At 62.7% G+C, this 57,671-nt stretch carries 23 protein-coding genes and 4 tRNA genes (1 of these 27 running past the window's edge); 3 read left to right on the plus strand and 24 right to left on the minus strand.

Going from position 1 to position 57,671, the window contains the following annotated elements:
• The 8 genes from ileS to FW800_RS21380 all read right to left on the minus strand — a co-directional run.
• Positions 1–308, minus strand: partial view of an isoleucine--tRNA ligase gene (gene ileS / locus FW800_RS21345; RefSeq protein ID WP_446438410.1) — the start only. It extends 2,785 nt beyond the left edge of the window; only the first 308 of its 3,093 coding nucleotides appear in the window; it begins with the start codon at positions 306–308; its stop codon lies off the left edge, out of view.
• Positions 309–390: 82 nt separating this feature from the next.
• Positions 391–1,329, minus strand: a complete 939-nt coding sequence (locus FW800_RS21350; RefSeq protein ID WP_446438411.1) for an alpha/beta fold hydrolase — start codon at positions 1,327–1,329, stop codon at positions 391–393.
• Between the two features lie 45 nt (positions 1,330–1,374).
• On the minus strand, positions 1,375–4,950 hold the full coding sequence (locus FW800_RS21355) for a beta-ketoacyl synthase N-terminal-like domain-containing protein (protein ID WP_446438412.1): 3,576 nt from the start codon (positions 4,948–4,950) through the stop codon (positions 1,375–1,377).
• Positions 4,951–4,961: 11 nt separating this feature from the next.
• A complete protein-coding gene (locus FW800_RS21360) occupies positions 4,962–5,705 on the minus strand; it encodes a polyketide synthase (protein WP_032877017.1) in 744 nt (247 codons plus the stop codon).
• A gap of 53 nt (positions 5,706–5,758) precedes the next feature.
• Positions 5,759–6,526: an enoyl-CoA hydratase/isomerase gene (locus FW800_RS21365; protein WP_032877018.1), complete on the minus strand. Its 768-nt coding sequence runs from the start codon at positions 6,524–6,526 to the stop codon at positions 5,759–5,761.
• Entirely contained in the window at positions 6,523–7,788 is a 1,266-nt protein-coding gene (locus FW800_RS21370) for a hydroxymethylglutaryl-CoA synthase family protein (protein ID WP_032877019.1), read from the minus strand. The genes FW800_RS21365 and FW800_RS21370 overlap by 4 nt, the downstream gene beginning before the upstream one ends.
• Positions 7,785–9,023, minus strand: a complete 1,239-nt coding sequence (locus FW800_RS21375; RefSeq protein WP_103735468.1) for a beta-ketoacyl synthase N-terminal-like domain-containing protein — start codon at positions 9,021–9,023, stop codon at positions 7,785–7,787. The genes FW800_RS21370 and FW800_RS21375 overlap by 4 nt, the downstream gene beginning before the upstream one ends.
• Complete coding sequence (locus tag FW800_RS21380) at positions 9,010–9,246, minus strand: acyl carrier protein (RefSeq protein ID WP_032877021.1); 237 nt, start codon at positions 9,244–9,246, stop codon at positions 9,010–9,012. Before FW800_RS21380 ends, FW800_RS21375 begins: the two co-directional genes overlap by 14 nt.
• 161 nt (positions 9,247–9,407) lie before the next feature.
• On the opposite strand from FW800_RS21380, the gene FW800_RS21385 reads away from it, so the two are divergent.
• Complete coding sequence (locus FW800_RS21385; RefSeq protein WP_078820775.1) at positions 9,408–10,418, plus strand: NAD-dependent epimerase/dehydratase family protein; 1,011 nt, start codon at positions 9,408–9,410, stop codon at positions 10,416–10,418.
• A 20-nt stretch (positions 10,419–10,438) separates the two neighbouring features.
• Here FW800_RS21385 and FW800_RS21390 read toward each other — a convergent pair whose 3' ends face one another.
• The 16 genes from FW800_RS21390 to FW800_RS21465 form a co-directional block, all read right to left on the minus strand.
• Positions 10,439–10,690, minus strand: coding sequence for an acyl carrier protein (locus tag FW800_RS21390; RefSeq protein WP_032877023.1), 252 nt, complete (start codon positions 10,688–10,690; stop codon positions 10,439–10,441).
• Positions 10,691–10,746: 56 nt separating this feature from the next.
• The gene (locus tag FW800_RS21395; RefSeq protein WP_032877025.1) at positions 10,747–11,769 is read right to left on the minus strand and encodes a zinc-binding dehydrogenase; all 1,023 of its coding nucleotides are present in this window, start codon (positions 11,767–11,769) and stop codon (positions 10,747–10,749) included.
• 23 nt (positions 11,770–11,792) lie between these two features.
• The gene (locus FW800_RS21400; RefSeq protein WP_032877026.1) at positions 11,793–12,536 is read right to left on the minus strand and encodes an SDR family NAD(P)-dependent oxidoreductase; all 744 of its coding nucleotides are present in this window, start codon (positions 12,534–12,536) and stop codon (positions 11,793–11,795) included.
• 40 nt (positions 12,537–12,576) lie between these two features.
• On the minus strand, positions 12,577–12,855 hold the full coding sequence (locus tag FW800_RS21405; RefSeq protein WP_032881025.1) for a phosphopantetheine-binding protein: 279 nt from the start codon (positions 12,853–12,855) through the stop codon (positions 12,577–12,579).
• A gap of 78 nt (positions 12,856–12,933) precedes the next feature.
• Positions 12,934–14,193 carry an NADH:flavin oxidoreductase/NADH oxidase family protein gene (locus tag FW800_RS21410; RefSeq protein WP_446438413.1) on the minus strand — a complete coding sequence of 420 codons (1,260 nt, stop codon included), beginning with the start codon at positions 14,191–14,193 and terminating at the stop codon, positions 12,934–12,936.
• Positions 14,194–14,225: 32 nt separating this feature from the next.
• A complete protein-coding gene (locus tag FW800_RS21415; protein ID WP_446438414.1) occupies positions 14,226–33,800 on the minus strand; it encodes an SDR family NAD(P)-dependent oxidoreductase in 19,575 nt (6,524 codons plus the stop codon).
• On the minus strand, positions 33,797–37,129 hold the full coding sequence (gene fabD, locus FW800_RS21420) for an ACP S-malonyltransferase (protein ID WP_446438415.1): 3,333 nt from the start codon (positions 37,127–37,129) through the stop codon (positions 33,797–33,799). Before fabD ends, FW800_RS21415 begins: the two co-directional genes overlap by 4 nt.
• A gap of 73 nt (positions 37,130–37,202) precedes the next feature.
• Positions 37,203–43,433 (minus strand): SDR family NAD(P)-dependent oxidoreductase, encoded by a 6,231-nt coding sequence (locus tag FW800_RS21425; protein ID WP_446438416.1) that lies wholly within the window; start codon positions 43,431–43,433, stop codon positions 37,203–37,205.
• 141 nt (positions 43,434–43,574) lie between these two features.
• Positions 43,575–44,480 carry a hypothetical protein gene (locus FW800_RS21430; RefSeq protein WP_446438417.1) on the minus strand — a complete coding sequence of 302 codons (906 nt, stop codon included), beginning with the start codon at positions 44,478–44,480 and terminating at the stop codon, positions 43,575–43,577.
• A gap of 34 nt (positions 44,481–44,514) precedes the next feature.
• Positions 44,515–53,052, minus strand: a complete 8,538-nt coding sequence (locus tag FW800_RS21435) for an SDR family NAD(P)-dependent oxidoreductase (protein ID WP_446438418.1) — start codon at positions 53,050–53,052, stop codon at positions 44,515–44,517.
• Positions 53,049–54,158 (minus strand): MupA/Atu3671 family FMN-dependent luciferase-like monooxygenase, encoded by a 1,110-nt coding sequence (locus FW800_RS21440; protein ID WP_446438419.1) that lies wholly within the window; start codon positions 54,156–54,158, stop codon positions 53,049–53,051. Before FW800_RS21440 ends, FW800_RS21435 begins: the two co-directional genes overlap by 4 nt.
• A gap of 30 nt (positions 54,159–54,188) precedes the next feature.
• The gene (locus FW800_RS21445; protein ID WP_032877032.1) at positions 54,189–54,557 is read right to left on the minus strand and encodes a putative quinol monooxygenase; all 369 of its coding nucleotides are present in this window, start codon (positions 54,555–54,557) and stop codon (positions 54,189–54,191) included.
• Between the two features lie 306 nt (positions 54,558–54,863).
• A tRNA-Asp gene (locus FW800_RS21450) sits at positions 54,864–54,940 on the minus strand.
• A 19-nt stretch (positions 54,941–54,959) separates the two neighbouring features.
• Positions 54,960–55,035 (minus strand) — tRNA-Val (locus FW800_RS21455).
• 175 nt (positions 55,036–55,210) lie between these two features.
• A tRNA-Asp gene (locus tag FW800_RS21460) sits at positions 55,211–55,287 on the minus strand.
• Positions 55,288–55,306: 19 nt separating this feature from the next.
• A tRNA-Val gene (locus tag FW800_RS21465) sits at positions 55,307–55,382 on the minus strand.
• Positions 55,383–55,541: 159 nt separating this feature from the next.
• Here FW800_RS21465 and rdgC point away from each other — a divergent pair.
• The gene (gene rdgC, locus FW800_RS21470; RefSeq protein WP_003172886.1) at positions 55,542–56,462 is read left to right on the plus strand and encodes a recombination-associated protein RdgC; all 921 of its coding nucleotides are present in this window, start codon (positions 55,542–55,544) and stop codon (positions 56,460–56,462) included.
• A gap of 166 nt (positions 56,463–56,628) precedes the next feature.
• Complete coding sequence (locus tag FW800_RS21475; protein ID WP_032877033.1) at positions 56,629–57,588, plus strand: bile acid:sodium symporter family protein; 960 nt, start codon at positions 56,629–56,631, stop codon at positions 57,586–57,588.
• Positions 57,589–57,671 lie beyond the last annotated feature (83 nt).

Genomic DNA, 57,671 nt, shown 5'->3' on the forward strand with positions numbered 1-57,671 from the left:
TTGAAGCCCATGGCCTTCTCGACTTCGAACTCCACCGGCAAGCCGTGGCAATCCCAGCCCCAGCGGCGTGGGACCTGTTTGCCGAGCATCGTCTGGTAACGCGGTATGACGTCTTTGATATAGGAAGTCAGAATATGGCCGTAGTGCGGCAGGCCGGTAGCAAACGGCGGGCCGTCATAAAATACGTACACCGGCTTACCCTCACGGGCGCTGATGGATTGCTCGAACGTCTTTTCTTTTTCCCACCGCTCGAGTACCGCATCTTCCATTGCCGGAAATCTAACCGGCCCACTTCCTTCCGTACTCATCAGTCACACCTGTCAGTAAAAACAAAAAAAGCACCCCCTCGGGGCTTTACCTTACCTGGCGGTCTGCCGCCGCCATCGCCCGTCAATCCACGTCTGCCTCACCCTGTCGACTGGCGGCCGATACAACTGACGGCGCACAAAAAGGGGTGAGAAAAGCAGGTGGCACGGTACGACAGTCAAACGCTTCCAGCGTTTGCAGAAACCCCAGCATAACCTTGGATACACTCTCTTGTGTATCAGAGAAAAGCGTGTAGTGCCCCCAATCGTCCATGATGCGCACCTGCGCATTGGGCAGAATCTCTCCCAGGCTCAGTGAGTCCTGGAACGACACCATGGTGTCTTGCCGCCCCCCTATCACCAGGACTGGCACGCTGATCGGGGCACACCACTGGCGATCCACTTCAGGCTCAGCGGCGCTTTGGATCAGGTACATATAGCGCAGCAATGCCTGGGGGCCGCTTTTGAAGGGAGCCTCCACCAAGCCGCGGATGCGCGCATCGGCCAGCCCTGTGAGGCGGGTGGCTGTCTGTTCCGTGTTATTGGCGAAGATGGTGTGGTACATGAAATCGAGCTTGGACTCATCTTCGACCAATATGCGACTGACCTTGCCAATGGCATCGCCAGCCACTGCGCTGTAGCGGCTATTGAAGAAATTCGGGCTGTTGAACAACAGCAGCGCCTCCAAGCGTGCGGGCCATCTGCGCGCATAAGCCAACGCGGTATGAATGCCGGTGCACCAGGCGGCCAGTACCACCGGGCCAGGAGCGAGCATGGTCATCAGGTGTTCCAGGTCGCGCACCTGATCGTCCAGCGCATATTCGCGAAACCTATCGTCATACGCCCCCGGCAATCCGCGCCGTTCCCAGGTGACAAAGCCAATACCGGCCGCCTGCAGCGCCTGGGCCACGCCCTGCGTCACGGCGTTGCCGATGCCCAGGGCATTGACGAACACCACGGTGCCACCCGGCGCCTGCGTGTGTAGCACCTCCAGGCTCAAGCCATCGTGCGTGATCAGTTGCATGCTGTGTGTCCCTCTCTTCACTGTGCCTGCTTGCCCCAAGGTGCCTCATGTACCGGTTTGTCGCTGCCCCGCCACGCCTGCTGCCAGATTGTTGATCTCGTCCCAGATGTGCAGCGAACGGCTTTGCCATGCCAACGGATAGCGGCTGGCGGCGGCCTGATAGAAATCCGCCGCGGCCTCCCGATCCGTCGCAGCCCGCCGGCAATACTCGTTCAGGGCCCAGCCATAGGCCGAAATCGCCAGGCCCGAACCCAGGCCGGCGTTGGGCGAGCCGGTGCCGGCTGCATCTCCTACCAACAACAGGTTGCCATCAACTACCCGTTCGGCCCTGCTGTGATGCACCGCAATACGTTGCGTCAACCAGTTGATCCCCTGGTGCTCGACGCCCCAGCTTTTGGCGAAGAAGTCAGCCTTGTCCAAAAGCAGCTCGAGCGCCGGTGGCGTCGGTGTGCTGCTGTAGAACGCCACGCCAAACTCTTTGCGCACAGGGTAGGCCAGGCCAAAAGCGCAGTGATCGAGACGCCCGCGCGAATCGAAGGCGAACTCATAGCTCAAGCGTGACGTCGCAACCTCACTGGCGCAGTGAAACACATACCAGCTCTCACTGCCCTGAGGGGTCTGCAGCAGCGTGCACTCGATGCCCGCGGCCTGGGCCACGGCACTGCGCGCACCGTCAGCGACCACAACCAGATCGGCATCGAGGGGGAATGACGGCGCACCTGCCGTTGCACTCAGCAACACTTGCCAGGTAGCGGGCTTGCTGTCGTCGGCGACCACCGTCGCCTGATGGTCGGCGATAAACCGCACGCCCCGCGCGCAAGCCTGCTCCATCAACACCGCCTGCAAGTCGGCCAGGGAAATGGCCATCACCGACTCACCCACGAACAGCTCGGCGACTGTCTCGTCTCCATACGCCATGCTTGCATCGATACTGTCGAGAATGCCGGCCGGCAACTCGCGGGAGAAATACCGGGTGCGCTGCCCGGCGCTATTGAGGTAGAAATCGTGTCGCACGATCCGTGCGGCGCGCCGTGCCACGGCATCCAGCACCCCGATGCTTTTCAGGTAGGGCAAGGTGTGAGGGTAAAGCGTGACCATTTGCATACGGTTGATCGCGGTACGCTTTTCGACCACATACACCTGCTCGAAACCATTGGCCGCCAGGGTCAGGGCTGCCACCAGGCCAGCCGGCCCGGCCCCCAGCACCACACCGCGTTTGCCGGCCCATGCCCGCTCCGGCAGCGCGGCGGGTTGGTGGGCAAAATCGAAGGCGTAGCCGTTGCGGTGGTACACCTGCAACTGTTCCGGCGCAACGTAGTTACTCGCCGCAGGCACACTCGGCACGATCGGCGTAGCGGTCGACGGCATCGGCTCGCTGACCGGAGGCGGCATGGGAGCGAGCATTTGCTCAAGCTGTTCGATCAGCGCGCCGGCTGTCCTACACAGCACTAACTGCGGGCCGTCACGACTCTCATCCAGCCCCTCCAATGCCTGGCAAAGGCAAGCCGCCAGCACCAGCATGGTCACTGAATTCAAACCGTAATCAAGCAACGGCTTGCCCAATTGCAACGTGTGCGGATCGATTTGCGTCAGTGCGGCGATTTGCGCACGCACCACCTCATGCACATCCTCGGCGTTCGCCTCCAGCGCGATGGCTATCGCAGGCGCAGGCGTGGCGGATGTGTCAACGGTCGGCAGCCAACAGTGAACCTTGGCAAACGGATAAGTCGGCAGCTCGACGATGCGGCGGCCAGCACGCAGGCTGGCCTGGCGAGACACCTGTTGCAGGCTGATCTGTCCAACAACCCAGGCCCGGGCCTGCTCTTCCAGGCTCAACGTCTGGCGCTCAAGGGGCGCGGTATCCGGCACTTCGACCTCCTCAAGGTCACCATAGTGAACCACCACGCCGTCCACACTGCCCTGTTGCCGGTGAACACAGGCCAGCGCCGCATCCAGAGTGTCGAGCAAGGTGCCAGGTTGGCGCTGCACCCATGCCACCCGGCAGTTCATGGCTTCACGACCCTGACTGAGGGTAAACGCCAAGTCATCCAGGGTGAGCGAAGGGGTGGCAGCCAATGCTTGCCGAGCACTGCCAAGCACAGCCTGCAGGCGCTCGTTAGTCGCTGCGGAAAAAACCAATAGCCACGGGCCTGGCGTTGAGACCGGCTCAACGGCGGCGGGTGCAGCGTCGTACGCCTGCAACAGCAGGTGGGCATTCGCACCGCCAGCGGCGAATGTATGCACAGCGGCACGGCGCGGTGTCGGCCAGGGCATGCCGCCAGGTGCATCGCTGGGATGGTGCCAATGCTCCAGGCTGCGCTGGGCCTGCAGCGGCGCCTCATCAGCGCGGGTTTGTGGATTAAGCGGTTCGGTCAGGATCGACGGCACCAGCACCCGGTCACGCAGTTGCAACGCCACCTTGATCACCTGCGCCAGGCCAATCGCGGCTTCTGCATGGCCAATGTTCGACTTCACCGAACCCAGACGGCAGTGTGGCAAGTGCGTATTGCGCGGCCCATAGACGCTTCGCAACGCCTGGAACTCAGCGACATCGCCCAGGGTTGCACCTGAGGCCGAGGTCTCGACGTAATCGACACTCCGGGGGTCGATGCCCGAGCGCTGGAAATGCCGCGACAGCAGGGTCTCGAACGCAGCAGCACTCGGCACGCTGTAGCCGGGTGTATAGCCTTTGTGGCTGATAGCGGTGGACTTGATCACCGCAGTGACCGTGTCACCTTCTTCAATCGCCTGTTTGAGCGGCTTGAGCAGCACCGCAGCCACGGTTTCACCGGGCAGGAACCCGTCTGCCTGCCCGTAGGCTCGAACCCCCGGATGACTGGCGAGCAGTTGCCCCTGGCACAACGCAATATATTTGAACGGGTGGATAGACAGATTCGTCGCCCCCACCACCGCCAACCGGCAACTGCCGCTGCGCAGGCTTTCGCAGGCCAGATGCAGCGCCGTTGCCGCCGAGGAACACATGGTGTCGAGCGCCAGGCTGGGACCCTTGAGGTTGAAAAAATGCGAAATCCGGTTGGCCATGCTTGCGGTCGATGACAAGGCTACCGTGGCCTTGCGCGGCACATCGGCGTCGAACGCGTGGTACTGCTGATACATCGAACCGGTAAACACCCCGACCTCGCCGTCGCAGGACTCAGCCAGGTAATCGCGGGTGTAGCCGATGCGTTCGAACAAGGTCCAGACCTCCTGCAAAAGCAGGCGCTCCTGAGGGTCCATCAATTGGGCTTCGCGCGGAGAAATGCCGAAAAACAGTGAATCGAAACGGTCCACATCCTCGATGAACCCGCCCCACCGGCAATACGCCCTGCCCGGCTCACCCTTTTGTGCACTGAAATACGTGTCGGTATCCCAGCGGGTCGCCGGCACTTGCGTAATGCTGTCTACGCCAGCACGCAAATTGTCCCAGAACTGCTCCACCGACGCCGCACCAGGAAAGCGTCCCGCCATGCTGATGATGGCAATATCGCCAGCTTCCACCGCCACGGGATCAGGGGTTTGCGCCGTCGGCTGGGGTGCCGGCAGCATACGCAGGCGTGCCTTGGCCTGCTCGATGCTCAGCCGGCCCTCGCGCAGTTCGTCGAGGATGGTCTTCAGGGTCATAAGGGTCTCTCTCACCGGCCAAACAAGGTTGAGATTCGCTCGCCGACTTCCGGCTGATGCATTGTCAACGCGTGCATCGCCAGCTCACGCTCAATGACCGCGGGGAGGTCTTCGCGCAGCTTGCGATTTAGATGGTGCTTGAGCGTGACCAGCGACAACCGGGGCTTGTCGGCCAACTCCATCGCCAACTCCAGGGCGTGGGCCAGCACCTGGGCACGCGGTAACACTGCAAACGGCGCGCCGCGTGCTTCAAGTAGCGCGCCACTGTAGCTCTGCGCCGCCAGGAGCATTTCCTGGCCGAGGCTACCGAGCCGGGAGGGCAGGATATAGGTCGCGCCCATGCCGGGGGTAAAGCCGTACTTCATGAAGTTGGCGGTATACAGGCTCTCGCGGGACAACACCACGATGTCGCAGAACAAGCCCATTACCAGGCCGCCGCCGATAGCATGCCCCTGCATCGCGGCGATCACCGGGATCTTGCATTCAAATGCAAGGCTGTAGACATTGGCATCGGTAAAATCGCCACGCGTCTGGTTCAAGGCAAGCAGCCCTTCGCGGGTGCCGCCACTGCAAAAAAAACTGTCGTAGCCCGTGATCACCACTGCCTTGTAGGCGTCGCTGGCGTTGATTCGCGCATAGGCCTGTATCAATCCGTCGATCAACGCCGGCGTGAAGGTATTCTTATGCTCACGGTCCTGGAGCGTGAGCACCACTACCCCGTCGTCACGCGCCTGAAAATCGATGACACTGTCCATCGGCACTCCTCTTTGCAACGATTCGCCAGCCATGGGCGCGCCCGTCAGGCACATCAATCAGGCTCCCATGGGAACAGGCCGTGGCTGACATAGCGGTGGATGTTTTCGCGGGTGCGCGGGTTGCTGAATACCTGGTGATTTTGCTCGATGGCCATCTGTCGGGCGTCGAACGGTAACGTGGACAGCCTGTTCATATAGCCCTTGTATTGCTCGACGCCATGCTTGGACAGGCGCCGCAAGCGCAACAGGTGGCGGCGCAGCAACGCATCGCTATCGCTTGCCACGTCGTCCGCCAGCCCCCACTGGCTGGCCTGTGCCGCACTGACCGGCTGGGTCGACAGCGTCAGGTAATGCGCGCGCTGGAAGCCCACGCGACGAATCAGAAACGGCAACACACACGCCGGCATTACGTCAAAGATGAGTTCCGAGAGGCTGAACTGGGCATCGGTATGGCTGAGAACGATGTCACTCGCAGCCACGAAGCCCATGCCCCCTGCGTTGGCCTTGCCCCGTACATGACTCACCGTGATGAACGAACCGGTAACCATACGCTGCCAGATTTCATAGAGCCGCTCTGGTTGATGGCGTTCGCTGGCGCCGCGCACGGCGTCGTCATGCATGCCTTGGAAATCTGCACCGAAACAAAAAACCTCGGGCCCGCCTTCAAGCACCAGCACGGTCGAATGCGCCTGGCAGTGTTCCAATACCCATAGGCATTCGTCGACCATTTGGCGGTTGATCGTATTGTTCGACTCAGGACGCGCAAAACGCAGGAATGCCAGGCTGCCTTCAGTGCGAAACTCGGTGGCCTGGAAGTTCATGGCTGGAAACTGTATTCGCGGTGGTAACCGTTGATCGCGCTTAACAGTAACTTGCCCGACAACCCTCCCGCCGCGATTACGCTGTCGGTGACTGGACAGGCGACGGTGTGGTCGCGGGTACCAAACCGCACGGCGTCATTGCCCAGCAGGATTGACTCGTACTCAGCCAGGCTCAGGCTATAGCGACTATCGAGTTGTTGTGCGATGGCCTGGGCAGACAGATGATCACGACTCTGGGGCGTGACCGTACCGCTGAAAAACTCCGAGCAGCAACCCGAGCCATAGGAAAAGCATCCAATACGCCGAGGCTCATCGAACCGCGCGGTGCTGATGATGCCGGCCAGGGACAGAAACATCGTGGCCCCCATGATATTGCCCACGCGTTGGCAGTACGCCAGCCCGGGCGCCACACGCTGGGCGAAATCAGCTTCGATGGCTGGCGGGTCGGCTGGCGCGAACTTGCGCATCATCAAGCGGTGCGCGCCTTTGACCATGCCACCAAAAGGCGTGTGAAACGCCAGGTAGTCGAACGTGCGCGCATAGTCCACGTCGTCGACCCGAAGGCGATATTCATTGAAGGTTTGCTCACAGCAATCCAGGTACGACATCAACGATAGATCGGCGTCCCCGGCTTCGCTGTCGGGCTCCGGCCGACAGGTGTCCATCACCTCGAAGCTGTAATAACCACTGGCGCCGATGTCGAGGCTGAATACATGCGGCTTGTCACTGATCAACATGGCCACTGCGCCCGCACCGCCACTGGGTTCCGAAAAAGCCCAGTCCTGCGCCGCGGCGCCGCCTTCACCAATCATCAGGAAGCGACACAGGTCCACTGCGACCACCAGTGCCTTGGCATTGGGCGAGGTCTGGGACAACACGAACTGCACCGCGCTATGAAAACCGGCAGTGCCCGAGTAGCAGGCCTGCTTGAGTTCGAAAACCCGGCAGTTTTTTTTCAGCCCCAAGTAGTCATGCACATAAGTACTGACGGACTTGCCGAAATCGATTCCCGACTCGGTACAGGTAATCAACAACTCAATCTGATCGCGCTCTTGCGGGCTCAAGGCATCGATCAGTGGCTTGGCGGCATTCACGGCAAACGTCACCGGGTCTTCGCTGTGCAACGCCACGCTCTTTTCGTGCATCAACAGGTTGCCGAAACGCTGGGAGTCCAGCTTGCGGTGTCGCGCAAGCATGGTCACATCCAGGCTCGCCGCGCCGCCAAATACGTTCATTGCCTCGATACCCACTTGCCTCGTCATTGCAGCCTTCCTGAGTTTTCCAGACACAACGCTGTATTGATGCCGCCGAAGCCATAGCTGAGGTTGAGTGCACAGCGCAGGGCGTGCTGTTCAGCGCGGTCGCAGACCCATGCGAACCCGGTATCCAGGGGGTGATCCAGGTTGCGGTTGGGGTGCAGTTGCCCGGCCTTCATTTGCAGTACCGTGGCTATGGTCTCCACCAGCCCGGCAGAAGCCAGGCCATGACCGATGAGGGACTTGGTCGCGTTGATCGACGCCTCGCGCAAGCCGCAATGAGCCAAGGCACGCAGTTCGGTTTCATCACCCAGTACCGAGCCACTGCCGTGCGGGTTGATATAGTCCACCTGGCGCGCCCGCCAGCCCGACTTGTCCAGGGCCTGGCGGATCACACAGGACTCCCCGTCAAACGAAGGGTTGGGGTTGCGATTGCCGTCCATCGCCACTGACCAGCCGGCAATCCGCGCATACGGCGAAACGCCACGGCGGCGCACGCTGGCCTCGCTTTCAATCACCACGACTGCACTGGATTCACCGTAGATGAACCCATCGCGATCACGGTCAAAAGGGCGGCACGCCAGGGCCGGACTCTCGGCAAAACGGTCCGAGCCCATCGCCCCCAGGGAGCGAAAGCCATGGCACTCCCAATACGACAGATCCATCACCGGCGCCAAGGCAATGCACACGTCCACATCCCCGGCTCGCACAGCCTGGGCCGCATTGATAATCGCCATCTGCCCACTGGCCGACGCAGCCCCCAGAGTGTAAGCGAACCCCCGAATGGGGAAGCGCTCGGTGCAAACTCCACACAGGTCGGTATCGAGAAACTGCGTCGCGTAGCTGGGCTTGATGAAGTACGGGGTCAGCGCGCAAGGCGCATGGGCCTGCTCGATGGCGCGCTGCTGGAAGTTAGAGCCACCGACCACCAGGCCGATACGCGTCGGGTCACACTGATCCAGCTGCGCATCCGCCCACGCTTCTGCCAAGGTCGCCAGGGCAATGCGCGCAGAGAACGACATACCCCGCGAACCGGATTCCAGGTTGGCGCCGGCTTGCTCGTCCACATCGATTTCAGCACCGATGAATGTGCTTTCCAACTGACGACCCGGGCGGCGCATCATCGAAAAAGCATGATTGCCAGCCAGCAAGGCCTGGATAAAGTCATGCTGACCGGTGCCGATGGACGAAGCCACGCCCAGCCCGCTGATCAACAGCCCTTGCGTGTCAGAGCTTGCCATGAAGCAACTCGGCCAATTCGCCGATATTGCGAGCGGCCTGCGTCTGCACCATTGGCATGCGCAACCCAAGGGCGCTCAAAGTCATGGCGACGATGTCGGCGCGGTCCATCGAATTGGCGCCCAGGTCCACCAGGCGGTCGTTCCGGGCGATGGGTTGTTGAAGCTCAGGGAGGGTTTCGCGGGCATGCTTGACGATCAAATCGAAGACTTCGGCCTGGGTCATTTATCTATCCTTTAGCCGGCTCAACCGGTGGTTGCTCAGGGGGTGCAGCGACTAACTTAGCGGATCGAAATCGGCGGGAAACCTATAAGACCTTGTAGTAGTCAGTGATCGCGGTCTGGGCTATACCCAGCAACCGTGTGAACACCCAAGGATCGCTACCGATGCCCCGACACATCTGTATCACCGGCGCCTCAGGCTTTCTGGGCAGCCATATTGTGGAAAAGCTGCTGCACCACGGCTGCACCGTCGACGCCCTGTTGCGCCGCCCCACTGCGCATTTGCAAGGCCTGGCAGCCCGCCACGCGCAACTGCGCCTACACGTAGTCGACCTGGCGCAGCCAGGCGCGTGCAATGCCCTGTTCAGTGAGTGCGACACCGTTATTCACTGCGCCGCCAGCGTCACTAACAACGCCCGGCCTGGCTCGCGGCTTTGGCAGCAAACCCTGGAAATGAATGTCAACGGCACGCAAAACGTAATCGACGGCATACGCCAGGCCGCCAGCGTGCGCACCTTCGTGTACACCTCGTCGATGGCGGCCATTCTGTCGCCAGACATGCCAGCCGGGCACGCCTTCAGCGAGGCCGACTGGAACCATGCCTCCCTGGAAGCCAGCGACCCATACTGGTATTCCAAGACAGCCGCCGAGCGACTGGTGACGGACGCCTTCCAGCCCTGGCCCTGCGAGCCTCGCGTGGTGTGCATCAACCCATCGGTGATCATCGGGCCGGTGCTCGACCCCCGGCATGCTGCCACCAGCATTGCCATCCTCCATGACCTGCACACGGGCAAGACACCGGCCTGCCCGGACCTGAACTTTCATTTCGTGGATGTGCGCGACCTGGCCGAACTGCATGTGCGCGCGGCGCTGGATGACGTCATTGAGGGGCGCTTTATCGTGCCGGGCCATGAGGCTTCGATGCTGGAACTGGCCACAATGATCAAGCAGCGCTTTCCCGACAGCAAGGCACCCCAAAGACGAGCACCCGACTGGTTGATGTACCTCAGCGCGATGCTGAACCCACGCCTGTCGCGTCGCTATCTGCGACAGAACCTTGGCGTGCGCCGGGTATTCGATGACCAGCGCGCCAGGCGCGCCTTTCAATTGAGCTATCGGCCGCTGGAACACAGCGTCGCCGATACCCTTCAATCATTATCCCCGACAGCACCCTGAATCAAGGTAGCGCAGGGCACCTAGCCATGCGCTACCAGGAGATTGACCAGATCGCCTACGGTGTCAAACTTGTAGGCCTCGTTGTTCAGTTGTGCAAACTGGAAATTCGAGCGTTCCTGCAAGCGCGTGAGCAATATCAGCTTGTGCAGGGAGTCGATGCCCAGTTCACCCTGCAAGTGCGTTTCAGTCTCGATCGACGCCGTCTCCCATCCCGGCAACTTCAACTCACGGATCGACTCACTGACCGTTTGCTGCGCCACGTTGATTTCCATCTTCACCTCCTCCTACAAGCGACAAAAACGCCGGCGCGTGCAGGCGCCGGCGCGGATTAGAATTGCAATACGATCTTGCCGAACACATCCCGCTCGCGCAGGCGCTGCAAGCCACTTTCGAAACCGGCCACCGGCATCACGCAGTCGATCACGGGCAACACGCCCTGCTGGATCAACGCCAATGCATCGCGCAGCCCACTCAGGGGCGCACCGAAAGAGCCATGAATGTGAATTTGCTGATTGAACAGGTGCATCAGGTTAGTGGGCGCCTCCACGCCTGTGGTCGAGCCGCAGATCACCAGGCGGCCGCCACGCGCCAGGCTCAGGAGACTCTGCTCCCAGGTATCGGCCCCCACATGCTCGAACACCACGTCGACCCCGCGGCGTGCCGTCTGCTCGCGAATCACCCGCAGGAATCGCTCCTCACGGTAATCAATCACATATTCGGCGCCCAATGCCCGGGCACGCTCAACCTTGTCGGCACGACCAACCGTTGCGAATACCGTGACGCCCAGGTGACGGGCCAGGCGAATGGCGATTGAGCCGATCCCGCTGCCTCCCGCGTGCACCAGCAGGGTTTCGCCGCTCATCAGGCGTGCGTTGTCGATCAACATATGGTGCACCGTGGCGAAGGTCACCGGCGCGCAGGCCGCCATTTCCATGGGCACGCCAGCAGGTATCGGCACCAGCATACGCAGCGGGACATCGACGTACTCGGCGGCAACCCCGTCGCAATGAAACCCCATTACGCCGGGCGAGTCGGCGCACAGGTTCTCCCGGCCGGCTAGACAGGCCGGGCAGCACCCACAAAATACACTGGGGTAGATCGCCATGGCCTGCCCGATCAGTTCGGGGTCACTACCTGGCCCCACGTCCTGCACAAAGCCTGCGCCTTCGGCACCCACCGTGACAGGCAATGTCCGTCGTGCGAAGGCCATCCCGCGGTAACCGAAAAGATCCAGGTGATTAAGCGTCATGAACGCCATGCGCACCCGTGCGTGACCCGGCGCGGGCCTGGCAGGCAACACCAGCTCGCGCAGCGCCAGGCGCTGTTTATCAACCAGTTGAAGCGCCCGCATCAAACCTCCTCATTACAGGTTGGCTAGCCGGCCATGCTGCGTGACAGGCCACCATCGACGGTGAGATGTTGCCCGTTGATGTAGCTGCCGGCCTCTGAAAACAAAAACGCCGCCAGCCCCGCCACTTCTTCCGGCGAACCATAGCGACCCGCTGGGATCCGCCGGTCGATGGCCGAACGCTGTTCGGCGTAGCGATCCAGCAGTGCCGTCTCGATAAAACCCGGCTCGATACAATTGATCGTAATAGCGCGTGAGGCGACTTCGGTCATGCTCGAACGTACAAAACCCCGCAGCGCTGCCTTGCTGCTGGCGTACAACGCATTTCCCTTCATACCGAAGTCGGCTGCGACCGAGCCGATGCACAGGATTCTGCCTGCGCGGCGCATGGACATGGGCCGCACCAGGGCCTGGTACAACTGCACAAATGCCCAGAAATTGACTTGCATCATGTGCCGCGCGGTATCCAGGTCCGCAACGGCGGCCAGGCTGTCCTGGCTGACGCCCGCGCAATGCACCAGACCATAAATGTCTTCTGCCTCCAGCGAGCGGCACAGGCCCTCCACGGCCAAGGCATCGCCCAGGTCGCAGCCAACCCAGCGTGCGCTGCCTGCGCCGTATCGGGCGTCCAGCTCTTCGCACAAGGCAACGCCCGCGCTGATGCCACGGTGCCCGACAATCAACACGACAAACCCGGCCTGCACCAACGCCGTGGAAATACTGGCGCCAATGCCTCGGCCGCCGCCGGTAACGACTACCTGCCTACGCATGCCTGAATCTTCCGGGGCCAACCGACGGCCCAGGTATCACTCATGCCGAGGCTGCCGCACGAGCAGCGATCTGGGCAACGAAGTGTTCCATCACGAAGTAATCAGTCATTGCCGCGTTGCCTTCGTTGACGGCACTCATCCATTGGCCCACCGGGATACGGATGTCGTAGTGCTTCTCGATGCAGAACACCGCATCGAGAAAATCCACGCTATCGATCCCCAGATCGGCGAACAAGTTGGTGGTCGGTTCGATATCGCCGGGTTGAACCTTGCAACTGGAAGCCAGCGTACTGACTACGAACGTATAGATTTCTTCCATGTACATGTTCCGCCTTTCAGGGTTCATGGGAGGGACTGTCGGGCGCAATGTACAAGAGTGCCCGAGGGCTGCCACCTATCAGCGCTTATAGGTTGAGCACTGCGTACTGCGCTTTTTCCTGGCGCAGGCGGCAAAATCCAGCAGGGTCTTGCCCAGGCTGAGCCACTCGCTCAGGCCGGGCTTAGGCAACTGGTGGCGGGCCATACGTTGCAATTGATGTTCGTACCACGACACATCGAGCGTCGCGATGCGGTCCAGGGCGGCAAAGCCTGTACTCAAGGGCCGCAGGTCGACACGGTAAGTGGCTTCGGACAACAGCTTGACCGGCATGTCCGGCTCCAGCGCCAGTGGACGTGCCAGCCCAATGAAGTCGGTGGCCGCGTCTCGCAGCGCCGCGGTCATCGCAGCGCCAGAGCGGAAACCACCGGTGACTACCAACGGCAGCGTACTGACCTCGCGCACCCTGGCCGCGTAATTGAGAAAGTAGGCTTCGCGCTCGCGGGTGCTGGCCGCCTGGTTGCCGACCATCACCGGGCTTTCGTAGGTGCCGCCGGATATTTCCAGTTGATCGAGCCCCAAATTGCCAAGGGCTACCACCACCTGCAACGACTCCTCTTCGGTAAAGCCACCCCGCATGAAGTCCGCCGAGTTGAGTTTGATCCCCACTGGAAACGCGTCACCCACCACGCTGCGGATCGCCTGGTAGACCCGGACCAAAAAGCGCATGCGGTTGGCCAGGCTCCCGCCCCACTGGTCGCTACGCTGATTGTGCAGCGGTGACAGGAACTGGTTGATCAGATAGCCATGGGCCGCGTGGATCTGCACGCCAGTGAACCCGACGACCTTGGCCAGTCGCGCACTGGTGGCGAACTGCGCAATGATCTTTTCGATGCCGTCCTCAGTCAGTGCGCGCGGGCAATTGAAGTGTTTTTCCAGCCCGCTGCCCAGGCTGATGGCCGATGGCGCCACCGGCTCGTCGCACAGCAGCTTGATGATCTGCTTGCCCGGATGGTTGAGTTGGGCCCATAGGTGCGTGCCATGGCTACTGCCTGCCAGGGCCCAGCGCCGGAATGCATTCAGGTCGCTGTGGGCATCCAGCACGACGTTTCTCAACTCGCCGATGGCCTTGCGATCGACCATGATGTTGCCGGATATCGACAAACCTATGCCGCCCTGTGCCCACTGGCGGTAGAGGTTCTCCATGCCAGACCCTGGATCATGGCGTCGATCTCCGAGCTGTTCGCTCATGGCGGCCTTGACCAGGCGGTTTTTCAGGCGCACGCCATTGGGCAGCACGAAGGAGCTGCCCAGATCGGGCAGCGCTGGACTCTGGTCCATGGTCACATTCCTTGAGAGTGAAGAGTGATCGGTCATTGGGTGGCGGCCTCGTTCCGGCTTTGCAGGAATTCGGCCAGGGCACGAATGGTGGCGTGCTGTACCAGCCAGCGCGGCTCCACCAGCCAACCCAAGGCCCGGCTCAATGCCGAAGACACCTGCATGGCGCCCACCGAGTCCATGCCATACCGGGAAAACGCGGTGTCCAGGTCAGGCTCATCAACCACCAGCACCCGCTCAATCACTTCGCGCACTTGCTCAAGCAGTGCACCCGCGCCGACCGTTGCCGGCCGGGGTGCGCTGGGGAAGAACAAGCGGTCGAGACGGTCAATGGTCGCCTCATCCAGAGCGTCGAGTTCAAAGCGGCTGAGCACTTTGCACCATTGCGCGGCATCCGGCGTTGCCCCGGCCTCGCACGCCTGTTCCCAGGCGTGCAGTTGGGCGTGCAAGCCGATGGCATCGCCAGCCGGCGGCACACTCGACGCGGGTAAAGGTTCGATGCCCAGACCGCGACAGGCCAGGGCCGGATCGAGCACTTTCATCGCGCCGACCACACCCGGTTCGGCGCCGGTATGCAGGTACTCGAACGCCGACTGCATGTCGATCAGCCCTAACCCAAGGGCCTGCAAATGCGCCGGGCGATTGGCCGGCATGTATCGATCCACGCACCAGGCACCCCAGGTGCAAGCACTCGATACGCCATGACGCTTGCCCTGGCGCTCAAGCGTCTGACGGTAGCGCACGAAAGCATTCTGGAACGCGGCGGCATACCCGTAATCGGCTGAACCACGGATGCCATAGGCCGCCATGGACGAAAACACGGTGAAAAACGCCAGGGGTTGATCGGCAGTGGCCAGATCCAGGTTTATCGTGCCCTTGACCTTGGCCCCAATCGAGCGTTCGAACGCCTCCCACTGCTTGGCCACAATCAAGCCGTCATCCACTAGCCGCGCCAAGTGAATCACACCCTGCAAAGGCCCGGCCGCCTGCACGCGACGCTCGACCACCTGTTGCAGCGCCGGCAGGTCAGTGATGTCGACGCTGCTGTAATCGACCGTGGCGCCCAATGCGCGCAGCACATCGCAGCGAGCCTGTTGCTCGGCGTTCGGCACCGAGCGCGAGACGATGCTCAGGCGCGCCTGGAAGGTGCCCGCCAGTTCCTGGCACAACAACTCGCCCACCGGCCCCAGCCCGCCCACTACCAGGTAATGGCCATCGCGGCGAAAGCGCGGGGCTTGCGCCTCAGCCGCCTCACGCTGAACCAATAGCCGGCGCAAACGCTGGGTACCCTGGTACTTGACCACGGCTGGCGCACTGCCCTGACGGTCGGCGGCCAGCCATTCACGCACAATCAACTGTAAATCGCTGGCGGGGCCGGCCACGGCGTCACATTCCAATAACGTCCAGCCGTGCCGAGCATTCTCCAGGCTCGCGGAAGCCGCAAAACCGCTGATTGCCTGGGCGTCACAGTCGCTGCCGGAGCCGCTTGCGCGATACACGTGGAAGCACTCCACGGCATGCTCCCAATCGGTCGCCATCAGATGCCGGCTGACCTCCAACACTTGCTTGATCGCGTCCAACCCTCCGGGTGGCGACGCCCTCCCGTCGCTGGAGTTCTCACCGATGAAGAAGATCACCTCGGGTAACGCCCCCCGAGCCGGCAGTGCATCCGGCAGCAGGCGCTGGACGGACGGCGGCGGGCTCCCTGCCTGCGCCCACAGCGTGCAGAGCAGTTGGCTGAAGGCATCGAAACGCGCTTGTTCACGGGTGACCACCGCCACGCGCGCGCCAGACCTGGCCTTGATGCTTGCTGCCCAGTCAAAGTTGCTCGGCAGGTCGTGAGCCCGCCATTGCTCCGCGCAGAACAACCACTGGCCCGCCACCTCCTCTGCCGGTACCGCCGTCGGCTCCTCGACCTCGGGCGCCGATACCCAATAGGACTGACGCAAGAACGGATAGGTTGGCAACGGCACGCGACGCCGCTCATCGGCCATGAACAGGCTGGAATAATCCAGCTCATAACCTTGTACAAACGCTTGCGCCAGGGAGGTCAATGCCTCGCCACGTGTCGATTGATCGCGATTGCCCATCAGACGAATCAGGCACTCGCGGGCCGCCTGCAGCACCTCCTGTTGTTCAACGAAACGGCGTACGTCCCAATGCCCGCTGTGCACCGTCGCCTCGTCGCGCCCCTGCAACCAGCCTTCAAGACTTTGCTGCAATTGCCCGGCGTCATGGGTGACCATGGCCAGGCGCCATTCGTGGTGCTTGCGCCCCGCCATCAGCGTATAGGCCATCGCTGCCATGTCCAACCGTTGCACGGCCACACAGTGGGCAGCCAGATTGCTCGCCTGCTCGCGCAATTGCTGCGCGGAGCGCGCCGACAGCACTACCAGCCAGGGCCCGGCCCCGGACGCGCCGCGCTGTTGTGGAAGCGGCGCCTGCTCCATCACCAGGTGAGCGTTGGTACCGCTGAACCCGAAGGAGCTGACCGAGGCACGCCGTGGCACACCGTCGAGTGTGGCCCAGGGACGCAGTTGATCCGGCACATAAAAGGGGCTGCCCTGAACGGCGATGGCCGCATTGGCCTGGGTGAAACCCGCTGCCGGAGGCAACTGGCCGTGGCGCAGCGCCAGCGCCACCTTCAGCACACCGGCGACTCCGGCCGCAGTCACACAATGCCCAAGGTTGGATTTGATCGACCCCAGGGCACAGTAGCCTGCCTGCTGCCCAGGTCGGGCGAACGCTCGCGTCAAGCCTTCGAATTCGATCGGGTCGCCAAGCGGTGTACCCGTCCCATGGGCCTCCACCATCGAAATCGTACCCGGCTCAATCGCGAAGTCACGGTGCACCTGGCGAATCAGCCGCTCCTGGGATTGCGCGCTCGGCGCAGTGATGCCATTGCTGGCGCCATCCTGGTTACTGCCAATACCACTGATCACGCCATGAATATAATCGCCATCCGCCTGCGCCTGGCGAAGGCGCTTGAGGATCAGCACACCGACGCCTTCGGCGGGGACGAAACCGTCGGCACGCGCATCGAACGCGTGACAATGCCCGCTGGGCGAGAGCATGCCGGCGGTTTGCGCCGCCTGATAAAACCCGGCGGTTGACTGCACGAACACACCGCCGGCCAGGGCCATGCCGATCTCCTCGGTCCAGAGCGCCTGGCATGCCAGGTGGATCGCGACGAGCGAACTGGAACAGGCGGTATCCACGGCAATGGCCGGGCCCTGTAAATCCAGATGGTAGGCGATACGTGCAGGAATGATCGAGCTGGCGTTGCCCCAGAAGGCTTGCGCGGGCGCAGCTTCAGCGAACAGGCTGCGATAGTCGCTGGCACTGGCGCCTACATAAACCCCCACCGGTTGCCCCTCAGTCGCCTGCCCTACGTAGCCGGCATCTTCCAGTGCCGTCCAGGCCTGCTCGAGGAACAGCCGCTGCTGCGGATCCATGCAAGTGGCTTCAAGGCCAGAGATGTTAAAGAACGACGCGTCGAACTCATCGATCCGGGATAACAGGCCACCGCGCTGGCACAGGCCCTTTCCTGACACATCGGCTTGGGAGCTGCGCAGGTCCCAGCGCTCGACCGGGGTGGTCAGGTCGCGGCCTTGGGCCAGATGTTCCCATAATTGATCGAGGGATTCGGCGCCGGGAAAGCGGCCGCTCATACCAATGATGGCAATGGGTTCTCGCACGAAGGACTCGGGCGACTGAACCCTTGGCGCCGGGGCGGCGGCAGGCGAGGACGCCGTCGGCACTGCAACGGCCAAGGGCGCGACCGGTGCGGCTGCCGCACGTGTCACCGCGGGCTGCGGTAAGTGCGCGCCATGTTGCTCGACAATATGCCGGGCCAGACGCGTGGCGGTAGAAAAGTCGAAGAGTGCCGTAGTGCCCAGGTCGATACCCAGGCGCTCATTCAATACCCGTACCAGGTTGACGCCGGTGATCGAGTCAAGCCCGTAATCGGAGAATGACTCCTGTGGATCGATCACCTCCAGGGCGACCTTCAATGCCTTGGCCACACTGGCCATGACTTCCTGGCGCACCTGGGTAAATTGATCCGCGGCCGCGGCCGCGGCCGGTACCGGTGCCGCCACGCCGTGTTGCGGCGCAGCAGCAGGCTGGGCGGCCAAAGCCACCTTCGGCGCCGCTGGTTGGCTGACACGCCGAGGCACCTGCACGACCCCGTTGCTGCGCGCCATCACCACTTGCTGGCCCAGCCCATGAAACGCCTGGCACGGGAACATCACCCCGCGATAACCCGCCTCTTCCAGCACCTGCTGCCAGCGCTCACTGGACAAGCCCGGCGTACCCGGCAGCCGCAACGCCTCGTCGCGATAACGCCACCAGCCCTCCAGCAGGCCGAAGGTCAGGTGACTGAACAGTGACGCCTGGCTCAGCTCATTCAACAACAACCAGCCATCCGTCTTCAGCGCTGCCTTGGCGTGCTCGACCACTTGGCGAATATCGGCGGTGGCATGCAGGACATTGGTCGCGATCACCACATCATAGCTGCCCAGTTCCAGGCCCTGCTGCACCAGGTCTTTCTCCACATCCAGGATGCGGTAATCCAGGTAAGACCGCCCCTCGCCATAAGCCGTCTGGGCGTGCATCAAAAACGCCCGCGACAGGTCGGTGTAGGCGTACTGCCCCACCTCGACACCCAAGCTATCCAGGCCCTGCAGCACCCTTGCACTGGTGCCGCCGGTGCCGGCGCCGATCTCAAGGATGCGCACCGGTGCCGCCCCGGCCTGGTGACCGGCGCGTACCCGCGCCAGCACCGCCTGGGTGATCACCTCGTTGAAATAGTCGGACACCGCATTGTGCTTGTAGATGCCCTCGACCCGCGCCATGGAACCCTCGGGGAACATCACCTCGGTCGCACGCAGGTGCCCACTCAACACCGCAGGCAAGGCGCGCAGGCAGGCGTCAACCAACTGCGCCTGGGCACGCCGGTCGGCGTCGCCCTCGGCCTCGCGCAACGCACTGTCCCAGGCGGCCCAGGCACTCTCGGCGGCCACCACGCGCTGCACGCGCCAAGTGTCGCCATCAGTGGCCAGCCAGCCCTCATCGGCCAGCCAGCGCAGGCTGTGGGCCAGCCAACGAGGATCGACACCTACCGTCCCGCTGGAGCGTTCCTGCAAGCGTTGATACAGGGCTTGGGTGGTCTGCGGTGTGGGTTGGTCGAACAGCCCGGCTGCCTGCAATTGCACCAAAAGTACCTGGCATTGCGGCAGTCGTTCGCGCTGTGCGTCGCGGCGGTATTTGTCTTGCAAGGCCGCAGCGTGCGCACCATCGGCAGCTACCCACTGCGCCACATCAGCCTCAATGTGCAAAGGCCCGTTGGCTACCATTGCCTGGCTGACCCACTGCTCGGCCTCGGCATTGCCGTCCAGGGTGATCGGCCGCAACGTCTTGATGAATGCCATCTGGTCCAGTGGGCTGGCCAGCAACGTGCGCACCGCCTGCATGGCCTCACGCGGCTCGATGGAGCCAATGCCTTCACGCTCCATGCGTTGCCGGTAGGCCGCTGACGACACCACGCCGATGCTCCCCCAATAGCCCCAGTTCAACGTTTTGACCGGTACCGACCCGCTGCTTCCCCAGCGCCGCGCCAGGGCATCTTTGAACACGCACCCCATCGCGTAGTTGGCTTGCCCGGCATTACGCGTGAAGGCGATCAAGGACGAAAAGAACAACACGAAATCCAGTGCCTGGCCACCGAACACCTGGGCCATGCGTACACTGATATCGACTTTGGCCTGCAAACTGCGCCGCAGTTGGTCTTCGCTCATATTCGCCAGGCTGCGGTCGTCCAGCACGATGGCTGAATGCACCAGGCCATCGATACGGCCGAAGCGGCTCAGGATCTGCTCGCAGGCTTGTTGCAACTGCCCGGCATCTGTGGCGTCGACGCTCATGTAAAACGGACGTGGGCCGTGCAGCGCGACCTGATCAAGGGCTGCCTGAATGGAAGCATCCAATGCCCGGCGCCCCAACCAGACCACCTGGGCGGCATGCTCGCGAGCCACGCTTTCGGTCCACACCTGGCCGATGCCGCCACTGCCGCCAATCACCACATACACGCCGTTGCTGCGATAAGCCGGCTGCGCGGACGCCTGCGGCCGATGAAGCAGCAACTGCCGGCCCTCCCAGACGCCATCGCGCAGGCGCCGCGAGGTATGCGCAGGGTCAACGGGCATCACCGCCAAATGTGTGGGGGCCAGACGCTCCTGATGCGCCAGGTCTACGGCCTGTACCGTCCAATGCGGCATCTCCTTGGCGAGACTGCCCGCCAGGCCGTGGACGGCGGCGTGTACGGGTTGGGCGTCATGGGGCGTCCAAGCGTCGCGAGTCACCACCACATAATGCAGCGCACGCTTGTCAAACCCGCAACGCAGCAACGCTTGCACGATACGCAGCTGCTCCAGGGCGCACGCGTGCTGTTCATCGATCAGGCATTCATCGCCCGCGTGCCGGGCGGCACTCGGTGGGATGACTAGCACCAGGCGGTCGAAGGCCGGCAACCCCTGGAACCGCGTCACCCACTGCTCGACACTGTCCGAGGGTACCGACGCACAACTGAGCAACGGCCCCTGCGCGCCCTCCAGGCTGCGCAGTTGCGAAGCATCGGCACCGATGACCAGTGTGGCCGTCGGCGAGGCAGTGACGGCCTGCATGGCCAACGGGCTCCACTGCGGCACCAGTAGCAGCTCGCCAGCCGGCAGCCCGACCTCTTCGTCCCCCTCGACAAGCCCCCCATTACCGGGCGGCGCCCACTGTCGAACCTTCAGGCCGCGCAGGCTGGCGCACAACCAGCCGAGCTCATCGAACAACTCAAGGTCATAACTCTCGCGCTGTGGGTCGCGGTTAACCTGTACCCACATGCGCGGTTCACACGCAGCAAACACCTGCAACTGGTCCAGGGCGAAAGGCACTTGCAGTAGTGCGCTTTCGTCGCTCAATACGCGCGTCGCTTGCAGCGCCGCATCCAACATTGACGGGTGCAGGCCGTAACTCGCCTCGAACGGCTGCGCTGCAGGCCACTCGATCAGGGCCAGGGCGTGCCCGTCGCCAACATACACCGCGCTGAGGCAACGGTGCGTTGCGCCATAATCGATGCCCAGGCCTGCATAGGCGTCGTAGAGCTGTCCGGGGTTACGCTCATGGAAGTCGGCGCTGCTGCGTAGCCGCGCGAGCAAGGCGGGTAGGTCCACCTGGGGACGGGCCGGCATGGGCACCTGTTCAATGACACCTCGTACGTTGAGCGCCTGTGCCTGGGCGCCGCTCGTGGCGATCTCAAAACGCACACGTGCGGTGTCATCGGGAAACAGGCGTACCCGCAGTTGTGCATCGCCGTCTTCCAGCACCAGGGGTGCCAACCACACCACATCGCTCAGGCGCACCAAGGCGCCCTGCTGGTCAGGCGTGGCCACCGCTACTGCTGCTTTTCGCGCCAGTTCCAGAAACGCGGAGCCCGCCATCATGGCCTTGCCTTGGACGTGATGATCGGCGAGAAAGCTGTCTCGCCCACTGACCTGGCAGGTAAAGCCCAGGCCCGTCAGGTCGGAACAGTTGAGCACGCTGAGCGGTGCCGCTTGCACACCGGGGCTGCGAGGGTGCTGCTGGCCGATATCGGAATTGATCCCCGTGTACCAAAAGCGTTCGCGGGCAAACGGATAGCCTGGCAAGGAAATGATCCTGCCCCAGCGTCCGGGCAACAGCGCCTGCCAGTCGATATCGCCGCCGCTGACCCACAGTGCCAACAGTTTGTCCTGCTGCCCGGTGGCCGCCCATTGCGCAACCATGGCCGACAGATCGTCTTCGCCCAACAGCCGAACCAGCGGGTTCTCATCCTGCCGGGCCGACCCGACCTGCACACGCCCGGATGTCAGCGCCCCTTGCAGATACTCGCGCAAACACGCCTGCACATCGTCGATAGAATGTGCCAGGAACCCCAGCCGCGCGTTGAGCGCTTCTCGACCGGTTTGCAGGGTATAGGCCAGGTCGTGCAGGGACAGGTCGTGCGCTTCTGGCGCGGCGCAAAATGCCAGGAGGCGCCGGGCCGAGGCTTGCAGGCGCTCGGCGTTGGCGCCGCTCAACAGAACGGCCACCGGCAGTGGCTGCCGGCTTTGCGACTCAGGCTGCGTCGGCGCCAGGTATTCCTCGATGATCAAGTGTGCATTCGAACCGCCGGCGCCGAAGGACGATAACCCGGCCAGGCGTGGGCGCTCCTCGGTGACGCCCTCTACGCGGCGCACCCGTCGCGGCCAGGGCGCCAAGTGGCGCTGGACTACGAAGGGTGACTGGGCAAAATCGATGGCCGGGTTGAGTACCTCACTGTGCAGCGAAGGCACCAACTGGCCCTTTTGCATTTGCAACAGGACTTTGGTCAGGCCGGCGATGCCGGCAGCGCTTTCGCAATGACCGAGGTTGGATTTGACCGAGCCCAACGCGCAGAACGCTGTCTGGTCGGTGTAGTGCCGGTAAGCCTTGGCCAGGCCCGCCAGTTCGATAGGATCGCCCAGGGCCGTACCAGTCCCATGGGCCTCGACATAGCCCACATCGGCGGCGTCTACGCCGGCGGCGGCCAACGCCTGGGTGATCACATCGGCTTGGGCATTGGGGTTGGGTACGGTGAATCCATTGGCCTTGCCACCATGGTTAATCTGGCTGCCACGTATCACGCCGTAGATACGATCGCCATCGGCCACCGCCTGGCTCAAGGACTTGAGCAAGACCGCACCGACCCCCTCGGCCGGCACATACCCATCGCCGCCCTCACCGAAACTCTGGCAGCGCCCCTGGCTGGAGGCAAAATTCCCCTGGGCCAGGCCCAAGTATTTGTTGGGGTGCACGCTGACGTTGACGCCGCCTGCCAGTGCCACGTCGCAGTCACCGCTGCGAATGCCCTGGCACGCCAGATGGATCGCCGTCAGCGACGCCGAACACATCGAATCCACAGCCAGGCTGGGACCACTGAGCCCCAGGCTCCAGGACACCCGGTTGGCGATCGACGCACTGCTGCCGGACAACGCCATAGGGCGCCCCAGCAAGGTTTGCTCGGCACCGAACAGTTGGTACTCCTGGTACATGACCCCTACATAGACACCGGTGCGCCGCAATGCACCGGGGCTACGCAGGCCCAAGGCCATGCCGGCATCCTCAAAGGTCGCGTAGGCGCACTCCAGGAACACACGCTCCTGAGGGTCCATGTATTCGGCGTCGTGGGGTGAGATGTTGAAAAACAGCGGGTCGAACTTGTCCACGTCATCCAGGAAGCCTCCCCACCGACTCAGGGTCTTACCGCCGGGCAAGCGTCCCGGTTGCGCCAGGTCGCCCAGGCTCCAACGTTCGGCCGGCACTTCAGTGACACAATCGACACCCTCGGCCAGGTTACGCCAGAATGCCTGCAAGTCCTCAGCCTTGGGGTAGCGGCCGCTGAGGCCGACAATGGCGATCGGCTGCGCGAGCGAGGCGTCCGGCAGTGCGTTCACGGGCGCCACGGGCGTCGACTCGGCGACCGTAGGAGCCGGAGCCACGGGCCCACTACCGGCCAGTTCGCCGAGCCGCTCGGCATGCCTGCGCGTAAAGTAATCGGCCAGCTCTTTGATCGAGCTGTGTTCAAAGAACAAGGTCTTGGATAAGGAGCCAAAGGACTTTTCCAACTCGGCGGTCATCTGGATGACCATCAGCGAGTCAATGCCGTAGTGTTCGAAATGCCGGTCATCCTGGAGCTGGGCCGGGCTGACCCGGGTCACGGTCACCAACACGGTCCTGAGCAGTCCGATAATGAAATCCCTGGCGTGTCGGGTCTGGCTGTCGTCGCATGTATCCATGGCGGGAGTCTTCTCCGTCAAATCGGTAAGAGGCGGCTGCACGATATGGTCGAGCAAAGCCTGGAGGCATTCGCAGCGCAAAAGGCGGGCGCCCTGCCCTGCCAGGTCACGTGTCTCGCTCAGGCGCTGCACCAGGGCCTGGCGCATAGGCAGGTCGAAGCCGTAATCGGCAAACGGCTGCTGCAGGTCAATGTCAGCTACGGGCACGCCGGTCAGCGCTGCCACGTTGGCCAGCAGCCACTGCTCGAGCGGCTCGACACGATGCGTCGTCGGCGTCAGCAGACGCCGCACACGCGATGCAACGCCGTAGTGCACCAGCGTGTTCGCCTGGCGGTGCTTGAACGCCTGATAAAGCGCGTGCAACCCGGCGTCGCGTGGCATAGGCAGAAGGCCCCAGGCCTGCTTGAGCAAGCCCAGGGACAACGCATCGATACGCATGCCGCCGTCGGCCCAATATCCCCAATCCACAGCCATGCTCAGGCCGTGTCGCAGGCCCTGCTCGGCTTGACGTTGGCGCGCGCGCACGACCCCATCCATAAAGCAGTTGGCCGCTGCGTAGTCGGCTTGACCGACATTGCCCAACTGCGCGCTGATGGACGAAGACACCAGGAAGAAATCGAGCGCCACCTCAGCGGTGGCCGCATCGAGGTTCAACACGCCCTGGACCTTGGGCGCAAACACCTCGCGCACGTCTTCGGCGGTCTTTTGCAACAGGTAAGCGTCGCGTGTCACCCCCGCGTTATGCACCACGCCATCCAGCCGCCCATAACGCTCAAGGATCCGTTCGACCAGGGCCTGGGTGGCCAGCCAATCGCTGACCTCCAGGGTGACCACTTCGACCCGCGCCCCACGCTCACGCAAGCGATTGAATGCGGGGTGTAAGTGCGCCAAGCCCTCTAGCGTTGTTGGCCGATGCGTGGCCAGCACCAGGGTCGCCCCGGGTGCATGGCGGAAAATCTCTTCGGCCAGCACCTGGCCCATGCCGCCTGCGCCCCCGGTAATCAAATAGACCCCGGTCGCCTTCCAGGGCACAACACCGGGGCCGCTCGGCAACTGGCGCCAGACAAAGCTCTGCCACTGCCCGTCACACCAGCGTAAGCGTGGATCGCCCAGGGCCAGCGCCTGATTCACGACATTCACAAGCGACGCCGATGGCGCCTGGATCTCCACCAGCAGGCACTGGACCGTCAGCGCCGGGTTCTCCAATGCCGCCGTTTCGAGAATAGCCGCCAGGCCTTCGAAAAGTGCCCAAGGCCCATGTGGCTCCACCAGCAGTTGCACGTGCAACGGCCGGCCGTCAGCCTTGCGCAGGTGCGCCTGCAAGTGTGTGATCAACGAAATCGCGGCCTGGGTATAGCCCTCGCCCACAGGCCATTCACTCTCCACCAGCGAATGCCAGGGCAAGCCGTGCAGCGCCTGCTCCATCAACAGTCGCTGCGGCGCGGCGGCCACCATCAACAGGCGCTCTCCAACAGAATCAGGTAACGCCATGGTGGCCTCGCGAGGCTGCCAGTCCCCCGTCCACAGGGTGCTCTCCCCGGCATCCAGCGAAGTACCGCCGGGATGCTGCGGTGGCGGTAGGGCGCGAAAACTCAACCCCTGCAATTGCGCACAGATCGTGCCGTTGGCATCGGCCAGTTGAATATCCACGGCCGGAACGCTCGCCCAACCTGCCGCCTGGCGGCGCACTGCATACGCCCATACCGGTTCAGCGGCACTGAACACATCCAGGCGCTCCAGGGAAAACGGCACCAGCGCCCGCGGCTCCGGCCAATCGCGCGCCAGCCAGTGGGCGGCGGCCTGCAGCGCCGAATCAGTCAGGCCTGGTTCGAGCAGCCAGCCGGTGTTGGGGGTCGCACCGGGGTTGCGCGCCAAGCGCACCAACAGTTGCTGCGGATGGTCGATATCGGCGCTGGCGGCGTACTCCACCAGGCAGCGAAAATTCACCCCGTAATCCACCCCCAGGCCAGTGAAGTGCCGGTAACAGTCATGTGCTGAATGAGGTGCCGTTCGGCAGGCCTCACGCAGGGCGGCCAGATCAAGCGCAGCGGGTGCGGTGGCCGGCGCAGCGTAGTGGCCGGCGCAGTGCACCTGCGCAGGGTGCCCGGAGTGGACCTCAACACCGCCAAGCCCTGTGTGTCGGCTCTGAACATCGAGTGTCACCCGTACCTCGACGGGCTCCGAGACCACGCGCAAGGGTGCCTGCCATACCAGGTTGATCAGGCTCAGTGGTGTCAAAGGTGTATGTGCAGCACGTGCAAGGGCGAGCACCTCCAGAAAAGCCACCCCGGGCACCACCGGCTCGCCGTTGATGCGGTGTTGATCAAGGAAGTATTCGTCACCCTCCAGGCGCAAGACCATGGCCGCCCCGTCATTGGGCATCATGGCGGCCGACAGCGGATGGGTAGCCTTGTCCTGGGCGGGCATCGCCTCCACTACCCAATAACGCTCCCGAGCAAAGGGGTAGCCCGGCAGGGGCATGCGCTGGCAATCCAGGGCGTCGAACAGCGGTGCGAAGTCCACTGCCTGGCCGGCTGCCCAGGCATCGGCAAATACAGCCAACTGCTGCAAGTAGTACAGAGACTGACCCGTGGCGCGAGCAGACAAGCCTTGCAATCGGCGCTGGTGTGCTTCGGCCAGATCGGCCGTGTCAGCCGGCATGCCTCTGCGCAGCGCAGCGATCAATTCGGCGCGATCCGCGACCACAACATGGAAACGCTGCTCGAAACGCTGGCGCCCGGTGAGCAGGCTGTAGCTCATGTCTACGACGGCGAATGACGCGTCCCGCTCACATAACGCCAACAGGTCCGCCATGCGCTGGTGCAGTTGTTCGCGGGTGCGTGCATCGAGCACGATCAGTACCGCCGGCACCAGACTGGCCTGGTGGACGCGCAGGGGTGGCTGCTCCAGGACCATATGGGCATTGGTGCCGCTGAACCCGAAAGAACTGATCGCGGCGCGGCGCGGGGCCCCGTCAATCGCGGGCCAATCGCCCAGGTGCTGATTGAGGAAAAAGGGGCTGTCGGCGAAATCGATGGCCGGGTTGGTGTGTTGGAAATGCAAGGACGGCGGCAGTTGCCGATGCCGCATCGCCAACAGGACCTTGAACAGTCCTGCCATGGCGGCGGCGGTGGCGGCGTGCCCCATGTTCGACTTCACCGAACCGATCGCGCAGTAACCCTTGCGCTGGGTATAACGGGAGAACGCCCCCTTGAGCGCCTGGAATTCGATCGGGTCACCCAGGCGCGTCCCGGTGCCATGGGCTTCGACCAACTGCACGGTGGCCGGGTCAATGCCATAGCGTGCATAGACCGACTCATGCAGACGCTGCTGGGACAACGCGCTCGGTGCAGTAATGCCATTGCTGGCGCCGTCCTGATTGATACCTGAACCGCGGATCAACCCATGGATGTGATCGCGATCAGCCAGGGCATCGGCGAGGCGTTTGAGCACCACCGCGCCTGCCCCTTCGCCAGGGACGAAGCCGTCCGCCCGGCTGTCGAAGGTATGGCAGGCGCCAGTGAGCGACAGCATGCTTGCCCGGTTGGCCTTTTGGTAAAACGCAGGTGTGGACTGAATGAAAACCCCACCCGCCAAGGCCACCTTTGTATCGCCGGCAAGCAGGCTCTGGCAGGCCATGTGGATGGCCACCAGCGCGCTGGAGCAAGCGGTATCGACGGTGATGGCCGGCCCTTGCAAGTCCAGGTAGTAGGCTATGCGTGCCGGCACGATCGAGGGGGCATTGCCCCAGAACGACTGGGGTGGCGGCATGTCATCGAACAGCTGGTCATAGTCGCCCTGTTCGCACCCGACGTAGACACTCACCTCGGCGCGGCGCTGTTCGCCCAGGCACCCGGCATCGGCCAGCGCGTTCCAGGCTTCCTGCAGGAACAGGCGTTGCTGAGGGTCCATATAGGTCGCCTCAAGAGGCGAAATATTGAAAAACAGTGGATCAAACTCATCGATCCTCTCAATGAAGCCACCGCGGTCGCAGCCCTGGTCTGCGCCGGCATAGCAATGCCGAGGGTCCCAACGTTGCACGGTACTGACCAGGTCGGCACCAGCCGCCAGGTGCTCCCAGAAGGCATCCAGATCTCGGGACTGCGGGAACCGTCCACTGATACCGACAATGGCAATGGCTTGGTCATCAACCGCTGGCTGTGCCGGCTCGCCAGTCGGTGGGGTTACCGGCAAGGCGTCCGTAGGCTCGGTTGCAGGCGTTGCGAACTGCGGGTATTGGCCCAGCATGTAGTCGACGAGCCGGTTGATACTCGGGTAATCGAAGAGGCACGTCGTATGCAGGTCAATTGCCAGGCGTGCATTCAGCTGGCGAACCAGCGCCACGCCAGTGATTGAGTCCACGCCGTAATCGGCGAACGGTTCATCGTCGCGAATGTCGCCCAGTTCAAATTGCAGGCTGCTGGCGACCAATTCGTGTACCGATGCCAGCAGCAGGGGCCGCCCATCCTCGGCGCGCCTGGCAGGCGCTGACGCTGGCGCGTGACTCTCGGCCGAAGGTGCAGGTGCAGGCGTTGCCTGCGGTTCCCGGGCATGGCGCACCACTCCATCACTGCGCGCCATCACCACTTGCTGTCCCAGCCCATGAAACGCCTGGCACGGGAACATCACCCCGCGATAACCCGCCTCTTCCAGCACCTGCTGCCAGCGCTCACTGGACAAGCCCGGCGTACCCGGCAGCCGCAACGCCTCGTCGCGATAACGCCACCAGCCCTCCAGCAGGCCGAAGGTCAGGTGACTGAACAGTGACGCCTGGCTCAGCTCGTTCAACAACAACCAGCCATCCGTCTTCAGCGCTGCCTTGGCGTGCTCGACCACTTGACGAATATCGGCGGTGGCATGCAGGACATTGGTCGCGATCACCACATCATAGCTGCCCAGTTCCAGGCCCTGCTGCACCAGGTCTTTCTCCACATCCAGGATGCGGTAGTCCAGGTAAGACCGCCCCTCGCCATAAGCCGTCTGAGCGTGCATCAAAAACGCCCGCGACAGGTCGGTGTAGGCGTACTGCCCCACCTCGACACCCAAGCTATCCAGGCCCTGCAGCACCCTTGCACTGGTGCCGCCGGTGCCGGCGCCGATCTCAAGGATGCGCACCGGTGCCGCCCCGGCCTGGTGACCGGCGCGGACCCGCGCCAGCACCGCCTGGGTGATCACCTCGTTGAAATAGTCGGACACCGCATTGTGCTTGTAGATGCCCTCGACCCGCGCCATGGAACCCTCGGGGAACATCACCTCGGTCGCACGCAGGTGCCCACTCAGCACCGCAGGCAAGGCGCGTAGGCAGGCGTCAACCAACTGCGCCTGGGCACGCCGGTCGGCGTCGCCCTCGGCCTCGCGCAATGCACTGTCCCAGGCGGCCCAGGCACTCTCGGCGGCCACCACGCGCTGCACGCGCCAAGTGTCGCCATCAGTGGCCAGCCAGCCCTCATCGGCCAGCCAGCGCAGGCTGTGGGCCAGCCAACGAGGATCGACACCTACCGTCCCGCTGGAGCGTTCCTGCAAGCGTTGATACAGGGCTTGGGTGGTCTGCGGCGTGGGTTGGTCGAACAGCCCGGCTGCCTGCAATTGCACCAACAGCACCTGGCACAATAGTGTCTGCAAAGGCTCCAGCATCAGCCCGCCACGCAATAGCAGCGAGCCACGACCTTCGACGGCCATGGCAAACAGCGCGAGCATGTTTGCCATCCGTTGTGTTTCGCAAGGCATCACGCTGATCAGTTGCCGCGGGCATTCCAATGCCAGCGGCGTGCGTGCCTCCCGCCCCGTCCCTGCAACGCGCAGCCATGGCCGGGACAACGCCAGGTCAACCACCTCCATTGCCGCCGACAAACCGATCAAGCCGGCGCCTGTTTTCTCACGTAGCACTTGCAGCGCAGGCGAACCGGCCAATGCGCCTGCGTCCGCCCAGTAACCCCAGTCGATAACGGCGACCGCACAAGGCAAGCGCTGCGCCAAATAGCCGCCCAGTTCATCGATGAAACAGCACCCGGCTGCATAGTTGCTCTGATTGGGCGATCGCTCGAAGGCATTGATCGAGGAGAAAAACACCAGGAAATCCAAGGGCGGTCGTTGCAGCGCCTGCTCCAGCGCCGCGCCGGTAGCGACCTTTGCCGCCAGCACCTGGCTGAACTCCTCGCGGCTCATACGTTGAACACTCTTGCCCCGCATGACCATGGCTGCATGGATCACGCCATGCACCTGGGCGTGCTGGCCGTGCACCCAGTCCAGAGCCTCGCGCAACGCTTGCGGATCGCCCGCATCGGCAGGCAGGTAAATCGGGGCCGGCCCTTCACTCGCCAGACGCTCGATGTCGGCGCGGATGTTTTCGTCCAGAGGTCGCCGGCCTATCCAGTACACCTGAGCCTGGTAATCGACGATCAGGCGTCGCGTCCAGGCCACACCGATCCCGCCGGCACCACCGATGATGATGTAGCACCCACCCTTTCGGTAGACCGGAGGCGCCGCGCAATAATTGACCTCCCGCAGCACCTGGCAATACCACTGACCTTCGCGCCACGCCCCGCTCGCGCCTACCGGCAGGGCAGCCAGTGGCGCAAGCGACGGTGAAGCCGCCATCGGCGCCAGGGGCAGGTCCACCACGCGGACCTGCCACGTTGGGCACTCGTTCGCCAGCGTGCCCGCCAGACCGTGCACGGGCGCATGCGTGGGGTCATGGCGCTCGCCCGGCAGCACCTGCAGTGCCTGGCGAGTCACCACCAGCAACTCCAGCGGGTGCTCGCGCACCTTCAGCATCAACAGCCCCTGGCACAGCGCGAACAGCGCCATTACCCCGTGTTCCTGCGCAGCAGTGGCAGCCTGTGCAGACCAGGCTTCGCCGCTCGGGATCGGGGCCAGCCAGATCAGGCGTTCGAAAGCGCCGGCATTGCCGAGCGCGTCCCGCCATTGCTCTGCCGACCAATCCGATTGGCCTGCCAGCACGCTGGCCTGGGTGCTGCCAGCTGACCAGGCCTGTGCCTGTGCCGGGTCGGCGCTGATAATCAACGTGCGGCGCTGTGCCTCTGCATGCCCTTCTTCAACAGGGTGCAGCACACGCCATTCGACGCTGTGGACCTTGGCCTTGGGCGATTGCTCTTGTTGGACTGGGGCGGCCTTGAGTACAAAATCTTTGGCCGTGGCGCAAACGCGTCCGTCCTCGGCGATCCATTCAATATTGAATCGGCACTGCTGCGCGCCCGTCGTGGCAGCGCTGACATGCACCCAGTAGCGCTCAGGCAACGGAGCCGACAGCTGCAACTGGCCGACCGAAAATCCCAGCCTGGCTTGCTCACCGGATTGACGTATGGCCAAAAGCACCGCTGCTTGAAAAGCCGCATCGACAGCGGCGGGAGAAAACGGCAGGTCATCGGCCGCACCCGCAGGCACCACGACCAACGCCAGCAACGATTGATCACCTTGCAGGTGGCTGTCCTGCAAAACCCGGTATGTTGGCCCATATGCCATGCCGACGTTGCGTAATTGCTCATACAGCACCTCCCGCGTCAGCCAGGCGTCAGGGTGAGCCCGCCTCAACGCGTGCACGTCACGCCGCACCTCATCAGTCTGGCCGGGCGCCAGTGTGCCGCTGCACAACGGATGCACCAGGCCCTCGACGCGCACCTCGAAATCGGTTGCCCCGGCGCTTGCTGGTCGCAGGCTCACACGCAGCAGCGCACCCTGTAGCGGCACGTCCAGGGCCTGCAGCCACGCCACCTGGCTGGCGCACCAGCCCCCCGCCGGCAGCGCCCCCCAGGCGCGAGCCGCGACCGCCAGCGTCACAGCCCCGGCGACCCGATGCTGGTCGGCAATCACATGGTCACCAATCGAAGGGTCATGCCGTTGCAGGCGGTACTCCAGCAGATCGGTCGGCGCGGTCGGCAACCAGAAGCGGTCACGGGCGAACGGGTAACTCGGCAGGCCCAGGTGGCGGCGCGTCTGGTCACTGAACAGCACGCTGAACTTCACCGGCACCGCGCAGCAATAATGCTCGGCCAGCGTTTGCAGGTGGGCCAGGTAGGCCGACGGCTCGTGTGCCAGCGTCGGCAGTGCCTTGATCAGGCGTGCGGCATCAAGTTGGCGCACCGCTGCGCCCTCCTCGTCCATCTCAGGTGCCTGGACCTCGGCCTGCGAGGCAGCCAGTAGTTGAGCAGTCAGCGTGTCGCGATCACTGACCACCCAGGCCTGCCGGCAGGCCAGGTGTTCGCGGCCGGTGAGCAATGCCTGGCTGAGTTGCGCCAGGCTGGCAGATGCGCCGGCACCCTGCAGCCAGTCATGCAACGCGCTGCATTGGCGGCGCAAGCTGGCCGGTGTCTTGGCCGATAATGCGATGAGCCAGCCGGGACGGGCCGCCACGTCGACCTCGGCACACGCGGGCGGTTGTTCCAGGATAAGGTGACCGTTGGTCCCCCCGAATCCGAAGGAACTGACCCCTGCCCTGCGTACCCCTGACGCTGGTTCCCAAGGCTGCAGGCGGGTCACCGGGTAGAAGGGACTGCCTTGCAGGTCGATCCGCGAACTGAGTGCAGAAAAATGGCAAAGGGGAGCCAGTTGCCCGGCCTTGAACGAGAGCAAGACCTTGATCACCCCCGCGACGCCCGCCGCCGCCTCCAAATGGCCGATATTGGATTTGGCCGAGCCCACCCCACAGGTCTGCGGTTCGCTTGCCTGCGGGCAAAATGCCTGGCGCAGGCCTTGGATCTCGATAGGGTCACCCTTGGGGGTGCCGGTGCCATGGGCTTCGATATAACTGACACTCGACGCCGGAATGTGCGCATCCCCAAGCGCCTGCTCTATCACCTGCGCCTGTGCCGCAGAGCTGGGGTAGGTCAGCGTATGGGTCTTGCCACAGTGATTGACCGCGCTGCCCTTGATCACGCCGTGGATCGGATCACCGTCCGCCAGCGCCTTGGCCAGGGGCTTGAGCAGCAGCAAACCGGCGCCCTCGCTGCGCACATATCCGTCCGCCGCTTCATCAAAACTCTTGCAGGCCCCCGTGGGGGACAACATGCCGGTTTTCGCAAACGCGATATGCCGGGTTGGTGTCAGCAGCAGGTTGACCCCGCCAGCCAGGGCCAGCTCGGTTTCACCCAGGCGCAGTGACTGCACGGCATGATGGATGGCACTCAGCGAACCGGAACAGGCGGTGTCCACCAGCACGCTGGGGCCGTGAAGGTCGTAGAAGTGCGAAATACGGTTGGCAATCACGGCCGCTGCGTTGCCCGTGGAGTGATGGGCATCGATGGGCAACCCGGCGCTTTCCAGCAGTTGCTTGTAGTCATAATTGAACGCGGCAACGAACACCCCGGTGCGCGAGCCGGCCAGCGCGGACGGCACCACGCCTGCGTCTTCAAGGCAGGCCCAGCTCAGCTCCAGCATGATGCGTTGCTGGGGGTCCATGATCCGCGCACTGGCAGGCGCGATGCCGAAGAAGCGTGCGTCGAACGCATCGACCGCATCGATGCACCCGGCGTGACGTGCGTGACTTCTATCGTCTTCACTCGTGGGGTCGCCCCAGAATGCTCGCCAATCCCAACGGCTCGCCGGAATCTCCGTGACGCTGTCCCGCGCGTTCGCCAGGTTCTCCCAAAACTGCTGGTAGTCGCCCGCGCCCGGTACCCGGCAGGCCATCCCGATGATCGCGATATCACCGGGGTGACGATGCTTGCCGGCCTCCGCGGCATCGCCGACGCCTCCCTCAGTGTGCGTGTGCCCGGCCAGACGACGAATCAAGGATGACAGTCGATTCTTCATGTCCGCACACTCCCGGCGATGCGTAAGGGGGCGCCCTCGTAGGCGGACCGCCCCTCCGTCTGCGCCGGCGCTGCGGGCGTCAGCATGGCGCGCAAGCGGGTGTTCAAATAAGCGGCGGCGGCGTTCATCAGCCGCTCGGCCACGAGGTCGACGTGCCGGTTGCGCCAGTCCTCCAGGTCGGTACCCTTGACCCATTGGTTAAACGCGCCCATCGAGGGCCCGCAATGCACCTGGTAATCAACGCGCTGCGCCTCGCTGCCAGTCATGGCCAAGCGTGTGCTGTGAATGAAATACCAGCGGAACACCAGCGCCATTTTGTGCTTGGGGTTGCTAAGAGCCTTGTCGATTTCCTGCGGCGCAACCTTGCTGTAGTAGGCACGCGTTTCTTCGAAGACTTCATCAAAGCTACGCTTGAAGAAACTGTCCTGAATCTGCCGGGCGGTCTTTTCATCCAGCTCGTCCAGTGAGTCGTAACGACGCCACAGGTCGTAGAGTTTGTTGGCCCGTGCCGGGAAAAACACCCCGCGCTTGAGTACCTGTACCCTGGCACCCAGTTCGAACATGTCACCGGCAGGCGCGTAATCGGTGTCCTGCACGTTGATGTCCTGCAGCAGAGTCTTCACCACATCGCTGGTACCGGCCTCGGGCGTGCATTGGTTGATCGAACCGGTCACCACAAAGTCGGCCCCCAGCATGAAGGCCGCCGCCACAGACTCGGGTGAGCCGATGCCGCCTGCCGCCCCCACCCGTACCCGTTCGGTATACCCGGCAGCCTGGCATAGGCTGTCACGCAAACGGATGATCGTCGGCAGCAAGACCACGGTGACGCCCATGTCGGTATGCCCACCGGAATCGGCCTCTACGACCAGATCGTCCGCCATCGGCACCGACTGCGCCCACTGCGCCTGCTCGGGCGTCACCAGCCCTTGCGCAAGCAGCTTTTCCACCACCCGCGCAGGTGCCGGATCAAGAAACTGCTGGGCCACCTCCGGCCGCGAGACTTTGGCGACGATCCGGTGGCGCGCCTCGATCCGGTCACCCACCTTGATCAGGCCGCGCAACCGGTACAGCGCCAGCGCCGGGGTGATTTGCATGAAGGCCGCGGCTTCTATCACCGTAACGCCTTTACGCATGAACAACTCGACCAGCTCGATTTCCTTGTGGGGGTTGGACAGGTTGCAGACCAGGTTCATGCCGAAAGCGCGCGGTTGGGTGCGTTGAGCGATTTCGACAATGGCCTGTTCGACCGCTGCGGTACTCAAGCCGCCCGCGCCGAAGAACGCCAGATACCCTGAGTTGACAAGCTTGACCACCAGTTCCACCGACGCGATGCCCTTGTACATGCCACCGGCCATATAGGCATACCGCAGGTTATAGGCCTGGCGGAATGCGGCGCTCCCCAACCCCTCGGCTGTCAGCGCCAGGCCCGGCACGCCGTCGTCATGCCGCGCAGCCAAAGGCAGCGGTGCAACCACGGCAGATGCCACGACTGGCTGGGCTGGCGAACGGTTTTTTTCGATTTTCGCTTGCAGATTGGTCAATACATTGCCGGGGCCGATCTCCTTGAACTGGGTGATGCCGGCCTGCAGTAAATACTCGATGCTTTCGACCCACTGCACCGATGACGTCATTTGCCGCGCCAACTGGCTGGCGATAGCTTCCTGCTCATAAGGGCGTGCGTCGACATTGGCGATCACCGGCAGCGTCAGGGGCTTGAAGGTCACACGGGCCAGCTCAGCCGCAAACGCTTCTTGGGCGCCACGCATGTAGCGGGAGTGGAAAGGCGCGCTGACATTCAACGCGACACAAATACCCGAGGCGTCTTCAATCTGCGTACGCACGCTTTCCAGTGCGTCGAGCGGTCCGGCCAATACGGTCTGTTGCGGGGCATTGAAGTTGGCGAAATCCAGCTGTGTACTCCCAGCCTGGCGCAACACCTGTTTGATCGTCGCAAGATCCAGATTCAGCACAGCCGACATGCCGCCCCCGGTGGCCTCGGACATGAGTTCGCCGCGCCGCTTGACCAGGCGCAATCCGGTTTCGAAGTCATAGGCGCCGGCGGCAAACAAAGCGCAGAACTCGCCGAGGCTGTGCCCGAGCACATAGTCGGGGGGCGCGGCATCGCCAGCCTGAGCCAGGTACGACAGTACATTGACCACATACAGGGCAGGTTGGGTGAAGCGGGTCTGGCCAAGTTCGTTGCGCGGATCGTTTTCGCACAGCTCACGGATCGAGTAGCCCAGCACGCGATCGGCACAGGCCGTCAGTTCGGCAAAGCGTTCGAACAAGCCCTCACCCATTCCGCGAAACTGCGAGCCTTGCCCGGGAAACATGTACACCGTTTTGCTTTGTTTCATAGCCATGATCTCCGCGCTGACAACGCGCTGTGCCGAAGAAGTGATGCGCCGCTCGAAGGAGCGTGCCGAGGTATCGAAGGGACTCAGAATGAGGCTGTCGGTGGATGCCGAGTGGGCACTGCGACAGCGTTTGGCGAAATTGGCCATCGACCCGGACGGGCCGGCGTCGAGGTATTCATGGGGGCCCAGGCCTTCAAGGTATTCAATGGCGGGGGCCAACTGCAGTGTCGAGCGCACCACATGCCACAGGTGCTCGGGGGCGAACTGGCTGACGGGGCCGCCAAGGGTCGACGAGACGTAGCCCATCCGCGGTGTGCGCAGTTGCAATGCCTGGCTGGTTTGAATGAATGCATCGCGCAATGGATCCATGTGCGAAGAATGAAATGGGCGGTTCACATCAAGCCTCTGAAACACCACGTTGCGCCGCGCCAACTGCATCTCCGCCGCCGCCAATGCAGAGACTGTCCCGCTGATGACCAGATGTTGCGGATAGTTGATCGCCGCCAGCTCAACCTCGATGCCGTCGGCCTGCAATTGCTCGAACACGGCGATATCGGCCAGTACGGCGGTCATCCCTCCCGCCGGGCAATGCTCATGGAATAATCGAGCCTGACGAACCACAAAGCCCAACGCCTGCTCGGCGTCAAGCGCACCACTCACCGCCGCCGCAGCCACTTCTCCCAGGCTGGAGCCGAGTACATGGTCGGGGTATACACCGTGCTCGATCAGCGACTGCGCCAACGCATACTCGACCATGAAGATGGCCGGGTGCGTCACCAGAATGTCGTCCAGCGCCGCTGCCTGGGGCTGGTCGCCATACAACCCATCCAGCACCGAATACCCGCCGGTTTGTCGCACGACCTCATCCAGCGCGCGCATGTGCCGGCCAAACCCGGCGTGCCGCTCATACAACGCCCGCCCCATGTGACGGTATTGCGACCCCTGTCCTGAAAACATGAAAACAATGGACACGCTGGTTTCTCCTATGAACTGCTCAAACCCGGGCACGGCCGCGCCCTTGAGGCGGAGCCTTGCCGCTCCACCTTCAGAATTCGCCTGCGCGTCGCCCTTGGGACTTACCACCCGGTGTATCAAGGTGCAGGCGTAGCGCACGCGCCAAGGTATGGACGTTGCCCGGGTTGAGCATCGACATATGGCCACCGTCCACCGTGGCCACATGGGGGCTGGCGGTCAGGTAGGCGCAATAGCGCGCCAGGGTGTGGGGAAGACTGCTTGCGCCGAGAATGCTTTGCGCCGCGATGATCACGCAGGTGTCGCCGGTGAAGGTGTGGGTGGGGCGATAGTCGACACTCATGGCGATCTGCGCCGCCAGCCATGCACCCGGACCCTGTGCGGGGCCCTGGTTGAGGCTGGCATCACGCATCAGCTCGCGTACCTGCTTGAGGGACACCACGGCGCCTTTGTCCTGGGCGTCCAGCAGGCGTGCGCAGAGCGGTGTATCACCCAGGAAGTAGCGCAACTGCGCGCTGGTCAACACCTCACCTTGAAGCTCTTGAGGCACATAGAAAAAGCTGTCGAGCATGAACAACTGCACCTGGCGTCCGCGTGCCTGGAGTTCAACCGCCACCTCGAAAGCCACGCTGGCCCCAAAAGAGTGTCCGAGCAAACGGACGACGCCAGCGGGGCAGCGACGGGTGACGGTATGAACATGCGCAGCGACCATGCGCTGCATCGACAGGTCTGGCGGTGCCTGCGTATCCAGCGGTGGGTACTCCAGCACCTGCAACTGCGCGACATCGCCAAGGGCCGCGGCCAATGCATGAAAAGACTGCGCGCCCGCACCCGCGGCGGGGAAACAGAAAAGCCCTTGCTCGCCAGCGTGATTGAGCAGCGTCACGACCGGGGCGGGCTCACGCAACGGCGACGCAGGCATGCGGCTGAGCGCGGACGCTGGCGATTCCGCGCCCGCCAGCGAACGCCAATCCACGTCCAGGCCCTGGGACCACAGCTGCAATAACGGCAAGGTGCCGCCTTGATCCAGCCAGCCCTGCACTTGATCGGCCAGGCCTGGCAATGCCATGACGCGATTGAGCACACTGGCATCGACCTCGGCGTTACCCACTTGAGCGTAAGCGCTGTGCTCATCGGTTTGCAGATAGGCGCGCAACTGCTCGGCCAATGCCTCCAGGCTGACCACACTGAGCCCCAACCGTACGGGCATCAAGCCACTGCCGGCCTGGGTCACCCTGGCGAGGGTGTGCAGGTCCACGTCATGGTCGGCCTGGCCGTCGATCAGGTGCAACAAGTTGTCCGCCACCTGCCGTAACTGCGCCGCACTGCCGGCCGATAACAGCACCACGACCGGGCTTTGCCGGTCGGCCCGCTGCTCAGGCTCCGCCAGGGTAACCACGCGTTGAGGAGCCGGGCGCTCCTGCACCTGCGGCACCCGCAGCGAAGCCGGCTCTGCGCCATGGCGCTGCGCCTGTACCTGAGCCACCAAACCGGCCACGGTCGCATCTTCCAGAACACTCCCGGGGTCGAGTTCGACGCCGTAGGTACTGCTGATCTGTGCCAACAGTTGAGTCAGCAGTACCGAGTCGAAACCGAAGTCATGCAGATCGGTGTGCGGGTCGATATCGCCCGCGACGGTTTTCAACAATTGACACACCAATGCCACCAACTCATCGAGCAGCGCTGTATCAGCAATTACCCCACCGCCAGCGCTGGGCTGGCGCTCGATATCGGCACACGCCATCACCACCTGGATGTCGGCAATCGCGGTGGTCAATTCAACCACGTTGCCAAAAGCCTGGAACGTATCGGCGGCCAATTGGATATCGAAGCGTTCGTTGAGCAGCCCGGTCATTTGGACACTGCTCACCGAGTCCATCCCGTAGTCACTCCAGGGATCATCATCGCCGATGTCCTCCAAACGCACTTTGAGGGCCTCGGCGACCACTTCCCGCACGCCCTGGGCAACCTGCGCCCGGGTCAAGCCCGGTGCCGGCGGCTGCGATTCGGCCGTCCGCGCCCCTTGCAGGTGCGCCGCCAGTGCTTGCAGCGTCGGATGCTCAAACAGCGCCGCGGTACCCAGTTCGAGTGTGTAGGTGCGATTGATGGCGGTTGCCAGCTCGGTCAGCATCACCGAGTCAAAGCCCATGTCCGAAAATGCCGTGGTGTCGTCGATCTCTTGCGCGTCGACTTTGAGGATCTGCCCGACCAGCCCACGCAAAGTATCGCTTGGGTCCACCTGACTGCGCGGTGCCACGGCAGCGGCAACCCCCACGCCAAGCCCGGCTACCAGTGCCTCGAAGGTGGCGCCCTGCCCTGGCAGTACCAACCAGCGTGCGCCGCCTTGGTGGATGATATGGCGCAGCACCTGTAGTCCCTGCGTCGTCGCCAAAGGCCGCAGGCCGGTTGCCTTGGTCATCGCGCCCATGTGCTCAGGGCTCAACTGCATGCCTCCGTCCTCCCACAGCGGCCAGTCGATCGCGATGGTATGGCCCTGTCGAGTGCCGTCAGCCACCTGTCGATTACGATATTCAGCGAATTGATCCATGAACGCGTTGGCGCAGGCATAGTCGCTTTGACCCGCATTACCCAAGGCACCCGCGATGGAGGCAAAGGCCAGGAAGAACTCCAGGGGCTGGTCTTGCGTCGCGCAGTCCAGGTTCCACAGGCCGTCAACCTTGGGCAGCAACACCTGGCGCAGGTGCTCGGCCGATTTGTTCCTGAGCAACCCATCCTGACGACAGCCGGCGATGTGCAGCACACCCGTGAGCGATCCCACGCGAGCTGATACTTCCTGCACAAGTGCGCGTAAAGCTGTCGCGTCCGCGAGGTCGGCCGTGCGATGCAACACCTGCGCGCCCAAGCTCTCGAGTTGCTCGATATGGGCCGCCATGTCGTCATCCGGCACTCCACGCCCCACCAGTACCAGGCTCACGCCCTCTGCTGCGCGGGCGATATCCAGCGCGATGCTGCGTGCCAGGGCGCCAGAAGCTCCCGTGAGCAGGTAAACCCCCGTAGGTTTCCACGGCGCGGCACCCGGCTCGGCCGGCAGTTGTTCGTCAGGCCGGCGCTGCCAGCTGGCGCTGAACAGTTGACCATCACGACGGTGCAGGGCGAGTTCCGCATCTGCGGTGCAGGCGCTCTGCAGCAGTGGCGGCAACGCATCGCCCGGCTGCAGGTGGAGCAGTTGCACCCGCAATGAAGTTTGCTCGCGGGCAAATGATCGCAGCAGCCCGAACAACCCGGCGAACAGGCCTGAGCTATCGTCGTCGGCGACGACCAGTTGCGCCAGGCAACCTTGCCCGTCGTGCGGTAATTGGCGCAGGTGCTCGCTCAATGCTTGCGCGGCCCGGCAGTAGCGCTCAGGCAATATCAGCCCCTGATCATCGCCGGATTCGAGCAGTACGCATTGGGCTTGGGGAAAGTGCTCGGCAACCTGGGCGGCGTAAGCTTCGCTGCCCGGGCACAGGTAAATCCGGTGAGCGTGTGAAAGGCCGGCCCAAGCAGGTTCGACAAATGCCTCAAGGCCGGGTGTCATCAAGGCCAGGCTGGGCGGCGCAGGCGCTCGTGCCATGACCCGTGAGCGCAGGCCATGCAGATGCACACAGGGCTCGCCTTGAGCGTCGAACACCTCCACATCGAAGGCAAAGCTGCCACGACCGCCACCCGATGTGTGTGCAGTAAGCCTCACCCAGGCGGGTGTGCGCCTGGAACGGCCCAGGGTCAATTGCTCCAGGGAGAAAGGCACCTGGGGCCCTTGCGATGACTCACTGCCTGTGGTGAAACCCATGGCTGCCTGCAGTGCACTGTCGAGCAGACAAGGATGCAAGCGGAACTCATCACCCGGCTTGAGGAAGTCTGGCAAGCGCACATGCCCCAGCACTTGCTCGGCGCCGCCACGCAAGGCATGCAGGCCCTGATGGCCAGGGCCATATTCGATACCCACGGCGGCAAAATGGCGATAGAACTCGGTGGTCGACGCCGCGCCTTGCGCCAGCGCCGCGAGTGCGTTCACGTCCAGGTGGGCCAGGGGGGCGGGCTCTGCAGGCACCGACGCCTGGCCGCGGCAATAGACCTGGCGCACCGGTTCGCCCCCCGGCTCACGGGTAAGCCAGGCAAAGAACTCGAACTCCCAACCGCTGCCCTTGCGAGCCTGTTCCACAGCCAGGGTAAGGGTGACTGGATCGTTAAAGCACTCGAAGGGGCGCACCCACAGTATGCTGTTCAGGGCCAGGTCGGCTTGCCCAGAAACCCGCGAAAGCGCCGCCAGCGCCATTTCGAGGTAGACCACGCCCGGCAGCACCTTGCGCCCGTTGACACGGTGGTGGTCGAGAAAAAATTCGTCGCCGCAAAACTGCGCTTCAAATTGCTGGCTGTCACCTGCCGTGATCTGTCGTGACAGCAGCGGATGCGGGCCGTCGCCGGGTGCAGCGAAGCGCCCGAGCACTGCAGTCTGCGGCGCAGGTGGCACCCAGCAGCGTTCCCGAACGAACGGGTACAGCGGCAGGCTGATTCGGGCCGGCTGGAACCCTTGATACAACTGCGCCCACTCGACCTGACCGCCGCTGACCCAGTGACGCATCACCGCCTGGTTATCGTCCATGGCCGGCGATTGCACTGGCACCGCCGTTTCGCCCGCACGCAGGCGTACCGGCTTGAGCGCCTGGCCAATGAGCACGTCGGGATGCTGGGCCCCGTCTGCCAAGGCAACCAAGCGTTCCTTGAGCACCTGCACTGATTGGGCCGTGAACGCGGCCCGCGCGTCCAGGGCTTCGCGGCCCACCTGCAAGGTGTAGGCAAGATCATGCAAACCCGCCAGGTCGCAGGCCAGTGGCGTTTGCTCCAGGCGCCCCAGCAACAGCGCCGCTACCGCCTGCAGGCGCTCATGCGTGCGTGCCGACAGCACAATGAGGACGTCGCTCGGCAACGTCGGTACGTGGGTGTGGGCCTGCGCCTGGGGGGAATACTCCTCGACCACCAGGTGCGCGTTCGAACCGCCGGCACCAAATGACGAAATACCTGCACGGCGCGGCTGCACAGCATCGGCGGCGCCCTTGGGTAGCCAGGGCTCCAGGGTTTGTTGGACGTGAAACGGGCTGCCGGCAAAATCAATATTGCGATTGAGCTGCGTGGAGTGCAGCGACGGCACCAACTGGCGGTGCTTGAGCTGCAACAAGACCTTGGTCAGGCCGGCTATCCCCGCGGCGCTTTCACAATGGCCGATATTCGATTTGATCGAGCCGATGGCGCAGGTTTGCGGTTCAAAGCCGTCAGCTTCGAACACGGTGCGCAAACCTTCGATTTCGATCAGGTCGCCTAGGGCCGTGCCGGTGCCATGCGCTTCTATGTAGCTCAGGTCGCTGGACGCCAGGCCGGCCTGGTGCAACGCCGAACGCACGGCCACGGCCTGGGCCGACGATTTGGGCACGGTAAACCCGGTCGCCCGTCCGCCATGGTTGATTGAACTGCCCTTTATCACTGCATGGATACGGTCGCCGTCGGCGATGGCCTGGGGCAACGGTTTGAGCAACACGGCGCCCACGCCTTCGGCCGGCACATAGCCGTCGCCCCCTTGGCCAAAGGTCTTGCAGCAACCCACACTGGACGCGAAACGGCCCTGGGCATGCAGCAGGTACTTGTTGGGATGGATCGACACATTAACGCCACCGGCAATGGCGTACTCCGACTCGCCACTGCGCAGGCTCTGACACGCCAGGTGAATAGTGGTCAGCGAGGATGAGCACATGCTGTCGAGCGTGAGGCTGGGGCCGCGAAAATCACAGAAGAATGACACGCGGTTGGCGATGGAGGCAGGCAGTGCGGCGACCAGCGTCTGTGCGGTGCTGAAGGCGGTGTATTCGGTGTACTGAACGCCAACATAGACGCCAACCCGGCCTTTGGCGCTCAAGCTCTGGCGTGTGTAGCCGGCGTCCTCGAGCACGTGGTAGGCGCACTGCAGAAACAGGCGCTCCTGCGGGTCCATGATCTCGGCTTCACGCGGTGAAATGTTGAAAAAGCGCGGATCGAATTCATCGACTCCACGCAGGAAGCCGCCCCACTTGCTGTAGGTCTTGCCGGAGACACCCTTGGATGGGTCATAGATCGCGTCGTGGTCCCAACGTTGCGAAGGGACCGTGGTAATGCAATCGCGACCCAGCTTGAGGTTTTCCCAAAGCTCCTCGATATTTTCGGCCTGGGGATAGCGGCCCGCCAGCCCGATAATCGCAATGTCGAAAGCATGCGGGTGGGTATCCGACCCGGACGCATTGCCGGCATTCTCATTGCTGTCGAAGTCTTTGACCATGTTCAGTATCGACCCTTGGAGAATTCTTGAGGAATGGCCGCCAGGCGACCCCACATCATTCTCAACTTACAAGAATTCGATCCTGACCAAACCTATGAGCGGTTATAGGTTTGCCCACACAGCCAAGGTAGCCCGCCGGTTTCAGGCATCACTCACCCGTTGCAACAATGTCTGGCAGCGCAGCCCATCGGCATTGGCAGTCAACATCACCAGGCCGCCATGCACCTGCTGCGCACGCGCCTGGTAATCGCACAGGTTGATCAGCGAATCAGCGGAAAAACAATGCCCCACCCGCGTCACGTTATCCACATACAACTGTGTACCGCTCACCCCCTGCCGGCCCTCCTTGATCTTGAGCACTGGCAGGAACACGTTGCTGCACACCACCTGTTCCAGGTCCGCCGTATTAATCTGCTGGCGGTGCATAAACTGCTCATGCACCTCACGGAACAGCCGGGTGTCATCCTCCTTGGGGTCGTGTGCCAGCCCGGCATTTGACCTGGCCAGGCTGCCGAGCATCTCGAAGCCGCGGCGGCGCCCTGAAGTCACCAGGCAACTGGCAGCACCATCACTGAACAACGCGTAATGCTGGAACCGGAAAGCTTCGTCTTCGATACGATTGGCCGAGACCACCAGCACATTGTCCAGCCCGGCCAATACCTGGGCGCGGGCGACCTCAAGGCCTGCCAACAGCATGGTGCAATCGCCCCATGTCACGCCCAGCGGGAAGGCGCGATCCAGTTGCAGCTCGCGCAGCAGCGGCAGATAGTCCACCACCTGGCCCGACTCGAAATTGCTGCTGCACACCACCAGCGCATCAATGTCACAGCCCCGTAAGCCGCTGCTGGCCAATGTGCCAGCGACTGACTCAACCAGCAGTTCGCCGACCGAGCGTGTCGTACGCCAGTAGGTGCCCCAGCCAAACACACTGGCGAAATCGGGCATGCTGTGTTGCTTGCACACCGCCTCGAAAGAAGCCGCGTCGCGATAATCATGGGCCTGTTCACCCAGGACATAGGCGGTGGAGGCCAAATAGGCAGTTCTCATCGTTACTTACCTGCGACATTGAAAGTCATGGTTGCTACCGCTGCGCCAACACGTCTTCGACCACTGCGCAAGCGCTGTCAGCCGCCAAGGCGCCACTCTGCACCTGGTTCAGGATCGTATCGAGCAAGTCATCGGAGCTGTGTACAACCTGCACCCGGCGATCGACCTCATCCGCCAGGGACTTGAGCGTGGGCCAGGTGTAGATCGCGTCGGCCGCTAGTTGAATGGAAAAGTGCCGGCTGACCCCGCGCATCCATTGTGTGCCTGTGACCGAGTCCATTCCCAGGTCCAGGAACTGCGCGCCACTGCGCAACTGCCCAGGGTCGAGAAACAACAGTTCACCCAGGCTTTGCTTGAGGTAGTCCTGGATCGACTCGCGTTGCGCACTTGCCTGCGCGCCAGGCTGCGGTGCCGATGCCACTGGCTCGCGCTGGACCGGCGCAGCCGTTGCTTGAGTTGGCTGAAGCTGGGCGCCCACCCATTGCGTAAAGGCCTTGAATACCGGATAGGTATAAATGCCGTCGGCGGGAATCTTCAACTGGTAGTGCTTGTTGATTTCACGGATCCATTGCGCGGCGATCACCGAGTCCAGACCCAACTCCAGGAAGCGGCTCCCGTCGCGTATTTGGCCTGGCTCGCAATACAGCATGGCCGCCAGGCTCTGGCGCAGGAACTGTGCACATTCGTCGTCGGCCACTGGGACGACCGGCGCCGCCTTGGCCGCTAAAGGCGCGGGTTGGCTGAGTATCCGCGGCGCGGGCGGCACGATGGGTGCGCTATCAGCCACAGGCAAAGTATCCAGTGCACGCAGGCGAATCTTGCCGCCCTGCGCCACGGACGCCACAGACTCAACCGAGACCGCCACCTCACTCGGCGCCCAATAACGTTGCCGGGCAAACGGGTACGTCGGCAGGCCAAGGCGCGCTGGACGGTGCGAGTGATACAGCGGTGACCAGTCAACCGCTTCGCCTTGCACCCAGCGACGCAGGATGCCCCCCAAGTCAGCCTGGTCGAACATCTGCCGAATGGCGGCGCAGGCTTGCTCACTGGGACGCGTCGCCAGGCTGTGCGCCTCGGGCAGGCTGCCGGACCACCAGGACGGCCCCTCTAGCGCGCCATCGATAAAGGCGCGCAGCTCACGCACCAGTTCGTCGCCCGAAGTGACCAACAGCGCCACCCGCCACTCCCAGGCCTCGCGCCCCACTTGCAGCGTGTAGGCCAGGGCTTGCAGGTCTGGCTCGCGATTGGCCGCAGCGTCCAACCACCAGTCCACGAGCCGCTGCGCCACCTCCAGCAAGGCTTCGCGAGAGCGTGCAGAGAGAACGATGGGTAACGGCGCAGTCACTGTCATCGCCGCGTGAGCAGCTTGGGCCAGCGGCGCCTCGCTGACGATCAGGTGAGCATTGGCCCCGCCGGCGCCAAAGGAGGAAATGGCAGCCATGCGCAGGCCCGGGACGCCATCGGAGCCGAGCGGGCGCTCCCAGGGTGCCAGCGTACGCTGCACACGAAAGGGGGTTTCGCTGAAGTCGATATTGGGATTGAGCGTTTCAGCGTGCAGTGAGCTCACCAGCAGTCCGTGCTTCATTTGCAGCAATACCTTGGTCAGCCCGGCGATGCCCGCAGCGCTTTCGCAATGGCCGATATTGGACTTGACCGACCCCAAGGCGCAGAACTGCCGGTCCGGCGTGTAAGCACGCCACGCACGGGACAGGCCGGCCACCTCGATCGGGTCGCCCAACACCGTACCCGTGCCGTGAGCTTCTACATAACCGATCTGCCGCGGCTGCACGTTCGCCTGGCGCAAGGCACGGCTGATCACCGCGGCCTGGGCTGCCGGATTAGGCACTGCATAACCGTTGGTTCGCCCGCCATGGTTGATGGCACTCCCGCGAATCACTCCATAAATACGGTCGCCATCGGCCTGGGCCTGATGCAGCGGTTTAAGCAGTACAGCCCCCACACCCTCACTGGGCACGTAACCGCTGCCACTGGCACCGAAGCTTTCACAGCGGCCACGTCGGGAGGCAAATTTGCCTGCCCCCAGCATGAGGAACTTGGCGGGGTGAATCGATACATTCACGCCTCCGGCCAGCGCTACTTGGCATTCGCCACTGTGCAGGCTCTGGCAGGCCAGGTGAATAGTCGTCAGTGAGGACGCACACATCGCATCGATGGCCATGCTTGGCCCATGGAACCCGTTGACGAACGAAACGCGATTGGCAATCGACGATGGGCTCATGGACAGCACCAGCGGCCGCCCCTCGGCAGTCTGTTGCGCCCCATACAGTTGGTACTCTTCGTACGTTACGCCGACGAATACACCGACCATGCCCTCGGCATCTTCCTGACGGGCGCTGGCTGCCAGGCCCTGGCGGGTATAACCGGCGTCTTCAATGGCCTCGTGAGCGGTCTGCAGGAACAAGCGCTCCTGGGGCTCCATGGCCATCGCTTCACGCGGCGAGATACCGAAAAACGCCGGATCAAATTCAGCCACTCCATCAATGAACCCGCCCCAGCGCGCGTAGGTCTTGCCCGGCGCGTCTTCATCAGCGCTGTAATAACGGGAGTGGTCCCAGCGCTCGGTGGGAATCTCACTGATACAGTCGCGCCCTTGGCTGAGTACCTGCCAAAACTCTTCCAGGGTGCGGGCCTGGGGATAGCGCCCGGCAAGGCCGATGATGGCGACGTCAAAGCGTTGCGACGTCTCCTTGGCGGATGCAGGCGATTGCGCGGCGTCGGCCGGCACGGGGTCGTGGCTGGCAATACCGGCCACCCGCGCCTCATCGGGGCCTGACGCCAGCGTGCCCGCTACGTCGGCGACCAGCGCCACCAACGTCGATGCATGCTCGCGACACAGGTATGCGGCCAAGGCGCGCAGCGTCGAATACTCAAAGAACAAGGTTTTGGGCAGCGCGCCGAATTGCGCCTCCAGCGCGGCGGTGATCGTCATGACCATCATCGAGTCCAGCCCGTAGCGCTCCAGCGGCTCATCACTGTCCAGACGATCCTCCGGCCATTGCACCACAGGGGATAGCACCCGTTTGAGCACTTGCAACGCATGCTCGAGCAGCACTTGCGCTGAGGCGGTGCCGGCCACGGCACGCGGCGCAGTGCCGGCGTGTAGCTGGGCAGGCAGGTGGGCCACCAGATCGTCGAGGCAACGCACTTGCCGATAAACCAATGGCGACACCTCAAGCCCGCATTCGCGATCAAGTGCCTGGATCAATTGATTAAAGCGCGCCTGATCCAACCCATAGCTGTCAAAGTCGTGGTCACCCTCAAGCTCGCTGGTCGCGATGCCGAGCACTTGCCCCGCCAACCTTTTCACCACGTCAAGCATGCGTGTATCAGCGGGCAGCGTCGCCTCGTTCGACAGCGGATGCAGACGCCGGCGCAGGCGCTGTTCATCCCCTTCTATCACCACGATTCGGCACGCATCACTGTCCATCACTTGATGAAACGCCGCAACGCCGTGTTCGCGACTCAACGGGATCATGCCCGACTCACGCTCCAGCAACGCACTGGCCTGTGCATCCAATTGCATGCCGCCGTCGCGCCACAGCCCCCAGGCAATCGAAACGGTTCGGCCTCGACGCTCGCCCATCTGGACCTGCTGGGTGCGCTGTTCGGCGAACCCATCCATGAAGCCGTTGGCCGCCGCGTAGAACGCCTGGCCCGGGTGCCCGACGGCTGCCGCGGCGGATGAAAACAGCACGAAACAGTCCAGGTCGCAGTGACGCGTCGCCTGATCGATCGACCAGGTACCGCCCACCTTGGCCGCCAGCACCCCATCGCCGTGTTGGTGTTTGAAATTGCGCAAGAACTCATCGCGCAGCGTTCCTGCACAATGCAGCACACCATTGAGCGCACCGTACTGGGCTTGCACATCAGCCACGAGCCGTTCGGTAGCCACCTCGTCACTGATATCGACTTGCTCATAGCTGACCTGGCCGCCCATGCGCCGCAGGGCATCCAGCCGATCCTGGCCGGCCTGGCCCAAGGGGGAGCGCCCCAGCAGTACCACGGTTGCGCCTTCGACACGGCTGAGAATATCGGCGGCGAAACACTGCGCCAACCCGCCCATTCCCCCTGTCAGCAGATAGACACCCGCGTTCTTCCACCTACAGCGGTGCGTATCATCCAGTACTGTCGCCTGCGTCCACTGACGGGCATGGCCACCTTGAGCGTCGAACCGCAACCACGGATGAACCTCCAGGGCCGCAGCCTGCTCCACGGCGTGCCGAACCTGCGTAAAAGTGAAGCTCTGGTCGATTTCAACCAACTGCGTTCGCAGCTTGCTGCTTTCAAGTTGCGCCGACCTCAGCAGCCCATGAATGCCACTCAGCCACGCAGACCGATTGACGGGTATTACCACTTGTACCGAGATAACTTCGTGCGCCGCATCGACAATGATCTGGCGCAAATGCTCAGCAATTTGCCCGACACAGTGCACGTAGCGTTCTGTCGGCAAGCCCTTTGGCGTCAGCACCTGCCAACCTGGATGATCCGACCGTTCTCCAGGCCACTCACACAGGATGACGTGGCGCCGCCGAGGCGCCGCCGCCGCAGGTGAGGCCTGCACCGGCTGCCAGCGCGGGCGCACCAATAATGTCGCGGCGGTGGTAGGTGGTACGGGCGCCCTGCCAGGCTGCGCCGGGGGCCGGGCCACGCTGCCAAGAGGCACCAGTTGCGGTGCCCTGGGGATGGGTTCACGGTCGAACGAATAGCCCGGCAAACTGATACGACGGGCAGTACCCGGCGCCACCAGGCGCGCCCAGTCGATCACCTCCCCCGCTCTCCATAACTGGGCTAATTGCGCCCATTTGCTCTCGGCATACCACTGATCAAGCAACGTCATCGCTGATTCATCTTGACCGAACAAACTCAGGCGGTCGGCGTCCTTGAGCGTCGTGGACTGCACGCCCGGGTGGGCCTCACCGGCACAATAGCGACGCAATGCATCCATGAGGTCGGCAGTCGACGTGGCGATGCAACTCAATCGCGCATTCATGGCCTGGCGGCCCACCTGCAGCGTGTAGGCAATGTCACGCAAGGGCAGCGACGGATTGCGTTCCAGAAACACTAACAAGGTGTCAACTTGTCGTACAAGTGCAGCCTCATGGCGTGCCGAAAGGACAATCAGGTAGTCGGCCCGCACATCTTCGGCGGGTTCGGCACGCACAGGGGCCTGGCGCAGGATCACGTGGGCATTGGCACCGCCGGCACCGAAGGATGACAGGCATGCAATGCGCTCTTGCGCGCCCTCGCCGTCGACGTCCCACGGTTCCAGCGCCTGAGGCACGCGAAAAGGCGAGAGGCTGGCGTCGATATCCGGGTTCATCTGCTGCGAATGCAGCGACGGCGCGATTTGCCCGTGGCGCATCTGCAGGAGGACCTTGCTCAGGCCGGCAATACCAGCCGCAGCTTCAAGATGGCCGATGTTGCTCTTGACCGACCCCAGGCGACAGAAGCCGGTGCGCTCGGTGTCCTGGCGAAACGCCTCGACCAGGCCGCGAAATTCGATGGGATCGCCCAGCGCCGTACCGGTGCCGTGGGCCTCCACATAGGTAACCTGGTCAGCACTGACGCCGGCCCGGTCCAATGCCAGGCGAATCATGGCGCGCTGGGCTTCGGGGTTGGGCACCGTGTAGCCATTGGCTTTGCCGCCATGGTTGACCGCACTGGCGGCGATGACGCCGTGAACCATATCACCGTCCGCCAGCGCGCGTTCCAGCGGCTTTAGCAACAGCGCCCCCACTCCTTCGCCGGGCACAAACCCATTGGCCCCCGCACCGAACGCTCGCGACTTGCCATCGGCGGATAACACGCCCAGTCGTGCGAACTCGGCAAAGGTGGAAGGGTGGGTGTAGGCATTGACGCCACCGACAACCGCCACGGTGCACTCGCCTGCCTGCAAGTGCAGGCAGGCCTCATGCACCGCGGTCAGCGAAGAAGAACAGGCGGTATCCACGGGCAGGCTAGGCCCGGTAAACCCGAAGCGATAAGACACGCGGTTGGCGATCGAAAAAAACGAATCTTTATAGTTATCGTGCCCGGCCTTGGACACTCCCACGAACACGCCGACCTTCTCCTGCTCCAGAGACGCAGGCGTATACCCGGCATCTTCCAGGGCATGCCATGCGCACTGGATGAATTGACGTTCCTTGGGGTGCATGTAGGTGGCTTCGGCCAGGGAAAAGTTAAAGAACATTGGGTCGAAGTCATCCAGGCCTTCGATGAAACCACCCCATTTACCGTAGCTTTTACCCTCTTGGATCGCACGCTGGCGGTCCGCGTTAAAATGCTCGTCAAGGCTCCAGCGTTGCTCGGGCACGGTTTCGATGCAGTCCCCTGCGTTTGCCAGGCAATCCCAGAACGCCGACAAATCCGCTGACTTGGGATATACCCCGGCCATGCCGATTATCGCGATCTGCCCACGCGCGCCCGGACTGGGCAGGTGGTAAGGGGCGGCAATGCGCTGCGCAGGCGCGCAAGCCAGCCAGGCCACCAGTCGCGCCGGCGTAGCGTGCTCGAACAGTACCGCTGGCTCGACCACGATGTCCTGGTCGCGCATATGCCGGCAGAGTTGACGCACCATCATCGAATCAAAACCCAACTCACTGAACTGCGCGTCCAGATCCAGTGATGCCGCAGGCTGTTCCAGCGCTTGGGCCAATGCTTCACGTACCGCTTGCTCGGCGGCGTCCGGGCTCCAGGCTCGGCGCCCTGTACGCGATGTACCAGGAGCCGGATACGCCGCCATGGGTGCAGGCGCGTCATACCAGAACGACTGGGTATCAAAGGGGGTCGTCGGCAGGGGCACCCGTGGTGCGCGGGTGGCCTTCGCCATCGGGCGCTCACCCGCCAGCCAGAGCTCGGCCCAAGGGTCAAGCGCCGCGTCCGTAGGCGCTGCGACATCCTTGGCGAAGACAACTGCGCCCGTAAGATCGCCCGTGTGTAACTGGGCTAGCACATCGAGCAAGCCTGGGCGCTCCATGGCCACGATGACCACGGCGGCGGCAAATTTCTCGCGCCCGAATTTGAGCGTGTCGCTGACACTTTCCAGGCACAGCGTCGGCTCATCGATCAAGGCCTGGTGCATTTGTGCCGCGAGCAGCGCCAGCAGCGCCGGGGTCGGCGCGCTAAGGGGGAACAGCAATGGGGCCTGACTCGGCACCACACGACCGGGCGCTTGGTGCACGTATTCTTCGACTAAAATGTGTGCGTTGTTTCCGCCTGCGCCATAGGAATGCAAACCCGCCAGGCGCGGGGTAGCCTGGCGTGGCCAATCAACGGTATGGGTAGCGAGCCTGCAAGGCTGTCCGGCGGTATGCAGGTGGAGATTGGGCTGCTCAAAGTCGAGGATTTTATGAATCTTTTCGGTCTGCAAGCTGCGGATGATCTTGAATAGCGCGCCAATGGCTGAAGCGGCATGCATATGTCCGCTCATCGGCTTGAGCGTGCTGATAGCGCACTGGCCTTCCTGCAACTGCACGCCTTGCTCCCGTCCCAAGGCCAGCAAGCCATGATTAAGGGCATCCCACTCAGCGATATCTGCCACGGGGTTGCCCATGCCCTGGGCTTCGATGTAGCTGACGTGGCGTGGATCGATCCCCGCCCGTCGGTAGCAATCCTGTACCAGGCTTGAATGTGCGGACACACTGGGCGCAGCGATTGACGCCGCGTCGCCGCCGTTGTAATTGACCGCCGTATTGCGGATCAGCCCATAAATATGATCGCCGTCGGCCTCAGCCTTCGACAACGGCTTGAGCAACAGGCTGCACACGCCTTCGCCGCGCAGGTAGCCGTCAGCGCCGGCGCCGAAGGATCTCACGGTCGGTTCGGGGCTCATTTGCCCGCTTTGCGACAACGTCACGAACACGTCCGGGCGCAGCAGCAAGTTGCAGGCACCGACGATCGCAGCATTGATCTGGCCACTGCGCAGCGCGGTGACCGCGTGATGAAGCGCGACGGCACCGCCGGCACACATCGCATCGATTCGTTCGCTTGGCCCACGCAGGTCATAGAAATGTGACACCCGGTTGGCGAGCATACTGGCCGCCTGGTCCAGCCCTTCGCCGGGATCAATCTGGGCCTGGAGCAGGTTGAGGTGGTATTCGTTACGCTCGGCGGCGATAAATACACCGGTGGCCGAGCCTTTCCAGTCAGTGTGGCGATAACCGGCGTCTTCAAACGTCTGGCGCACCGACATCAGCAACAAGCGTTGTTGCGGATCCATCTTGCGCGCCTCCGCCGGCAACATGCCAAAAAAGACCGGATCGAATTGATCGATGGCGGGTATAAACCCGCCCCAACGGGTGCGCATTTTCCCTTCTTCAATATTCGATCCGGCGTACCAGGACGTGAAGTCAAAGCGCGTCGCCGGGATCTCCTCGATCAACGAACGATCATCATCCAGCGCCTGCCAGAACTGACGTACGCTAGCCGACTGCGCGACGTTGGCGGACAACCCGATGATCGCCACCGGTTCAGGAAAGGACGGGGCAGGCTGGGCCTTGAGCGAGGCATTGATGGCGGCGGCGAGGCGAGCTTTCTTGCGTTCGATATTCACTGTGCTGACCGCTCCTGGAACGAGGCTACGAGTTGTTCAAGGTAGGGCAAGGACTGATGCACCACGGCGTAGTCCACGCCGAAATCCATCAGGCAGGCAATCTCATCGATGCCGGTCTCAAGCACTTGGCCGACTCGATACCGAACCTCATCGACCGTCCCGAACAACGCGCCGGTTTCGTAATACCGCTCAAATGCGTATTGCAGGACGTTTTCCTGCTCTGTGGCATCCAGGGGACGACCGTCAGGCGTCGCCCGTGCTTTCATGTGGGCTACCAGTGAGCTGCGGATATAGTCTTTGAACGGTGCTTCGACAGCTCGGCGAACCCAGGCGCTATCGGGCCCGACCAGGGTATGCAGCATAAGGGTGACGCGCCCGGAAGCCGGGTCGAATCCCGCATCGCGGCGCGCTTGGCGATAAAGCCCAATTTTTTCGGCCAGGTCCGGCAGGTCAATGCCGTACAACATCGTGAAGACGTTGAAACCCGCCTTGCCAGCGGCAATGAACGACTCTGTATTCTTCGCTACCAGGATCCAGACATTCAGGCTGGTCTGTAGGGGTCGGGGAAAGGTGACGACCGACACTGGATCGCCACCAGGCCCCGGGAATGAAAGGCGCTCACCCGCCCATAAGCGACGTACCTGCTCGATGCGTTGCCACATCACCTCGCGCCGGTCCTCGTAGGCGTGCGGCGCCAAGAGAAAATCAGGCCGGCTCCAACCTGAGCCGAACCCAAGGTCTACCCTTCCGCCAGAGAGTACATCGTTCATCGACCAACTTTCGACCACGCGCGCCGGGTGATGCAGGGGCAAACTGATGCCTGCGGTGCGAAAACGAATGTGTCGGGTTTGGGGGATGAGTGACGCCGCCATTACTGCGGAATCGGGGTAAATCGCGCCAAACTCGTGGAAATGACGCTCAGGAAAATACACGGCCTCAAAACCCTGCGCATCGCCAAACAACGTCAACGACCGAGCGAACTCATATTTCTCGCTTGCGCTGATGTCTTCGCGCACATCGGAAAAAAACAACAGGCTGAAGGCAGGCTGACGCGGCGCACGCGCAGCGTTCGTCACACCCAGGCCGAGTAATTGTTCAACTGACATGTCTTGAGGCCTCTTGTAGATACATCGGGTTCACGCCACCACAGACGGTCGGCTGAAACACTGTTCCAGTTCGAAGAACTGCGGCTTCATAAACGCCAGGGGGCCACGTAACTTGTCCAGCTCCTCTCGGGGCCCATGCACTTCATAGCGAACAATTGAAGCCAGGTGAAACGCCTCGGAATTCAGCTCAGCGATATTGACCAAGTGGTTCAAAAGCCCTTGGGCATCGCTGTAGACCTCCCGGCAATGGCCTTGGGTGCCATTGAAGCTGAAACCGTAGTACAGGCATCCGGGCTCTTTAGAGGTCTTTTCGATAAACACGGCGCAATACGCCTTGAACGCTTCAAGGTGACGTTCGGGGATTTCGAAATAAGGCATGGCCATGCAGGTGCGATTCATCTTCGGCCGTTCCGTTAGAACCAATGTCCACGAGACCTTACCGCAGCAAGACGAACTGGCACTCCTATCAGCACTTAGGATTGACAAGGTTCTTCAATAGGGATAAAGGCTGCGCACGAACCCTGGAGGCGTGACGATTGACAGCGCAGGATTGGCGACCCAAATAAGACGATGAGGACGCTAGGATGGGCGAGCGAACGCTATGGTTGGAGAGGAACGGCGAGAAAAAATCCGGGCACAAAAAAAGCGGCCAATGGCCGCTTTGTTCGTAGTTTCCAGGTGTTCAGTGGGCCTGGAAGCAAAATATGGCGCAGCGGACGGGACTCGAACCCGCGACCCCCGGCGTGACAGGCCGGTATTCTAACCGACTGAACTACCGCTGCGCGTAACACTTGAAGCGAATGGTGGGTGATGACGGGATCGAACCGCCGACCCTCTGCTTGTAAGGCAGATGCTCTCCCAGCTGAGCTAATCACCCTTCGTTTCGGTGTGGGCGCATCATACACCAAAAAATCGTAATGTCTTGATTTAAATGCAATTTATTTAAAAAAGTTCCGCGTACGATTTTTTGCCATATTCCGGACAAAGAAAAGCCCGCGATTAAGCGGGCTTTCTGTGGTGACCTGGCGTTCAGCGTTCCAGGTGACCGAATATGGCGCAGCGGACGGGACTCGAACCCGCGACCCCCGGCGTGACAGGCCGGTATTCTAACCGACTGAACTACCGCTGCGCGTAACACATGAAGCGAATGGTGGGTGATGACGGGATCGAACCGCCGACCCTCTGCTTGTAAGGCAGATGCTCTCCCAGCTGAGCTAATCACCCTTCGTTTCGGTGTGGCGCGCATTCTACGTAGCGACCCCATGTCTGGCAAGCACTTTCTTAAATCTTTTTTTTCAGCCCTTCCAATGGCTTAGGCAGGGTTGGCCTACGGCGTGATCAAGAGAATAATGCCCCCCTTTGTATAGAGGAGAGACTCACCCCATGTGGTTCAAGAACCTGCTTATCTATCGCCTGACCCAAGATCTGCCTGTTGATGCCGAGGCGTTGGAAGCGGCCATGGCCACCAAGCTGGCGCGCCCGTGTGCAAGCCAGGAGTTGACCACTTACGGTTTCGTCGCACCCTTCGGTAAAGGTGAAGACGCTCCCCTGGTTCACGTCAGCGGAGATTTTTTGCTGATCGCCGCGCGCAAGGAAGAACGCATCCTGCCAGGTAGCGTGGTGCGTGACGCACTGAAAGAGAAAGTCGAAGAGATCGAAGCCGAGCAAATGCGCAAGGTCTATAAGAAGGAGCGCGACCAGATCAAGGATGAAATCATCCAGGCCTTCCTGCCGCGTGCCTTTATTCGTCGCTCGTCGACCTTTGCTGCGATCGCGCCGAAACAGGGCCTGATCCTGGTCAACTCGGCCAGTCCCAAGCGTGCCGAAGATCTGCTGTCGACCTTGCGTGAAGTGATCGGCACCCTGCCCGTCCGTCCGCTGACGGTAAAAACCGCACCGACCGCAATCATGACCGACTGGGTCACTACCCAGAAACCGGCCGATGACTTCTTCGTCCTCGACGAATGCGAACTGCGCGACACCCATGAAGACGGCGGCATCGTGCGCTGCAAGCGCCAGGACCTGACCGGCGAAGAGATCCAACTGCACCTGACCACCGGCAAGGTCGTGACCCAACTGTCCTTGGCGTGGCAGGACAAGCTGTCCTTCATGCTCGATGACAAGATGACCGTCAAACGCCTGAAATTCGAAGACCTGCTGCAAGACCAGGCGGAACAGGACGGCGGCGACGAAGCCCTGGGCCAACTGGATGCCAGCTTTACCTTGATGATGCTGACCTTCGGTGAGTTCCTGCCGGCGTTGGTGGAAGCGCTGGGCGGGGAAGAAACCCCACAGGGCATCTAAACAACACCGATCCAATGTGGGCACGGTCAGTGTGGGAGCTGGCTTGCCTGCGATAACGGAGTGTCAGCCAGAGTAGTGCCGACTGATACACCGCTATCACAGGCAAGCCAGCTCCCACATTTGATCGCGTCGCCCTATTCAACACTCTAATAACAAGGACATCCCCATGCGTGCACTCGCTGCCTTGAGCCGCTTCGTCGGCAATACCTTCGCCTACTGGGTGTTGATATTTGCCGTGCTCGCCTTCCTCGAACCCAGCTGGTTCATCGGCCTGAAAAGCGCCATCGTCCCGCTGCTGGGCCTGGTGATGTTCGGCATGGGGCTGACCTTGAAACTTGAAGACTTCGCCGAAGTCGCTCGCCATCCATGGCGCGTGGCCTTGGGCGTGGTCGCGCATTTTGTGATCATGCCGGGCGTGGCATGGTTGTTGTGCCAGGTCTTTCACCTGCCGCCGGAAATTGCCGTCGGCGTGATCCTGGTCGGCTGCTGCCCAAGCGGCACCTCGTCCAACGTGATGACCTGGCTGGCCCGCGGCGACCTGGCGTTGTCGGTGGCGATTGCCGCCGTCACCACCCTCCTCGCCCCACTGCTCACACCTGCGTTGATCTGGCTACTGGCCTCGGCCTGGCTGCCGGTATCGTTCATGGAGCTGTTCTGGTCGATCCTGCAAGTGGTGCTGCTGCCGATTGTGCTCGGCGTGGTGGCGCAACGGGTGCTGGGCGAGCGGGTTCGTCATGCGGTGGACGTGCTGCCGCTGGTGTCGGTGGTCAGTATTGTGATCATCGTCGCGGCAGTGGTTGCCGCAAGCCAGGCGAAGATCGCCGAATCGGGCCTGCTGATCATGGCGGTGGTGATGCTGCACAACAGCTTCGGTTACCTGCTGGGCTATTTCACCGGGCGCCTGTTCAAATTGCCCTTGGCGCAACGCAAGTCGTTGGCCCTGGAAGTGGGCATGCAGAACTCCGGGCTGGGTGCCGCGCTGGCCAGTGCGCACTTTTCGCCGCTGGCGGCGGTTCCCAGTGCGTTGTTCAGTGTCTGGCACAATATTTCCGGCGCATTGCTGTCGACGTATTTCCGCCGCATGAGCGAAAAGGAAGACCGTCGCGCCCTGGAAACCGCCCCGTAAGCTTGATCGCCTGATCCATTTTCGGCACTCTACCAAGCTTCGCGAGGACGACCTCGCGACGCTATCAAGCGCTTACCAGGGGA

This window comes from Pseudomonas sp. 910_23, from assembly GCF_052850795.1.

Excerpts from the sequence above, each read along its gene's own strand:
- FW800_RS21350 (WP_446438411.1), bottom strand. The coding sequence starts at position 1,329 with ATGCAACTGATCACGCACGATGGCTTGAGCCTGGAGGTGCTACACACG.
- FW800_RS21355 (WP_446438412.1), bottom strand. The coding sequence starts at position 4,950 with ATGACCCTGAAGACCATCCTCGACGAACTGCGCGAGGGCCGGCTGAGC.
- FW800_RS21360 (WP_032877017.1), bottom strand. The coding sequence starts at position 5,705 with ATGGACAGTGTCATCGATTTTCAGGCGCGTGACGACGGGGTAGTGGTG.
- FW800_RS21365 (WP_032877018.1), bottom strand. The coding sequence starts at position 6,526 with ATGAACTTCCAGGCCACCGAGTTTCGCACTGAAGGCAGCCTGGCATTC.
- FW800_RS21370 (WP_032877019.1), bottom strand. The coding sequence starts at position 7,788 with ATGACGAGGCAAGTGGGTATCGAGGCAATGAACGTATTTGGCGGCGCG.
- FW800_RS21375 (WP_103735468.1), bottom strand. The coding sequence starts at position 9,023 with ATGGCAAGCTCTGACACGCAAGGGCTGTTGATCAGCGGGCTGGGCGTG.
- FW800_RS21380 (WP_032877021.1), bottom strand. The coding sequence starts at position 9,246 with ATGACCCAGGCCGAAGTCTTCGATTTGATCGTCAAGCATGCCCGCGAA.
- FW800_RS21385 (WP_078820775.1), top strand. The coding sequence starts at position 9,408 with ATGCCCCGACACATCTGTATCACCGGCGCCTCAGGCTTTCTGGGCAGC.
- FW800_RS21390 (WP_032877023.1), bottom strand. The coding sequence starts at position 10,690 with ATGGAAATCAACGTGGCGCAGCAAACGGTCAGTGAGTCGATCCGTGAG.
- FW800_RS21395 (WP_032877025.1), bottom strand. The coding sequence starts at position 11,769 with ATGCGGGCGCTTCAACTGGTTGATAAACAGCGCCTGGCGCTGCGCGAG.
- FW800_RS21400 (WP_032877026.1), bottom strand. The coding sequence starts at position 12,536 with ATGCGTAGGCAGGTAGTCGTTACCGGCGGCGGCCGAGGCATTGGCGCC.
- FW800_RS21405 (WP_032881025.1), bottom strand. The coding sequence starts at position 12,855 with ATGGAAGAAATCTATACGTTCGTAGTCAGTACGCTGGCTTCCAGTTGC.
- FW800_RS21410 (WP_446438413.1), bottom strand. The coding sequence starts at position 14,193 with ATGGACCAGAGTCCAGCGCTGCCCGATCTGGGCAGCTCCTTCGTGCTG.
- FW800_RS21415 (WP_446438414.1), bottom strand. The coding sequence starts at position 33,800 with ATGAAGAATCGACTGTCATCCTTGATTCGTCGTCTGGCCGGGCACACG.
- FW800_RS21425 (WP_446438416.1), bottom strand. The coding sequence starts at position 43,433 with ATGGTCAAAGACTTCGACAGCAATGAGAATGCCGGCAATGCGTCCGGG.
- FW800_RS21430 (WP_446438417.1), bottom strand. The coding sequence starts at position 44,480 with ATGAGAACTGCCTATTTGGCCTCCACCGCCTATGTCCTGGGTGAACAG.
- FW800_RS21440 (WP_446438419.1), bottom strand. The coding sequence starts at position 54,158 with ATGTCAGTTGAACAATTACTCGGCCTGGGTGTGACGAACGCTGCGCGT.
- FW800_RS21445 (WP_032877032.1), bottom strand. The coding sequence starts at position 54,557 with ATGAATCGCACCTGCATGGCCATGCCTTATTTCGAAATCCCCGAACGT.
- rdgC (WP_003172886.1), top strand. The coding sequence starts at position 55,542 with ATGTGGTTCAAGAACCTGCTTATCTATCGCCTGACCCAAGATCTGCCT.
- FW800_RS21475 (WP_032877033.1), top strand. The coding sequence starts at position 56,629 with ATGCGTGCACTCGCTGCCTTGAGCCGCTTCGTCGGCAATACCTTCGCC.